The organism is Sulfitobacter sp. 1A12056 (assembly GCF_043558125.1).
GTDB classification, from domain to species: Bacteria; Pseudomonadota; Alphaproteobacteria; order Rhodobacterales; family Rhodobacteraceae; genus Sulfitobacter; species Sulfitobacter faviae.
Genome location: NZ_JBIFFY010000006.1, coordinates 1 through 55,360 on the forward strand (window position 1 = coordinate 1; position 55,360 = coordinate 55,360).

Genomic DNA, 55,360 nt, shown 5'->3' on the forward strand with positions numbered 1-55,360 from the left:
TGGCGCGGTTGACGGGGCTCGAACCCGCGACCCCCGGCGTGACAGGCCGGTACTCTAACCAACTGAGCTACAACCGCCCGCTGCACTCTCCAGGTCGCCCCGGAGCGTTTGGGTGTTCTATGGTGAGGGCGCTCCGCCGTCAAGCGCGGTTTGCGCGAAAATGTGAAATTTTCGTAAGTTGTTTTTGGGGCGTTTGATGGGCTGGGTTTGAGGCCGAAAATCGGGTGATTTTCGCGGAGGGATCGGGCCGCTTTTGCTTGGCCGCCCCGATGGTCGGGGCTGACGAAGGCTATGGCTTGGAATACTGCTATGCCGCGGAGGCATTGAGCTGATGGCCCAACATCAATCGCTGAACGAGAGGGAAATGCTGCGTCGTGAGAGGCTCGAACTCCCGACCCAGACTGACCGCGCAGCGGGCGGGCGTCGGTCGGGCTCACCACTGGGGCAGCCGGTTGATCCAAATAAATAGGTTGGAGGGATGGTGGGTCGTGAGAGGCTCGAACTCCCGACATCTTCGGTGTAAACGAAGCGCTCTACCAACTGAGCTAACGACCCGACTTGGACCTGATAGCCCAAGGTGGGGGCGGGCTTCAAGCCTATAATGTCAGCCTTTCTTGCTGACCGTTCTCAAGACGGAAAACCACCCCCTGCCCGCCTTGCATCTCCCGCAGCGCGGCAGGCGTGCGGCCCAGTAAAATAAGACGCAACATGCGCGATGTGATGCCGTGGGTGATCAGCACATGGGGGCCGGTCAGGCTGTCCAGAAAGCGCTGGCAGCGCTTATGCAGCGCCGCGAATCCCTCCCCCTCGGGGGCGTGTTCATAAAGATCGTAGGAATCACGCGCGGCGGGGGTTTGGCGCAGCAACGTCTCGCGCGGCATTCCGGCCCAAGCGCCGATGCCGATCTCCCCCAAACGAGGATCAGGCGCAGCCTTTAGCCCCGTCCCTGCCAGCGCGATTTCGGCTGTGACCACCGCCCGCCCCTGCGGGCTGCTGAGCGCCGAGAACCCCGCTAGATTGCAGCGTTTCAGAATAGCATTCTGCGCCGCGGCCTGTTCGCGCCCCCGCTCGGTCAGCGGGGAATCGAAATGCCCTTGGAGCCGATTGGCGAGGTTCCACTCCGTCTCCCCATGGCGCAGGATATAGAGCGTCGTGTAACGGCTCATGCGGGAGCTTCCAAGATGCGCTCGGTCCTGTTCTCCAACAGATAGACGCAGCCCTGCCGGTTGCTGAGCCGACCGGCCTCTGCCGCATCGACGCCGCATACCTCTGCGCGAAGCACCTGCCCCCAGAGCCCGTGGGCGACCAGCACCGTCGGCGCGGTCAAACTGTCGAGCACCGCCCGTATCCGCCCACGAAAGGCCGCCAGCCCCTCCCCGCCCGGCGCGGCGGCGTAGATCTCCAACGGGGCCGGGGCGCGGGCAGCGAGGTTGGGGTGCGCGGCGAATATCCCATCCCGGGTTGCCCCCTGCCAATCGCCTGCATGGATTTCTTTCAGCCGGGCATCCGTTTGGAAAGCGGCCCCATTCAACGCAATCCGCGCCGTCTGCTGCGCGCGGCCAAGCGGAGAGACGAGGATATCCGGCTTTTGCGCAAGGATCGCTGGCATGATCTGCGCTTGTCGCTCGGCTTCAGCGATGCCCTGATCGGTCAGCGGTGAATCGAGATGTCCTTGCAGACGAAACGCGCGATTCCACTCGGTCTGCCCGTGGCGCAGGAACCAGATTTTAGGATGTGCCGACATGCTCTCTCCGCCCGTGGTGCCCGTGGTATGGGCCGATGGGGATAAGGATCACTCCGACGCAGAGAAGGCAAGCCATGGGACATGGGCGCAGGCTCGAGGCAGCCAACTCATTTAACGCGAACTAGGGGGAAAATGGTGGGTGATAAGAGATTTGAACTCCTGACATCTTCGATGTGAACGAAGCGCTCTACCACTGAGCTAATCACCCTTGCGGGGCGAAGTAGCCAATTGCGGCGCGTCTTGCAAGAGGGTTTGGCGCAAAAACTGTCGCGAGATGCGGCGGGCCCTGCCCCACGGTGGATACGAAAAACGCGCGCCCCGAAAGGCGCGCGTTGATGACATTCTGACAGGCCGTTCGCCTTAATGCGTGGTCGTGGCGTCCACGCCTGCGGCACGGGCCTTCATCGCGGCGGCCTCGGCTGCCTCTTGGGCGGCTTCGTCCCAATCGATCGCTTTTGGCTTGCTCACCAGCGCATGCTCCAGAACTTCCGAAACATGGCCCACCGGGATGATGGTCAGCCCCTCTTTGACGTTGTCGGGGATGTCCGGCAGGTCTTTCTCGTTCTCCTTGGGGATCAGCACCGTGGTGATGCCGCCGCGCAGGGCCGCGAGAAGTTTCTCCTTCAATCCGCCGATCGGCATCGCGTTGCCGCGCAAGCTGACCTCGCCGGTCATGGCGATGTCGCGCCGCACCGGGATCTGCGTTAGCACCGAGACGATCGAGGTGACCATCGCCAGACCGGCCGAGGGACCATCCTTGGGCGTGGCGCCATCGGGCACGTGGACGTGGATGTCCAGCGTGTCGAACTTCGGCGGTTTGACCCCGATCTGCGGCGAGATCGACCGGACGTAAGAGCTTGCCGCGTCGATGCTTTCCTTCATCACGTCGCCCAGCTTACCGGTGGTCTTCATCCGACCCTTACCCGGCAGGCGCAGCGCTTCGATCGACAGAAGCTCGCCCCCAACGGAGGTATAGGCCAGCCCGGTCACAACACCGATCTGGTCCTTCTCCTCGGCCAGACCAAAGCGGTGCTTGCGCACGCCAAGGAAGTCTTCCAGGTTGTCGCCGGTGACGGTGACGCTCTCGGCCTCTTTCTTGACGATCTTGGTCAGCGACTTGCGCGCCACCTTGGCAATCTCGCGCTCAAGGTTCCGCACGCCGGCCTCACGGGTGTAGTAGCGGATCATGCCGGTCAGAGCAGAATCCTCGATTTTGAATTCCTTCTCCTTCAGGCCGTGGTTCTTGATCTGCTTGGCCACCAGATGCTGCTTGGCGATCTCGCGCTTCTCGTCCTCGGTGTAGCCCGAGAGCGGAATGATCTCCATCCGGTCGAGCAGCGGGCCGGGCATGTTGTAGCTGTTCGAGGTGGTCAGGAACATCACGTTCGACAGGTCGTATTCCACTTCGAGATAGTGGTCCACGAAGGTGCCGTTCTGCTCCGGGTCGAGCACTTCGAGCATGGCCGAGGCCGGATCGCCACGGAAGTCCTGACCCATCTTGTCGATTTCGTCGAGCAGGATGAGCGGGTTCGTGGTCTTGGCCTTCTTCAGCGCCTGAATGATCTTGCCGGGCATGGAGCCGATGTAGGTCCGGCGGTGGCCGCGGATCTCGGATTCGTCGCGCACGCCGCCGAGCGAGATGCGGATGAACTCGCGCCCCGTGGCCTTGGCGACCGATTTGCCAAGGGAGGTCTTGCCGACGCCCGGAGGGCCGACGAGGCACATGATCGGGCCTTTCATCTTGGTCGAGCGCTGCTGCACGGCCAGATACTCGACAATGCGCTCCTTGACCTTCTCAAGGCCATAGTGATCGTCATCCAGCACTTTTTGCGCGCGGCCCAAGTCTTTCTTCACGCGGGACTTCACGCCCCACGGGATCGACAGCATCCAGTCGAGGTAGTTACGCACCACGGTGGCTTCGGCCGACATTGGCGACATGTTCTTGAGCTTCTTCAGCTCGGCCTCGGCCTTTTCGCGGGCTTCCTTGCTCAGCTTGGTCTCGGCGATCTTGGCTTCAAGCTCGGCGACTTCGTTCTTGCCGTCCTCGCCGTCACCCAGCTCCTGCTGGATCGCCTTCATCTGTTCATTCAGATAGTACTCGCGCTGTGTCCGCTCCATCTGCGACTTCACGCGGGTCTTGATCTTCTTCTCGACCTGCAGCACCGACATTTCGCCCTGCATCAGGCCGTAAACCTTCTCAAGCCGCTCGGAGATGCTCAGCGTCTCCAGCAAGTCCTGCTTCTGCTCGACCTCGATGCCGAGGTGACCGGCCACGAGATCGGCCAGACGCGCAGGCTCGGCGCTTTCGCCAACGGCGGCAAGCGCTTCTTCGGGAACGTTCTTCTTGACCTTGGCGTAGCGCTCGAACTCATCAGCCACGGTGCGCAAGAGCGCCTCCGTGGTGGCCGCGTCACCCGGCATCTCGGTCAGATACTCGGCGCGGGCTTCGAAGAAATTGTCGTTCTCAAGGTATTCGGTGATGCGCACCCGCGCTTGGCCTTCGACCAGCACTTTCACGGTGCCATCGGGCAGTTTCAGCAGTTGCAGCACATTGGCCAGCACACCGGCCTTGTAGATGCCGGATGTGTCGGGATCATCCTCGGCTGGGTCGATCTGGCTCGACAGCAGGATTTGTTTATCGTCCGCCATCACCTCTTCAAGGGCACGGACGGATTTCTCGCGGCCAACGAAAAGCGGCACGATCATGTGGGGAAACACGACGATGTCGCGCAGCGGAAGCACCGGGTAGGATGCGTTCAGTGGCTCTAACATGCTCAATTCCTTATCTTAGCAAGACATCCGGGCCCCTGTCATAGGCGGCCTCTGACATCCCCTCTTCTGGACAGGACATGTGTGCATCCCATCCGCCTGTTTCAATCCCTTGCGGGCTATTCGGCCGCCATCATCGCGCTTCGGCGGGGTGGAGGCAAGCGCGCGATGGGGTGAATTCGCCCCAATTGCACGCGTCGTAAGAAAGGGGCGCCGCGCGGGCGCCCCTGTTCGGTCAGGCTTCGGCCTGTTCCAGCGTCGGATAATCGGTAAAGCCTTCACGCCCACCGCCGTAGTAGGTATCGGTATCGCCCTCGTTCAGCGGCCCGTTCATCTGCCAGCGGCGCGGCAGATCGGGGTTCGCGATGAAGGGGCGGCCCACGGCAATCAGATCGGCCTTATCCTCGGCCACGGCCTTGATCGCCATCTCGCGGTCATAGCCGTTGTTGGCCATGTAAGGCCCGTCAAAGAGCGCCCGCAGCGCGGCGATGCTTTCGCCTTCATCCAACTCGCGCGAACCGCCTGTCGCCCCTTCGACAAGGTGCAGATAGGACAGGTTGTACCGGTTCAGCCCCTTCACGACATACTCAAAGGTCTCTTGCGGATTGGCGTCTTCGATCCCGTTGGCGGGCGAAAAGGGCGAGAGGCGCAGCCCCACACGTTCGCCGCCCCAGACTTCCGTCACCGCATCCAGCACCTCGAACAGCAGCCGCGCGCGGTTTTCCACGCTGCCGCCATAGGCGTCCTCGCGTTTGTTGCTGCCGGTTTTGAGGAATTGGTCCAGCAGATAGCCATTGGCCCCGTGAACCTCGACCCCGTCGAAGCCTGCTTTCTTGGCCATCTCGGCGGCATGGGCATAGTCGGCGACCAGACGCGGCATCTCATCCAATTCAAGCGCGCGTGGCTCGGAGGTATCCTCGAACCCGTTGGCGGTGAAGGTTTTCACGCCAGCGCCGATAGCAGAAGGCGCGACAGGCTTGCCGCCGTTGGGTTGTAGGGAGGTGTGGCTGATCCGGCCCACATGCCAAAGCTGGATGACGATCCGCCCACCTTCGGCATGGACCGCGTCGGTCACCTTGCGCCACGCGGCGACCTGGCCCTCGCTATGAATGCCGGGGGTCTGGAAATAGCCCTTGCCCTCGGGGCTGATCTGGGTGGCTTCGGTGATGATGATGCCCGCACCGGCCCGCTGGCGATAATAATCGACATGCATGTCCGAGACTTCGCCGGTCTCATTATCCGCGCGGTTGCGCGTCAGGGGGGCCATCACCAAACGGTTCTCGGCCGCGATCTCACCGGCGGTGAAAGGGGTAAAAAGCTTCTCGGTCATATTCGGGCCTTTCCTTGCAATAGAATGTGCAAGGCACCTAAGACCCCGCCACCTTGCAGCAAGGATCATCCGCACAAATTCCCGTGAGGCCGAAGCGCCCGCCCCTCAGAGCGGGTCGATGTCGCCCTGTTCGCGGCCTGCGTGGAAATCGGCCTGCCACTGGGTGAACCGCCCCGCCGCGGTGGCTGCGCGCATGCCGGCCATGATGTCTTGGTAGTATTGCAGGTTGTGCCATGTCAGCAGCATGGACGAGATGATCTCTTGGCTGCGGAAGACGTGATGCAGATAGGCGCGCGAATAGTTGCGGCAGGCCGGGCAGCTGCAATTCTCATCCAGCGGGCGCGGATCATCCTGATGCCGCGCGTTCTTGATGTTGAGCACGCCCATCCGGGTAAAGACCTGCCCCGTACGGCCAGAGCGTGAGGGCAGCACACAGTCCATCATGTCGATGCCGCGCGCCACGGCACCGACGATATCGTCGGGCTTGCCCACGCCCATCAGGTAGCGCGGCTTGTCCTCGGGCAGCATGTCGGTCGAGAAATCCAAGGTAGAGAACATCGCCTGCTGCCCCTCCCCCACGGCCAGGCCACCGACGGCATAGCCGTCAAAGCCGATCTCGCGCAGCGCCTCGGCGCTTTCTTGGCGGAAGTCTTCTTCCAACCCGCCTTGCTGGATGCCGAACAACATGTGACCGGGGCGGTCGCCAAAGGCCTCTCGGCTGCGCTTGGCCCAGCGCATCGACAGACGCATGCTTTCGGCGATGCGGTCCCGGTCGGCGGGCAGCGCCGGGCATTCATCGAAACACATGACAATGTCGGAACCCAGAAGCTCCTGAATCTCCATCGAGCGCTCCGGCGTGATCTCATGTTTGGAGCCGTCGATGTGGCTTTTGAAAGTCACGCCGCGTTCGGTCAGCTTGCGCAGGCCGGCAAGGCTCATCACCTGAAAACCGCCACTGTCGGTCAGGATCGGCTTGTCCCAATTCATGAACTTATGCAGCCCGCCCAAGGCGGCCACACGCTCTGCCGTAGGGCGCAGCATCAGGTGGTAGGTATTGCCCAGCAGAATGTCCGCGCCGGTGGAGGCCACGCTCTCGGGCATCATCGCCTTAACCGTCGCTGCTGTGCCCACCGGCATGAAGGCAGGCGTGCGGATCTCGCCGCGCGGGGTTTGGATCACGCCGCTGCGTGCCTTGCCGTCCTGCGCGTGTTTGGTGAATCCGGTGCTGGTCATACGATGCCCTCTCTGCCTGCGACTGGCGCGATAAACCAGTGGCGGGAAACATGCAATAAAGCTGAAATAGCCGAGATTGCACGAGAATGGTATCGTTCAAAGGATAACGGGCTTGGTGCTTGGCCGGGCTGGATCGCCGCCGCTTGATCACCCCCAACGCATTCCTGCGCACGCTTTGAAGCCAGCAATCCAACTATGCGCGGCTCGCTACGCGCAACCTCAACGCAGCCCGAACGCCCGCAAATAGCGTTTCAAAGCGCCGCGTAGCCTTGAATTGCCCGAACCCCCGCTACATTGCGCTATCCATGCAGCGGCTTGCCTTACTCCCACGCGCTTTCGCGACTGTGTTTCCTCGTTTTCTGGGGGCCTTCGTGCTGGCGATTGCGCTGCTGACGGGGGCCGCCACCGGGCAGGCGCAGGAGAAATGGTTCCAAACAACCGAGCTGAACCCCGGCCTGCCGCCACCGCCTGAGACGCTGGACCGCGGCACACCGATGGCCGCGTTAGAAAGCTTCATCTACCTCACCGACAATGGGCACTATTCGGACGCGGCCCATATCCTTGACCTGTCGGACCTGCCGCAAGGGGATCAGGCGGTTATTGGGGCCGAGCGCGCTTTTCAACTTTCCGTCCTGATGGAGCGCAAGGTCGTCGTGCCATGGCGCAGGCTGGCGGACCGGCCCGACGGCTGGCTCTCAGGCTCGGCCGAGGACAATGACACCGGGCGCGTGCGCCGTTCGCTCTTGATCGACCGTCTGGAACTGGGCGGCCATGACGTGCCACTGCGGCTCAACCGGATCAAACCCGGTGAGGATGCTGAGCCTGTCTGGGTCTTCTCGCGCCAAAGCATCGACAACATTCCGCATCTCCACGCGCAGTATGGCCCCACGGACCTTGAGACGATGCTGCCCGACTGGCTGCGCATCCGCGCCTTTTGGGGCATGTACCTCTGGGAAGTGCTGTTCCTGCCCCTTCTCATGGCGGTCGCACTCACAGCCGGTTGGTTCGCCTTCAGCATCATGCGCCGCCTTGGGCAGGCCGCCAAACGCCGCTGGATGCGCTTTGTGCTCCGCTCCTTCCGCTGGCCCGCCGCCATCGTGCTTTGCGCCGCGATCATCGGCACGGCCACCAGTCGGGTCTTGGTCGTCTCGGGCTTTATCGACGCGGTGCTGAGCCCGATTTTGCTGATCGCCTATGTTACCGCCGCCGCCCTCGCCATTGTCTTTACCTTTGACGAGATCTTTGACCGGATCAGCCCCAACAACGCCTATGAGCTTGCCGATCCGATGAACGCCCATATGCGCTCCATCGCCACGACAATCGCGGCGGCGCGTAAAGGGGTGATTGTGATCGCCGTGCTGGTCGCCTCGGGGGTGATCCTCGTCTCCAGCAATGCGGACAACACCCTTGGCCTGTCGCTGCTGGCCTCTGCCGGTGCGGTGACCATCGTCTTGGGTTTCGCCGCGCGTGAGGTTCTGGGCAATATCCTCGCCTCTATCCAGATTGCGCTGAACCGCTCTGCACGGATCGGGGATCAGCTGATCTTCGAAGGGCATTTCTGCACCGTTGAGCAAATTCACTTTACTTACGTGCAACTGCTCAACTGGAACGGCACCCGGCTGATCGTGCCGGTCAGCTATTTCGTCTCCGACGCCTTTGAAAACTGGTCGATCGAGGATCACGCCATGGTGCGCCCCATCATTCTGACCCTGTCGCAAAACGCCGATGTGGCAGCCCTGCGCCGCGTGTTCTTTGACCTCTTGGCCCGCGAAGACCCCGATGATGTCAAACCGATGGACAAGGCCAAGGTGCATGTGCTCGACCAAGATGCCTTTGGCATCAAGGTGCGCTTCGAGTTGCCCACCGACAATGCCGCCACCTTTTGGGATATCGAATGCCGCGTGCGCGAGGAACTTCTTGCCGCCGCCGCGCGGATGGAGAAAGAAGACGACGTCCGCATGTTGCCCCCCGCCCCCGCGGATATGGGCACCCCCTGACATCGCGCCGCTTGATGCAGCCCCTGCCGCAGGTTAGGCAGGCAGACCAATGACCTAAGGAGCAGGCAATGGAAAAACTCACATTCGGTTGGGAAGAATGGGTTGCCCTGCCCGATCTTGGCCTGCCCGCGATCAAAGCAAAAGTCGACACCGGCGCGCGCACCTCGGCGCTGCATGCCCATGACATCGAAGTTTTCGGCCCCGCCTCCAAGCCCAAGGTGCGGTTCAACGTGCATCCCATTTCCGGGCGCGAGGATATCTCGATCACCTGTTCCGCCCCGATCATTGACCGGCGCGAGGTGACCTCTTCCAACGGCGAATCCGAGCAACGTTTCGTCATCGCCACCACGCTTGAGGTCGGCGGCCAAAGCTGGCCCATCGACGTGACCCTGACCAACCGGGGCACCATGACCAGCCGCATGCTGCTGGGCCGTCAGGCGCTGACCGAACATATCAACATCTCGGCCACCGAACGACGGCTGCAACCTGACCTGAATTACGACGTTTACCACACCGCCAGCCTACGCCACAAAGCGCCGCAGCGCGCCCTGCGCATTGCCGTGCTAAGCCGGGAAGACAACTATTCCACCCGCCGGCTGGTCGAGGTGGGCGAAGCGCGCGGCCATGTGGTTGAGGTGATCGACACCACGCGCTGCTATATGGCGATCAACCAACTGGCCCCCGAGGTGCATTACGACGGCAAGCGCCTGCCGCGCTACGACGCGGTGATCCCGCGCATCGGCGCGTCGATCACCCCCTATGGCACCGCCGTGATCCGCCAGTTCGAAACGATCGGCACCTATTGCGTCAACGGCTCGGCCGGGATCACCGCGAGCCGCGACAAGCTGCATGCGCATCAGGTCTTGGCCGCCAAGCGCATTGGCATGCCGACCACGGCCTTTGCCGCATCGCCGAAAGACACCTCCAACCTGATGGCATTGGTGGGCACCGCGCCGCTGATCGTGAAGCTGCTGGAGTCGACCCAAGGCAAGGGCGTCGTGCTGGCAGAAACCAAGAAGGCCGCCGAGAGTGTGATCGACGCCTTCCGTGGCCTGCGCGCCAACTTCCTCGTGCAGGATTTCGTCAAGGAAGCCGCCGGTGAAGACATCCGCTGTCTCGTGGTGGCGGGCAAGGTCGTGGCCTCTATGAAACGCACGGGCGCCGAGGGGGACTTCCGCTCAAACCTGCACCGGGGCGGCTCGGCCAAGGTCGTGCGCATCTCGAAAGAGGAACGCGATACCGCCGTGCGCGCCGCCCGGGCCTTTGGCCTTGGCATCGCCGGGGTCGATCTGCTGCGGTCGGAAAGCGGGCCAAAGGTGCTTGAGGTCAACTCCTCCCCCGGTTTCGAGGGGATCGAGAATGCCACCAAGAAAGACATCGTCGGCAAGGTCTATGACGAGATCGAAGCCCGTGTGAAGCCACAGCCCGCGCGGCGCCGCAAAGGGGGATAACGCGGGCGGCAGCGGCCCCTCACGGTGCGGGGCCACTTTACGCCTCTGCCCGCGATCCCTATATAAAAAGTCGAGAATGATGCGAGGCAAGAGATGACCGAACAGACCCAACCACTCGAAGGGACACCGCTGATTGCGCCCTCTTCCACCGACCACCCGCTTTACGAGCAGGTCGTTGAGGCTTGTCGCACGGTCTATGACCCTGAGATCCCGGTGAATATCTATGAACTGGGGCTGATCTACACCATCGACATCAACGACGAGAATGAAGTCGACATCAAGATGTCGTTGACCGCGCCCGGCTGCCCCGTGGCCGGTGAGATGCCCGGCTGGGTTGCCGATGCGGTTGAGCCGATCGCCGGGGTCAAGCAGGTCAATGTGGCACTGGTTTGGGAGCCGCCTTGGGGCATGGATATGATGTCTGACGAAGCCCGTCTCGAACTGGGCTTCATGTAACCGACAGTTTCGCAGCGCGAACAAAAGACGCCGTCGATGTAACTCATCGGCGGCGTTTTCTTTTGGCCGCTTCCCGCCGAGCGGGTTCACCGCGGATTGTTCATTTGACTGACATGATCCGGTCGTGAAACCGTTACATCGGGCACCCATAGAAGCCCCAGAACTTCATTCACGAACGGATAACATTATGCGAACACTTGTTTCTCTCGCCGCTCTGGCCCTCGCGCCCGGCATGGCACTGGCCGAGACCCACGCCGCCGCGACACCGGTGGAATACGGCCCCCGCCCGGCCTATCTGGTGGACAAGCTGCCCGAGGGCGCATTGAAGGACAAGCTGGCCTCCTGCATGGGGCAAGACGCCACCAAAACCGATTTCTCCATCGGCCACCGTGGCGCGCCGCTGATGTTTCCTGAGCATACTGTGCAATCCAACGTCGCCGCCGCGCGTATGGGCGCGGGCATTCTGGAATGCGACGTGACCTTTACCGCCGATCATGAACTGGTCTGCCGCCACGCCCAGAACGACCTGCACACCACGACGAACATCCTCGTCTCCGATCTGGCCGAGAAATGCACCACCGGCTTCACTGCCGCGTCGGGTGACACGCCCGCCAGCGCCGAATGCCGCACCTCCGACATCACCTTGGCCGAATTCCGCACCCTGACGCCCAAGATGGACAGCGCCGACAAGACCGCCACCACCGCCGAAGACTATCAGGGCGGCGTCGCGAATTGGCGCACCGAGCTTTACAGCGACAAGGCCGATCTGATGACCCATGCGGAATCGATCGAACTGTTCAAATCTCTGGGCGCCAAGTTCACGCCAGAGCTGAAATCCCCCTCCGTCGAGATGCCGCATGAGGGTTTCTCTCAGGAAGACTACGCGCAGAAGCTGGTGGATGAATATGTCGCCGCAGGCATCCCCGCCTCCGACGTTTGGCCGCAGTCCTTCAACCTCGAAGACGTGCTTTACTGGATTGAGAACACACCGGAATTCGGCAAACAGGCCGTCTATCTGGTGCAATGGTCCGATGGTTTCGATGAGCAAAACCCCGAGACTTGGGCCGAAGATTTCGCTGATCTGAAAGCCAAGGGCGTGAACTACCTCGCCCCCTCGCTCAACATGATGCTGACCAATAAGGACGGCGCCATTGCCGCATCCGAATACGCCATGGCCGCGAAAGAAGCAGGGCTGATCCTGATCGCATGGACGCTGGAGCGTTCCGGCCCGCTCGCCTCGGGTGGCGGTTGGTACTTCCAGTCGGTCAATGACATCGTGAAAGACGACAGCGACTATCTGGTGGCGCTGGATGTGCTGGCCAAAGACGTGGGCGTGGCCGGTGTCTTCTCTGACTGGCCCGCGACCGTGACCTATTATGCGAACTGCATGGGCCTCTGATCGGTCCTAGCCGTTAGAACGCCATCAGGGCCACCCCCTTTCGGGCGGCCCTTTTCCGTGGCCGGGCTTGCATGGATTTCACCTTCCTGCGACATTGCGGGAAACAAGGGGCAAGCCATGGAAACTTGGGCAATTTTTACCGGCGATATCGTGAAATCCTCTGCGATGAGCCGGGCGGAGTTGGATGCCATTTTCGCGCGCCTTGATGATGCCGCCGAGGCGCTGACTGCTTGGCAAGGCCAGCCCGCCCGGATGACCCGTTTTCGCGGAGATGGCTGGCAGATGGCCGTGGCGCCCACTTTCACCTTCCGCGCAGCCCTCGTCCTACGCGCCACCGTGCGCCGCTGCGGCAAGACCGCCGACACCCGCTTTGGCATCGGTATCGGCCCCGCGCATTTCGCAGGTAACGACCTATCCCGCGCGGACGGAGCGGCCTTGGTCAGCTCCGGCCACGCGCTCGACAACATGCCCCGCGCGCGCCGCATGCATGCACCCGACGCCCCCCTCGCCCTGCGCACGGCCCTACCGCTCGCCGACCGGATCGCGGGCGGCTGGACCAAGCGCCAAGCCGAGGTCGCCTACTACATGCTGGCCCCCGACCCGCCCGTCCAAGCAGAGCTTGCGCGGCAGTTTGATCTGACACAGCAAAGTGTGCAGGGCCATGTGGAGGCGGCGGGGATAGATGAGTTGCGGGAGGTCTGCGAGGTACTCGAGGCGCCCAAAACAGCCCTTTAAGCCTGTTTTACCGAATTACAGCCAAATTAGACTGTTAAACACCATAAGAAAACACTTGTCCCGGCTCGCCATGGCTTTTCAAATGGACGCCATCACCAACTACCGGAATTTCTATGACCGAACAGGCCATCGCCACCGCTCTCGCCTGCCTGATCGCTCACTTGCTGGCCGATTTCGTTTTTCAAACCAATGCGATGGTCGCCGCCAAGCGCAAGCCGCAAGTGCTACTGCTCCACGGCGCTATCGTCTTTGCCCTGACCGCATTGGCCCTCGGCGGCAATTTGATCCCCGCCGCCCTCCTCGCGCTTGCCCATACCGCAATTGATGCGCTCAAGACCTACGCCGTGCCGGCGCACCAGCGCGACCGGCTTTGGTCCTACCTTACCGATCAACTCGCCCATCTCATCACCATCGTAGCCCTTGTCCACTATGCCCCCGACGCCTTTGCCCGCGGCATCTGGGCCGACCACAGCAGCATGCTCATCCCGCCCGCCCTGTTTATCGCGGGGCTGATCACCGCGACGCTCGCAGGCGGTCCCGCCGTGGGTGGTTTGATGCTGCCGCACAAGGCGCAGGCCCAACCGGATGGGTTGGAGAATGCGGGCCGGATGATCGGCCTGCTGGAACGCGCGTTGATCTTTCTAATGGTCATGATCGGCGAGCCTGCGGGCATCGGTTTTCTCATCGCGGCAAAGTCGATTCTGCGCTTTGACACCGTGAAAAAGAACCAGAAGATAAGCGAATACGTGATTATCGGCACGCTAGCCTCATTCGGCTGGGCGCTCATCGCGGCCTTTGCCACCAAGGCGGCAATGAATTCCTTCTGACGGCTTGAGATCGCCGCGCCGCACCCCTATCTTGGCGGCATAGGAGATTTGTGATGTTTGGCATTCCCGGCAAGCAAGCCGTTACCATGACCCCCAAAGCCGCTGGCCAGATTGCGAAGTTGATGCAATCGGCGGGCCACGCAGGGCTGCGCATCGGCGTCAAGAAAGGCGGCTGTGCGGGCATGGAATATACCATGGAATACGTCGAAGCGACCGACCCCAACGATGAGGTGGTCGAGCAGGACGGCGCGCGGGTGATGATCGCCCCCATGGCGCAGATGTTCCTTTTCGGCACCGAGATCGACTATGAAACGACGCTGCTCGAGTCCGGTTTCAAATTCCGCAATCCCAATGTGACCGAAGCCTGCGGCTGCGGCGAATCGATTAAATTCGACGAAAGCCTCGGCGCGAAGTAAGCGCGCCGATCGGCCCCGGCCTTGACGAAAGGCTGCGGGCCTGCGAACTGATCTGGCAACAGTAACAGATCAGGACGGAACCGATGCGCCCCAAAATCGCCGCCGGCAACTGGAAAATGAACGGCACCGCCGCCGCGTTGACAGAGCTTCACAGCCTTGCCACCGGCCTGCCCGAAAACCCGCCGCAGGTCGTGATCTGCCCGCCCAGCACCCTCCTCTTTCGCGCCACCGACGCCACCCATGGCAGCCCGATCCAGATCGGCGCACAGGATTGCCATGCCGAAGAAGCGGGCGCCTACACGGGCGATATCTCTGCCGCGATGGTTGCCGACAGCGGGGCCAGCCATGTGATCCTCGGCCATTCCGAGCGCCGCGATGCCCACCGCGAGACTGACGCCGATGTACAAGCCAAGGCACGGGCCGCATGGGGTGCCGGTCTCACCGCCATCATCTGCATCGGCGAAAGCGAAGCCGAACGGGACGCGGGCCAAACGCTCGACATTATCGGCGCGCAGCTCGACGGCTCCCTCCCGGATACCGTGGAGGCCGGGAACACCGTCATCGCTTATGAGCCGATTTGGGCCATCGGCACCGGCAAGGTCCCTAGCATTGCGCAGATCAAAGAGGTGCATGACTTCATCCGCACCCGCCTGATCGACCGTTTCGGCGCGGAGATCGGCAATGCGCTCCCCCTGCTCTACGGCGGTTCGGTAAAGGCTGCCAATGCGGTCGAAATCTTCGCGGTCGAAAACGTCGATGGCGCACTGGTCGGCGGGGCCAGCCTCAAGGCCGAGGATTTCGCGCCCATCGTGACGGCCCTCGCCCAGTCTTAACACAATGCGAGGCGGCGGAGCCCTCCGCCGCACCACCTTGCTACAACGGCAGCATCGTCGTCGATTTGATCTCTTCCATCGACAAAAGCGCCGTGACGTTATGCACCTTCACCTCTGAAATCAGCGCCTGATAAAAGACATCATAAGCCCGCGCGTTCTTGACCCGCACCTTTAGGATATAGTCGATATCCCCCGCCAGACGGTGCGCCTCCTGCACCTCGGGCCGGTCTTTCAACGCCTGCAAAAACGCTGCCTGCCAAGCCGCCTCATGCTCTGACGTGCGGATCAGGACAAAGAAACAGGCCTCGAACCCAAGCGCTTCGGAATCCAGCACCACGGTCTGTTGGCCGATGACCCCGGCTTCGCGCAGCTTGCGTATCCGATTCCACACCGGCGTTTTCGAAGACCCCACTTCACGGGCAATATCGTCCAGCGATTGGCTCGCATCCCGTTGCAGCTGCGCCAAAATCTTCCGGTCGGTCTCATCAATTCGGACAGTCATTCTCTTCTCTCTCGTCCCGGCAGGACGTTCACACTCAACCTGCGGCCAAAGCGAACGCATGTTCTTATCTGCGCCAGCATATAGCCAATTATCGGGAATATTTCCTATATAAGAGGTCACGTCAAACAGAATACAGGGCGCATCATGGATCACTTTCCCATCTTCCTCGCCACCCGCGGGCAAAAGATCCTCCTCTCCGGCGGCGGCGAAGCCGCTCTGGCCAAGTTGCGCCTGCTGATGAAAACCAAGGCGGCGCTGCATGTCTTCGCCCCCGACCCGGCGGCAGAGATTGTCGAGTGGCAGGGGGCGGGCAAGCTCACCCTGCACCGCCGCGCCCTTACTGCCGCCGATCTGCCCGGCGCGCGGCTGTTCTACGCGGCGGATGAAGATGACGCGCTGGATGCTGAAAACGCCGCGCTGGCCCATGCGGCGGGCGTGCTGGTCAATATCGTCGACAACCTGCATGACAGCGAATTCATCACCCCCGCCATCGTCGACCGCGACCCGGTGACCGTGGCCATCGGCACCGAAGGTGCCGCCCCGGTGCTGGCCCGCGCCATCAAGGCCGATTTGGAAGAGCGTCTGCCCGTCACCCTCGGCCCGCTGGCGCGCATCGGCAAAGGCTTTCGCAAGCTGGCCGATGCCCTGCCCATGGGCCGCGCGCGCCGTGATTTCTGGCGGGAGTATTATTTCGCCACCGGCCCCCGCGCCATGGCTGAGGGCGAGGATACCGTGCGCCCGGCGCTGAAAACCCTGCTGCACACCCACCTCACCCGCAAAGCCCGCGCAGGCCATGTGGCCTTTGTTGGCGGTGGCCCGGGCGACCCGGAACTGCTGACGCTCAAGGCCCGCCGCGCGCTGGATGAGGCCGATGTGGTCATCTACGACCGGCTGATCAGCCCCGAGATCCTCGAACTTGCCCGCCGCGAGGCGCTGATGATCGACGTCGGCAAAGAGGGTTTCGGCCCCTCCACTGCCCAAGAGCATATCAATGCCCTGCTGGTCGAACATGCCCAGAGCGGTGCGCAGGTCGTGCGGCTGAAATCCGGCGATGCCACAGTCTTCGGTCGTCTGGACGAAGAGATCGACGCAGTCGACGCCCATGGTATCGGCTGGCACATCGTGCCCGGCATCACCGCCGCCTCCGCCGCCGTGGCGGGCATCGGGCAGAGCTTGACCAAACGGGGGCGCAATGCCTCGGTCCGGTTCCTCACCGGGCATGACATGAAAGGTTTCGCCGATCACGACTGGGCTGCCCTCGCGCGCCCGAATGAAGTCGCCGCTATCTATATGGGCAAGAAATCCGCCCGTTTTGTCCAAGGCCGCCTGCTGATGCACGGCGCCGACCGCGCAACACCCGTCACCGTGATCGAAAACGCCTCGCGCGCCGATCAGCGGGTGCTGTCGACCACGCTGAACGATCTGCCGCGCGATCTCGCCGATGCCGAAATGACCGGCCCCGCGCTCACCTTCTACGGCCTCGCCCCGCGCGCCGCCGTCCAAGTTGCCACCGAAACCCCGCTAGAGGAGCTGGCCTGACATGCCCAAACCCTTCACCCCCAAGGTCATCACCGCCAATGCGCTGCTCGAAGGCGATGTCGTCTATCAAACCGCCACCGGCTGGACCCGCAAACTGAGTGAAGCCGAAGTCCTCACCGATGAGGCCGACGCCGACCTGCGCCTGATCGACGCACTAAGCCAGCAGGATTTGGTCGTCGGCGTCTACCTCGCGGATGTGGCCCCCGAAGCAGGCGGCCCCCGCCCCACCCATTTCCGCGAAGAGTTCCGCGCCACCGGCCCCTCGAACTACGCCCACGGCAAACAGGAGACCGTCTGATGTACAGCTACACCGACTTCGACGACAAATTCCTCGCCGAGCGCAACGCCCAGTTCCGCGCCCAAGTCGAGCGCCGCATCGACGGCTCGCTCACCGAGGATGAGTTCAAACCTCTGCGCCTGATGAACGGCCTCTACCTGCAACTGCACGCCTATATGCTGCGCGTGGCAATCCCCTATGGCACGCTCAACAGCGCCCAGATGGACCAACTCGCCTATATCGCCGAGAAATGGGACAAGGGCTACGGCCACTTCACCACCCGTCAGAACATCCAGTACAACTGGCCCGAATTGCGCGATGTGCCCGATATGCTCGACGCGCTGGCCGAGGTGAAACTGCATGCGATCCAGACCTCCGGCAACACGATCCGCAACGTGACGGCGGACCATTTCGCCGGCGCCGCCGCCGATGAGGTCGCCGATCCCCGCCCCGTGGCCGAGTTGATCCGCCAGTGGTCCACCGACCACCCGGAATTCCAGTTCCTGCCGCGCAAGTTCAAGGTCGCCGTCACCGGCGCCGCCGCCGACCGTGCGGTGATCAAGGCCCATGACATCGGCCTGCGCATTGTCGAGCATGACGGCGAACAGGGTTTCGAAGTCATCGTCGGCGGCGGTCTTGGCCGCACCCCGATGATCGGCAAGGTGCTCTATGAATTTGTCAGCGCCGACGATCTGCTGCCCACGCTCGAAGCCATCGTCAGCGTCTACAACGTGCTGGGCCGCCGCGACAACAAGTACAAGGCGCGCATCAAGATCACCGTCCACGAGAACGGCATCGAAGACATCCGCGCCCGGGTCGACGCGCAATATGCGCTGATCCGCGACCAGTTCACCGGCGTCGACCAGCAAATGCTGTCGCGTATCGAAGCCGATTTCGCAGCACCCGCGTTCAAAACAGCCTCCCTCGGGGCCTTTGAGACCGCCTATACCAACGATCCGGCCTTCCGCGCCTGGGCCGATACCAACCTCGCCGCGCACCGCGTGCCGGGCTATGCCATCGTCTCGATCAGCCTCAAGGCCCATGGCGCCACGCCGGGCGACGCGACGGCAGACCAGATGCGCGTGATGGCCGACCTCGCCCGCCGCTTCGGCCATGACGAGCTGCGCATCAGCCATGAGCAGAACGTGATCCTGCCCCATGTGCACCGCAGCGACCTGCCCGAACTGCACGCCGCGCTGAAAGAGGCAAAACTCGCCACCGCCAACATCGGCTTGATCTCGGACATCATCGCCTGCCCCGGCATGGATTACTGCGCGCTGGCCACCGCGCGTTCCATCCCCATCGCGCAGGAAATCGCCACCCGTTTCGACGAGCTGAAGCTCGAACATGACGTGGGCCCGCTCAAGATCAAAATCTCCGGCTGCATCAACGCCTGCGGCCACCACCACGTGGGCCACATCGGCATCCTCGGCCTCGACCGCGCGGGCGTAGAGAACTACCAGATCACGCTCGGCGGCGACGGCACAGAGGACGCGAGCCTCGGCACCCGCACCGGCCCCGGCTTCTCGGCCGAGGAGATCATCCCGGCCATCGAACGCCTTGTGCTGGGCTACCTCGACCTGCGCAACGATCCCGCCGAGACCTTCTTGCAAGCCTACCGCCGCCTCGGCCTCGCGCCTTTCAAAGCGGTGCTCTACCCCGAGACGGCCAATAAGGACCGGGCCAATGCCGCTTGACACCCCTGAACTTCATCCTTTCTCAAATACCGCTGCGCCGCCCCCCGAGGGGCTACGCGCGGTCGAGGAAAAGGTGGCACGGCTCAACGCCGAGTTGCGCCACCACGGGGCGACGGATGTGATCCGCCGCGCCGATGCGGAGATCGAGAACCTCACCCTCGTCTCCAGCTTTGGCGCGGAATCGGTGGCGCTGTTGCACCTCGCCTCCATGGTCTCGCGGGACATCCCGGTGCTCTTCATCGATACCGAGATGCTCTTTGCCGAAACGCTCGTCTACCAACAGGAACTGAGCGAGCGCCTCGGTCTGCGCAATGTCACCACCCTGCGCAGCGCAGAAATCGCAGCACAGGATCCCGATGGCACGCTGCATCAGTATGACACCGATGCCTGCTGCGCCCTGCGCAAGACCCGGCCTCTCCAGAGCGCACTTGCGGGCTATGACGGCTGGATCACCGGACGTAAACGTTTTCAATCGGGCAGCCGCGCGGCCTTGGAGTTTTTTGAGACCGAGATCCCCGAAGACGGTGCCGCACCGCGCATCAAGGTGAACCCGCTGGCCTATTGGGCCACGTCCGACGTGAGCGATTACATCACCGAAAACCGCCTGCCCCGGCATCCGCTGGTGGCCAAGGGCTACCCATCGATCGGCTGCGCGCCCTGCACCTCGCCCGTGGCCCCGGGCGAAGACCCGCGCGCCGGGCGCTGGCGCGATCAGAACAAAGAAGAATGCGGCATCCACTTTGTGAACGGCAAAGTGGTCCGAACAGGAGACAAATCATGAGCGTACTCGTCACCGACACAGGCTTCACCACCGACGACTGGACCCAAGGCTATAGCGAGGATGGCGCCGCGAACGATTGCCGCGCCGTCGATCTGGCCTCTGACGCCGATGCCCATGCCCTCACCCTGACCCCGGCGCTTGAGATGATCCGCGTCGATTTCCCCTCTTTCGCGGATGGGCGCGGCTTTACCATCGCCCGCGTTCTGCGCCTGCGCGGCTACACGGGCCGCCTACGCGCCCGCGGGCATGTGCTGGCCGACCAATACGCCATGGCGCGCCGCGCCGGGTTCGATGAGGTCGAGATCGACGAGGATCTGGCCGCCCGCCAGCCTGAAGACCAATGGCGCGCCCGCGCCGATTGGCAGGCCCATGACTATCAGTCTCGCCTGCGCGGTGCCGCATCCGGACCGGCGACCGCGGCCAAATAGGCCGCTTCATTGCCCTCCCCCCTTCCTTGCCATAAGTAGAGGCCGCAACCCGATTTGCGGAAACCATGATGACCGAGCAGAGCACAGTGAACCAAACCGCCGCCAAGCCCGTCCCGACATTGCCCGATGCCCAGACCGTGACCTCGGTCACCCACTGGACCGATCAGCTTTTCTCGTTCCGGGTAACCCGGCCCGCTTCCCTGCGCTTTCGCTCGGGTGAGTTCGTGATGATCGGCCTGATGGGCGACCCGCATCCCGAAACCGGCAAGCAAAAACCACTACTGCGCGCCTATTCCATCGCCTCGCCCGCGTGGGACGATGAGTTGGAGTTCTACTCGATCAAGGTGCAAGACGGCCCGCTGACCTCCAAGCTGCAACACATCCAGCCCGGCGATCAGATCATTCTGCGGCCCAAACCCGTGGGCACGCTGGTCCATGACGCGCTGCTGCCCGGCGACCGGCTGTGGATGTTCGCCACCGGCACCGGCTTTGCCCCCTTCGCAAGCCTGCTGCGCGAGCCTGAGACCTATGAGAAATTCGACGAGGTCATCGTCACCCACACCTGCCGCGACGTTGCAGAGCTTGAGTATGGCCGGCAGTTGATCGAAGGGCTGAGGGCCGACGAGCTGATGCAGGAACTCATCGGCCCGGAAAACCTTGCCAAGATTCGCTATTACCCGACCACCACCCGCGAAGAGAGCCCCAAGATGGGCCGCATCACCAACCTTTTGCAGGATGGCACGGTGTTCAAAGATTTGGGCGTGCCCCAAATCAATGCCGCCCATGACCGCGCCATGGTCTGCGGCAGCCTTGGCTTCAACAAGGATATTATGGAGATTCTCGAAGGCTTTGGCCTCACCGAGGGTGCCAATTCCGACCCCCAGCATTTCGTCGTCGAAAAGGCTTTCGTCGGCTGAGCCGAATTAAGCCTTACGAAAGGTCGCAGCGTTACAACCAAGGTGTCGGCGCAGCTTTGCCGACGCTTTGGCAGAACCCTGCGCATCCCGAAAACGCCCCCTTCCGCTGCACTGCGGCAGGGCTTAGCTGACGCCTTGCGAGCGCGGGGGACTGCCGCGCGAAACGCAACCACAGGCGAAAGGCATATCAATGGCGAGCAATGGGACCCCGACCCCAAAGAAAGTCTCCGATCTGGCAACTCAAAAAGCCGACCTGTCCAGCACGGCGCTGATCGGCATCTTCGGCAGCGACAGCACGCCCGGCGCGCTGATCCGCGAAGGTGGCGGTAAAATCTCGCGCGTCGAAGTGGGCGATCAGGTCGCAGGCGGCATCGTCTCCGCCATCGGGCAAGGGACGTTGGTGCTGTCCAGCCGCCGCGGCAATCAGGTGCTGCGCCTGCCGCAGGGCTGAAACCTTGAGGGAGGCGCGGCGCGCGCCTCTTGACCTGCCGCGCGGGGCAGTGCACATCCCGCGCATGAGCAAGACAGCATTGATCACCGGCGCATCGCGCGGCCTTGGGGCCGCATTGGCAGAAGCCTTGGCCCCCACCCATCACATCATCGCGGTCGGTCGCACGACCGGCGCGCTCGAAGAGTTGGACGACCGTATCCAAGCCAAGGGCGGCAGCGCTACTTTGGCGCCGATGGACATCACCAACGCCGATGCCATGGCCGTGCTGTGCCGGGGCATCCATGACCGCTGGGGCGGGCTTGACCTTTGGCTGCACTGCGCCGTCCATGCCTCCCCGCTGACGCCCACCGATCACATCGACGCCAAGGATATCGAGAAATCCATCGCCGGAAACGTCACCGCCACCGCGCGGCTGATCACCTTTGTCTCGCCGCTTTTGGGAGCGGATGGCACGGCGGTCTTCTTTGACGATCCGCGTGCGGGCACGAAATTCTTCGGCAGCTACGGGGCCACCAAGGCTGCGCAGATCGCGCTGGCGACCTCTTGGCAGGTCGAGACCGCGCAGATCGGCCCCCGTGTCCATATCCTCACGCCCGAGCCGATGCCCACCGCCACCCGCGCCCGCTTCTTCCCCGGTGAAGACCGCGCGGCGCTGAGCGACACCGCCACGCAGGCCGCTGCGGTATTGGCGCAACTGTCGGAAAACTCCGCCTCCTGAACCGCGCGGCACCGGCGCGCTGCGCTTGCCGCCGGTCCGCCCCTCGCCTACCAAGGCAAAAAGGGGCCATTCATGCGTATTTTGATTACAAACGATGACGGCATCAACGCGCCCGGTCTGGCCGTGCTGCGCGCCATCGCCGAGGAACTGGCCGGGCCTGCGGGCGAGGTCTGGACCGTGGCACCGGCGTTCGAGCAATCCGGTGTGGGCCATTGCATCAGCTACACCAAGCCGATGATGATCACGCAATTGGACGAACGCGTCTTCGCCACCGAAGGCTCCCCCGCCGATTGCGTCCTTGCCGCGATCCACGACACGATGACCGCCGCCCCCCCCGATCTGGTGCTCTCCGGCGTGAACCGGGGCAATAACGCGGCTGAAAACGCGCTCTATTCCGGCACGCTTGGCGGCGCGATCGAGGCGGCGTTGCAGGGTTTGCCCGCCATCGCCCTGTCGCAATACTACGGCCCCGCTAACCGCGATCTGGCGGATCCTTTTGAGGCCGCTGCCCAGCACGGCGTCGAGACCTGCCGTCGCATTTTGGATCACAGCCCCAAGGAAGACGCGGCTTACGGGCTTTTCTACAACGTGAACTTCCCGCCCGTAGCGGGCGCTGATGTGCGTGGCATCCGGCTGGCCCCTCAGGGCCGCCGCCCCGGCACCGGGTTTTCGACCGAAGCACATCTGTCGCCCTCAGGCCGCCGCTTTTTGTGGATCAAGGGCGGCGATCAACGCGTGCAAACGGCACCGGGCAGCGATGCCTGCGTCAACCTTGACGGCTATGTCTCGGTCACCCCGATGCGCTGCGACCTGACGGATCACGCGGCCCTCGAAACGCTGGCGGGCATCAACGGATGAATGAGCCACCCATCTCTGAAGCGGAACGCAAGATGCAGTTCCTCTACGCGCTGCGCTCCAAAGGCGTGACTGATGCGCGCGTGCTGACAGCGATGGAAGCGATCGACCGTGGCCCCTTCATTCGCGGCCTCTTTGCCAGCCGCGCCTATGAGGATATGCCCCTGCCCATCGCCTGCGGCCAGACCATCAGCCAACCCTCTGTCGTGGGGCTCATGAGCCAAGCCTTGCAGGTCTCGTCGCGCGATAAGGTGCTCGAAATCGGGACCGGCTCGGGCTATCAGGCGGCGATCCTCAGCAAGCTCGCCCGGCGGGTCTATACCATCGACCGGCACCGCCGTCTGGTCCAAGAGGCGCGCGGTGTGTTCGAGGCGATGGATCTGACCAATATCACCGCGATCACCGCCGATGGCAGCTTTGGCCTTGCCGAACAGGCCCCCTTTGACCGGATCATCGTGACCGCCGCCGCCGAAGACCCGCCCGGCCCCCTGCTGGCGCAGTTGAAGGAAGGCGGCATCATGGTACTGCCCGTCGGCCAATCCGACACGGTCCAACACCTCATCCGCGTGCGAAAGACCGCTGATGGGCTGGAATACGACGAATTGCGTGCCGTGCGCTTTGTCCCCCTGCTGGAAGGCTTGGGCAAGGACGGCTAATAGGTTACAGAGACACGGACAACGCCCCATACCGTCTGGGGGCGAAGATGAGGACTTGCAGATGCGCCAAACACGCTTGCGCCGCCCCATGCGGCTGACCCTAATGGCCGGGACCAGTGCGATACTGCTGGCAGGTTGCGAAAATCAGCCCTTGGATTACGACATGCGCAGCACCTTTGGCGATGGGTTCTCCACCGCCGAAGCCGCGCGCGGGCCTTTGGCAGACCGGCCCAAGCCCGACGCCCGGGGCGTGATCTCTTATCCCAATTACCAAGTCGTCGTCGCCCGCCGGGGCGATACGCTGAAAGACGTGGCCGCGCGTGTGGGCGCCGACAGCGGCGAATTGGCCCGCTACAACGGGATTGATCAGGGCGTCCCGCTCCGCCAGGGTGAGATCATCGCCCTGCCCCGCCGCGTGTCTGAGCCCGCGCCGGGCACCAATGGCGCCGTGGACATTACCACCCTTGCCGGCAGCGCCATCGACCGCGCCCCGGCGACCCCCAGCGTGCAGACCCAAAGCCTGCCCCCTGCAGGCACCACCAGCACGCCTGCGCCGCAGCCCGCAGCACCGCAGGCGAAAGAGCCTGTGCGCCACCGGGTCGAGCGTGGCGAGACCGCCTATACCGTGGCGCGTCTTTACAACGTGCCGGTCAAGGCACTGGCCGAGTGGAACGGCCTCGGCCCCGATTTCGCGATCCGCGAGGGCCAATTCCTGCTGATCCCGGTCGAGAAACAGGCGCCCCCGCGTCAGGCGACCAACACCGCGTCGAGCGCCGCCGCCTCGCGCCCCGTGCAGCCGGTCACCAGCGCGCCCGGCGCAGGCACCCCCACGCCGACGCCGCCCTCTGCCGCCAAACCGCTGCCGCAGGATGAGACCGCACAGCCCCTGCCGCCCAAGGTCGAACCGAAAGAGCCTGTGGCCGATGTGGGCAAGCCCACCGCCCCGGCAAAGGCGACCAAGATGACCCCGCCGGTCCAAGGCTCCATCATCCGCGCCTATTCCAAGGGCAAGAACGAGGGGATCAACATCAAGGGCAGCCCCGGCGGGCCGGTGAAAGCCGCCGAGGCGGGCACCGTCGCCGCGATCACCAAAAGTGCGGAGGGCATCCCGATCGTCGTGGTGCGCCATGCCAATAACCTGCTCACGGTCTATGCGAATGTCGATGGCGTGAATGTGGCTAAGGGCGATAGCGTCAGCCGTGGCCAGCAGATTGCCAAACTGCGCGGCGGATCGGAATCGCATGTGCATTTCGAGGTGCGCAAAGGCTTTGAGAGCGTCGATCCGACGCCCTACATTCAGTAACCAAACGACAAAGGGCCCGCAGAATATGCGGCCCCTTTCGCCAATACCGTCCGGCGCTCAGCCGCCCGAAACGGGAACGCCTTTTCGGCCCGCCAAATCCACGAAATACTGCCAGGCCACCCGGCCCGAGCGGGCGCCGCGTGTGGCCTGCCATTCGACAGCCTCGGCGCGCAATGTGTCGTCGTCGATCTCCACGCCGAAGGCATCGCAATAGCCGCGGATCATCGCCAGATATTGGTCCTGATCGCAGGGGTGGAACCCCAGCCAGAGCCCGAACCGGTCAGAGAGAGAGACCTTTTCCTCGACCGCCTCGGAAGGATTGATCGCGCTGCCGCGCTCGTTCTCGATTATGTCGCGCGGCATCAGGTGGCGGCGGTTCGATGTGGCATAGAGTACGACATTCTCGGGCCGCCCTTCGATGCCCCCATCCAACACGGCCTTCAGCGATTTGTAATGCGCGTCGTCATGGCCAAAGCTAAGGTCGTCGCAAAACAGGATAAACCGCTGCGAGGCCCCGCGGAGCAGGGTCAGAAGCCGCCCGACCGAAGGCAGGTCTTCGCGCTGCAGTTCAACGATGCGCAATGCTTCATGTGATGCTTGAACATCAGCGTGTATCGCTTTGACAAGGCTGGATTTCCCCATGCCCCGCGCTCCCCAGAGCAGCGCGTTGTTCGCAGGCAGCCCCGCCGCGAATTGACGGGTATTGGCCAAGAGCGTATCCCGCGCCCGATCCACCCCCACCAGAAGCGGCAGGTCGATCCGCGCGACCTGCGGCACGGGCATCAGACGGTCGGGGTCGGTGTGCCAGACGAAGGCAGTGGCCGCATCGAAGTCCGGCGCGGCGAGCGGCGCGGGAGACATACGCTCCAGCGCCGCCGCGATACGGTCCATCGGATCATTGATCACAGCAGGTCTTCCTCGTCTTCGTCGTCAAAGTAGCCCTCTTCGCGCAGCTTTTCGTTGCGCTTTGTCTCGACCCGGCGCACGAGGAAGATCGAGATTTCGTAAAGGCCATAAACCACCACGAAAAGGATCACCTGCGTAATCACATCCGGCGGGGTGACCAGCGCGGCCAGCACGAGGATCGCCACCACCGCATATTTGCGCACATTGGCCAGACCTTCGGAACTGACCAGCCCGGCCTTGCCCATCAGCGTCAGCAGAACCGGCAACTGGAAACACAGGCCGAAAGCCACGATGAACTTGATCGTGAGCGAGAGATACTCCTGCGCCGAGCCTTGGAAGGCGATGGCCGCAATGCCGTTCTCACCATCCGGCCCACCGACCAGCGTGCCCGCCTGTTGGAAGCCAAGGAAAAAGTCGAAGGCCAGCGGCGTGACGACGTAAAAGGCGAAAGCCGCGCCAAGGAAGAACATCACCGGCGAAGAGATCAGGAAGGGCAGGAAAGCCCCCTTCTCGTTCTTGTAGAGCCCCGGGGCGACGAAGCGCCAAAGCTGGTAGCTGATGAAGGGAAAGCCCAGCACCAGCCCGCCCAGAAGCGAGATCGAGATCGCGACGAAGAAACCTTCCTGCAGCTTGATCAGGATCAGCCCGCAATCCTCCTGCCCTCGCTCCGCCATGGCCGAGCAGAGCGGTTCGGTGAGGAAGTTGAAAATCGGGTTCCACACCGTGAAGCAGATCACCATGCCGATGATGAAGGCGATGACCGAATGGATCAGCCGCGTGCGCAGCTCGGCCAGATGCTCGATCAGCGGGGCGGAACTGTCGTCGATCTCGTCATAATCGTCGGTGGCGCTCATTCAACTCACTCTTTCTTGGCGGCAGCTTTGGGTGCCGTTGAGGTCTTGGCGGCGGCATCGTCCGATGCCACTTGGGCCGGGCCCGCGTCTTTTTCGATCACAGGCCGCGCCGGGGCTTCCTTAGCCGGGGCGGCGTCCGAAAGCTTCGCCTCTGCCGCTTCGGCCTCGGCCATGGCTTCCGCCGCTTCGCGTTGCTTGCGTTCGGCGGCGGCCCGCGCGGTGCTGGCTTGGATCTTCTTCACATCCTCGGCCTTTTGCGCCGCCAGTTTGCCAGTCTCGCTATCAGGGTCGAAATTGGTCAGTGACCGGGTCGCGTCCTTGACCTCATCCATGGCGCTGCCCAGCGGGTTGCTGGCCGTTTTGAGCGATTTGTTCAGCGACGATGACATCTCGCGCATGCCGCTTTCATCGGCGGCATCGTTCATCGCTTGGCTGAATTCACGCGCCATGCCTTTGGCCTTGCCCACGAATTGCCCGACGCGCCGAAACAGCACGGGCAAGTCCTTGGGGCCGACCACGATCAGGGCCACCACGCCGATGACTAAAAGTTCCGTCCAACCCAGATCGAACATCGGGTTACACCCGGTCCTTGTCGGCCTTCAGGTCGGTCTTGGGATGGGTGCCCTGATCGGCATGTTCCGGCAGGTCAGCATGGTGCACGTCTTCGACATGCTTGATCTCGTCGCGCTTGTTCTCTTCTTCGCCTTCGCTGATGCCCTTTTTGAAGCTGGTGATGCCCTTGCCGACTTCGCCCATGAGCGAGGAAATCTTACCCCGGCCAAAAAGCACCAGCACGACAACCGCGATCAGCAGCAGGCCCGGCAGTCCGATATTGTTCAACATGTCTGTTCTCCCATCAGGTTTGGCGCGGTCTGGTCGCGCCGGTCTGCACCGTGATAGCGGGCGGCGCCGGGACCATGAAGGGGCAATGCGGCGGATGGGCGGTGCTGCGGGCGAAGGACTGCCGATTTTCGCGCGTGCAATTCCCGTTGTGACATGTTTTTGTCAGGAGCGTCAGGAGGCATCATGGTATCAGCGAAAACCGAAGACCGGCTTGTCCGGCTGATCGACAGGCTGCGGGATGGGCGGCTGCACCGGGCCGAGGATCTGGCCCGGCAGTTCAGCGTCTCCCCCCGCACGATCTACCGCGATATGGGCAAGCTCAGCGCGGCGGGCCTGTCCATCGCTGGGACGCGGGGCGAAGGCTATCGGATCATCCCTGCGATCACCCTGCCCCCGCTGACCCTGACGGCGGCGGAGTTGGAGGCGCTGAACCTCGGCCTTGCCGTGGCAGCAGAGGTGGGCGACCCCGCCCTGCAAGCCGCGGCAGAGGCATTGGCTGCCAAGTTCGACGCGGTGCTGCCGACCGAGACCATTGCCGAGGGTGCCGCATGGGCGCAGGCGCTGAGGTCGCAGGGCAAAGCCACGCGGGTTTTCACCCATCTGCCGGTGCTGCGCGCGGCGGTGCAGGCCCGTCAAAAGCTGCGGATTGCGGTGATCGGCGAAGCGCCGCAGGTGGTGCGCCCGCTTGAGGTGCGAAATTGGGGCCGGTTCTGGCTGCTGACGGCCTGGAGCGAGGGGGTGGCGGATTTCGTGACCCTGCCGCTTGATCAGATCGGCAGCGCCGAACCCCTACCGGAGTTGTTCGTGGACGAGCCGGGCAGAACGCTCGCGGATCATCGCCCCTAACCCCAGATCAGGGCCGCCCCGCCTCAGCCCTTCAATTGCCAGCCAGTTTGCGGGGGCAAAAACGCCTCGACACTGGCCTGCGCGATCACGATGGTATCCTGTCCCGTTTTCACGTTCAGCCCGCCCTTTACCGCGTGCACCTCGGCGCGACCGCGCGGCAGTTTGGCCACCAGCGCGTCGACATCCACCTTCTCAGGCTCCTGCACCGCCACGGTGACCTGCACGCGCATCTGATCCGGCGTCACCTCTAGCGCGCCGAACAGCGGCAGGGAGGAATGGCGCAAGGCATCCTCGATCGCGCGGGCGGCGGCTTTGGTATAGTCCATCCCATGCAGATCGTTGCCCATGCCCATTTCGATGATGATCCGCTCCTCAGCCATCGGCACGCTCCATCTCGAAGCCGACGGAAAGCGCCACATTGGCCATGACCGTTGGGTTCCCTTCCCCTTCGGGGCGCGGCACGTCGAGGCCGCCGTGATGCAGCTTCACCGTCACCTCGCCATAGGGAAAGACCGCGCGCAGCGCTTCGGCATCGACCAGATCGGGGCGCTGCACGCCCACGTCGAGGGTGATGCGCATGGCCGATTTATCGAAACCGAAAAGCTCGGCCAGATTGATCGAATTGTGCCACAGCGCATCCTGCACCGCACGTTTCGCGGCCTGCGTGTAATCGGCGCGGCGCAGGGACGAACCCATGCCGAATTCTACTAACAGTGGTTTCATGAGGTCACCGGAAAGACAAAGCAGCGGTCGCGGCGCACGGTCAGCCACATGACGGCGCCGGGTTGCGGCAAAAAGACATTGGGCACCGTGGCCTTGAGCCGCGATCCGTCCTCCTCCAACACAAATTCAACAAGGCTTTCGTTCCCCATAAAGCGCGCGCGTTCCACCACGGCGCGGGCCGGTGTGCCATCAGTCGCCGTGGGGCGCGGCCCTTTGCCCGCCCGGTCAAAGTCGATGCGCAGGTGTTGCGGGCGAAAGACTATATTCACCGGCGTGCCATCGGCCACACCGGGGGCGAGAAATTGGCCGAAGACTGTATCAGCCAGCGCCCCGGTCACCGTGGCCTCAAGCACATTGGCATCGCTGAAAAAGGCGACGGAGGCACGGTCCACGGGCCGCGTATAGACGTTGTAGGGCGCGCCTTGCTGCACGATCTTGCCGTCGCGCATCAGGGCGATCTCATCGGCCATGCGCATCGCCTCGTCCGGCTCATGGGTGACCAGCAAAACGGCGGTGTCCTCTTCCTTGAGGATGCTCAGCGTCTCGTCGCGGATGCCATCGCGCAGGCGGTTGTCGAGGCCGGAAAACGGCTCATCCATCAGCATGATACGCGGCTGCGGGGCCAGCGCGCGGGCCAGCGCCACGCGCTGCTGCTCCCCGCCCGAAAGCTGGTGCGGATAGCCGTCGATATAGCGCAGCAGGTCCACCCGTTCGAGCAGTTCTTCGATCCGCGCGCGTTTCTCCTCACGCGTGCCTTTCTTGAGGCCAAAGCCCACGTTGTCGGCAACGCTCAGATGCGGGAACAGGGCGAAGTCTTGGAACATCAGGCCGATCTCGCGCCGCTCGGGCGGGACGCGGAACATGGTGTCGCAGATCAGTTTGCCATCGACATGGATCGTGCCGCTGTCCTGCATCTCAACGCCCGCGATCATGCGCAACGTGGTGGATTTGCCGCAGCCCGAGGGGCCAAGCAGGCAGGTCACCTGCCCCGGCAAGATCTGCAAAGATACGTCATCGACCACCTGCCGCCCGCCATAGGCGCGGCGCAGGTTGCGGATTTCCAGACGGGGGGTGGGGTCACTCATGGAGGCTGCGGTATCCGATCAAATCGCTCGGAAACCCAGCTATCAGCCCCGCCGCGCCCCCGCAAGCACCGCTGCAAACCCGGCCAGCAGCACGATGATGCAGATCACCAGCAATTGCTCGTATTTATGCCCCTCGGGCAGAAGTGCCGCGACCCATCCCCAGCCCCGCGCGAAATAGGCCGCAGCCCCCAGCATCGCGGCGGCAAAGGCGGCAAGGTAGCTCCAGACCGGGATCGCGCGCCCCGCCACCAGCCCCACCAGCAGCACGGGGGTGAGGAACATCGACGCGGTGCCGCTCACCGCCACGGCATCAAAGAGCGTGGCGTTGCCCCAAAGCGTCAGCAGCGCACCAAGCGCCATGAACCCCGCCATCACCAGCCGCCCGCCTCTCAGGCTGCGCGGCGCGATGCGCCATTCCTCAACCATCAGCCGCGCGGCGGAGGCGAGCGCCGAGTCGAGCGTCGACAGCGCCGAGACCAGCAGCGACAGCATCAGCGCCACGAAAATCCAGCCCGGGAACATTTGCCCCCATGTGCCGATAAGCTCCCCCTCATAGGCCGCGCCGGTCAGGCTGGCTTGGATGCCGAAAAAGCCAAAGCCGATGATGCAAAGGGTCGAAATCCAGAAGGCATGGAGGAAAGACGCCCGCGTCGTCGCCTCATCCGCGAGAAAGCCGCGGTCCATCATCACCGGGTCATGCGCCGGGTAGGAAAAGACCTGCAACAGCGCCACGACCAAGAGCACCCAGCCGTTGTAGGAGCCAGAGGCTCCTGGCGCGCTCAGCACCGCGCCAAGCTCGAACCCCGGGCTGAGCAGCAGCGCGCCGAGCGCAAGGCCGAAGACGACGAGAAAGACCAGCATCTGCACCACATCCGTGCGCAGCGCGGCGGAAAGCCCGCCCCACGCCGAATAGCCAAAGCCAAGGGCGGCGACGATCAGCACAGCAAGCGTGCCCGACCCGGGCCAGACGGCCTCGAAAATCAGCGCGACGACCAAGAGATTGGCAAAAACCTCGGAGAGCAGCCGTAGCCCGATCACGAGGTTATAGGCCGCCGTGCCCGCGCTCCCGAAATGCCCCGCCAGCCAGTCCTGCACCGACCGCGCGCCGCCGCGCCGCAGATGGCCGACGATGAAACCGCCCGTCAGGAAAGACCCGTAATAGGCCGCATAGGCCAGTGTGCCCGCGATGCCGTAAAAATAACCCAAGATCGCCGCGTTCATCAGGCTGCGGGCGAAAATCCATGTGGTGACTTGGCTCAGCACCAGCACCCAAAGCCCCGGCGCGCGGCCTGCCGCATTGGCTCCGCCAAAGAAGCCTTCGACCGTCGCGCGGCGCGGTGCCACCAAGAGGCTGGCAAGGATCACGGCTGCGAAAAGAAGGACAAGAACAGTGGTTTGCATGGGCGGTGGACCTTTTGCGAGAAGCTGATCCACAAGGGTTAGCCGCCGCCTGCAATCCGAGCCAGCACTGAAACCGCTGCTGTCAGGAATGTGATCCACCGCGACGCTGTATGGCCGGGACGCGCGCCCCGGCCATGGAGGGTTTACATGGTCAGATTGGTGCCGCCGCCATCCAGCAGCAGGTTCTGCCCCACGATGAAGCCCGCGTGCTGCGAACAAAGGAAGGCACAGGTCGCGCCGAACTCCTCACGGGTGCCATAGCGCCCTGCAGGGATGCCCGCCTGCCGCTCGGCGCGGGCCTCGTCCAGCGTGATGCCCTTTTGCTTGACCACATTGGCGTCGAGCGAATCCGCCCGGTCGGTCGCATGGATGCCCGGCAGAAGGTTGTTGATCGTAACCCCCTTGCCCGCCACCTGCCGCGAGGTGCCCGCGACATAGCCGGTAAGCCCGGTGCGGGCGGAGTTGCTCAGCCCCAAAACCGGGATCGGCGCGCGCACCGACTGGCTGGTGATGTTCACGACCCGGCCCCAGCCGCGCTCCATCATGGCGGGCACCAGCGCTTTGATCAGCGCGATGGGGGCCAGCATATTGGCGTCGAGCGCCTTGATGAAATCCTCGCGGTCCCAATCCTGCCACATGCCGGGAGGGGGGCCGCCCGCGTTGTTGACCAGAATGTCACAGCCCTCTGCCGCCTTGATGACCAGCGCCTGCCCCTCTTCCGTGGCCACATCCGCCGCGACGGTGGTGACCTCGACGCCGTGTTCCTGACGGATGCGCTCCGCCGAGGCCTCAAGCGCCTCTGCGCCGCGGGCGTTCATCACAAGGTTCACCCCTGCCGCCGCCAGCGCCTCGGCGCAGCCAAGGCCAAGCCCCTTGGACGAGGCACAGACCAGCGCCTTCTTCCCTTTGATTCCCAAATCCATTCTGATTCCTCCTATGCATTTGCATATGCCTACCACGCCGCGCCGCCAATGCCAGCAAATCACCCGAGCCTTGACCCATCCGGGCCACAATTCTAGCCTATCTCACTGGCGAAAGCCCCAGAACCAAAGGCCCGTCATGTCCCCCAGCCGCACCGCCCCCGCACAGAACCTCGCCGTCTACCGCGGCGGGCAATTCCGCGCGAGCGATGGGGCCAATATGGGCGATGCGCTATCCTTTGCCGCCGAATTGGTCCTCGATGATGTCTATGAGTTGGACCGCGCGGCAGAGCCGCAGCGCCTGTCTCTGCTAACCCTGCCCGGCGATCAATTCCGCCTTACTGAGGATACCGGCGTGGGCCGCCCCGGGGGCGATCTGCATCTCGACAGCCTGCTGACGCTGATGTCGCCCGACGGGCAGACCCAAGAGGCGCTGCTGCTGGTGGAGGTCGATCAACACGGTCACGCGGCAGAGGTTTACCTTTTGCCGTTTGGCCCGCTGACACCGCAGACGGGCTACCGGATCGTGGGCATCGACACCCAGACCGCGCGGCAAAAATTCGGTCAGCTCGCCTGCGTCTCTTTCACGCGCGGCACCCATATCTCGCTCAGCACGGGTGAATTGCGGCCTATCGAAGACCTGCGCGTGGGGGACCGTATCCTGACCCGCGATGATGGCGTGCAAACCCTGCGCTGGATCGGGCAAAGCACCCTGCGCGCGGTGGGCGAATTTGCCCCGATCCGCATCCGCGCAGGCACGCTCAACAACGAACACGACCTGATCGTCAGCCCCGATCACCGGCTGTTCATCTATCAACGCAGCGATGAGATGGGCGCGGGTCGGTCCGAATTGCTGGTCAAGGCGCGGCATCTGGTCAACGGCGATAGCGTGACGGTGAAGGACGGTGGATTCGTCGACTACTTCCAACTGCTCTTTGACGGGCATCAGATCATCTATGCCGAAGGCATCGCCGCCGAATCCATGTTGGTCGACAGCCGCACCCGCTCGGTCCTGCCGCCAGAGATGGCCGAAGCCTTGGGCGAGGTGATCCCCGGCCATTCCGATCTGCCCCATGCCGGGCTCGATCTGGCAGAGGCACTGCTTGACCGCCCCGACGCGGCGGCGCTGCTGCGCAAAGCCTCAACCCGTTAAGGTGCCTCGACGGCGTAGTGGAACTCCTCCCGGACGATCTTGCCGTCTTTGACGTGGTAAACGCCGATCTCTTCCATCTGGAACCGCTCACCGCTTTGCTTGTCGGTGGCATCGACCTTGAACATCGCGCTGAACTGGCTGTCGCCAAAGTAGAACGGGCCGATCACCTCGGTGCTATGTTCCTCCATCGCGTTTTCCCACCAGTCGTGCTTGCCGTGGATGGCCTTGACCCCATGGGTCTCTCGCCCCTGCCCGCCCATATCAGCGGCCTCGACCGAGACGGCATCGTCGGCATAGAGCCGATCAAGGTTCGCACGCACCGCAGCATTCCCCGCACGGCAGCCCGCGACCAATTCGCGGGCAATCTCTTTCAGTTCCATCGCATCCCCTCCATGTACCCCTTATGTTCTCACCCTACGCCACCCAGCGATTCGCAGCAATGGCCAGATTGCGCCCGGTCGCGGCGCGGCCTATATGGGTCGGATGTTGGACACGCCGCAAAACCGCCCCGCCCTGCCGCCCGAGATCGCGCGCCGTCGCACCTTTGCGATCATCAGCCACCCTGACGCGGGCAAAACCACGCTGACTGAAAAGTTCCTGCTGTTCGGCGGGGCCATTCAGATGGCCGGCCAAGTGCGCGCCAAGGGCGAGGCGCGGCGCACGCGCTCGGACTTCATGGCGATGGAAAAGGACCGGGGCATTTCCGTCTCGGCCTCGGCCATGTCCTTTGACTTCCATAGCGGTGACACCAACTACCGGTTCAACCTCGTCGACACGCCCGGCCACTCGGACTTTTCCGAAGACACCTACCGCACGTTGACGGCAGTGGACGCCGCCGTGATGGTGATCGACGGCGCGAAAGGCGTGGAAAGCCAGACGCAAAAGCTTTTCGAGGTCTGCCGGATGCGCGACCTGCCGATCCTCACCTTCTGTAACAAGATGGACCGGGAAAGCCGCGATACCTTTGAAATCATTGACGAGATTCAGGAGAACCTCGCCATTGACGTAACGCCCGCAAGCTGGCCCATCGGCGTGGGCCGCGATTTCGTGGGCTGCTATGACATGCTGCGCGATCGGCTGGAACTGATGGACCGCGCCGACCGGAACCGCGTCGCCGACAGCATCAAGATCGAAGGGCTGGACGACCCAAAGCTCGCCGAACACGTTCCCGCCGCGCTGCTGGAGAAACTGCGCGAGGATCTGGAGATGGCGCGCGAATTGCTGCCACCGCTGGACCTCAAGGCGATGCACGAAGGCACGTTAACCCCGATCTGGTTCGGCTCGGCCATCAACTCCTTCGGGGTGCGTGAATTGATGGAAGGCATCGCCAAATACGGGCCAGAGCCGCAAATCCAAGCCGCCACCCCACGCCAGATCCTGCCCGAAGAGAAAAAAGTCGCGGGCTTTGTCTTTAAGGTGCAGGCCAATATGGACCCCAAGCACCGCGACCGTGTGGCCTTTGTCCGCCTCGCCTCAGGGCATTTCGAGCGCGGCATGAAAATGACCCATGTGCGCACGAAAAAGCCGATGACGGTGTCCAACCCGGTCATGTTCCTCGCCTCCGACCGCGAGTTGGCCGAGGAGGCTTGGGCCGGTGACATCATCGGCATCCCCAACCACGGGCAGCTGCGCATCGGTGACACGCTGACCCAAGGCGAAGCGCTCCGCGTGAGCGGCATCCCCTCCTTCGCGCCCGAATTGCTGCAATCCGTGCGCGCGGGCGATCCGCTGAAGGCGAAACACCTTGAAAAAGCGCTGATGCAATTCGCCGAAGAAGGTGCCGCAAAAGTGTTCAAACCCTCGATCGGTTCGGGGTTTGTCGTGGGCGTTGTCGGCCAGTTGCAATTCGAAGTGCTCGCCAGCCGGATCGAGTTGGAATATGGCCTGCCGGTCCGGTTTGAGCCGTCTCAGTTCACCTCGGCCCGCTGGGTGAACGGCACGAAGCAAGCCGTTGATAAGTTTATCGATAGTAACAAACAGCACATCGCGCATGACCATGATGGCGACATCGTTTACCTGACCCGCCTGCAATGGGACATCGACCGCGTCGAGCGCGATTACCCGGATGTGAAGCTGACCGCGACCAAGGAAATGATGGTGTAAAACGGCCCGCCCCCGGGGGGCAGAAAACCTTGATTTCGGGGCCGATCATGGCATTCTAACCCCAACTGGGGAGACGCGATGACGACGACGACGAAATGGGGGCTGGTGGCCACGATCCTGGCCCCCGCAGAGGAGATACGACGCTTTGCCGCCTACCATCTGGAGGCGGGCGCGCACCGCCTCTACCTATACCTCGATGCCGAGAACCCAGAGGCTTTCGAAAGCCTGAAGGCCCATCCGAAAATCCGTGTCACCACCTGCGATGAGGCCTATTGGCAAAGGCTTTGTGGCAAACGTCCGCAAAAGCACCAAGTCCGTCAAAGCCAGAACGCGACCCGCGCCTATAACCGGGCGGATGATGTGGATTGGCTGATCCATATGGATGTGGACGAGTTCATCGTCTCTGACCGCCCGGTGGATGAGGTGCTTGCCACCCTGCCCCCGGCACAAACAATCACCCGCATCCGCCCGATGGAGGCTTTGGCCGGGGATGGCACGGCCTTCAAAGCCTTCATTCCCAACGGCCCCGAGCGCGCCCAGATCGTCTCGGCGCTCTACCCGACCTATGGTGACTACGTCAAAGGCGGCTTTCTGAGCCATCTGGCCGGGAAAGTTTTCGTTCGCACCGGGATGGCGGAGGTGCGGCTCCAGATCCACAACGCTTTTCAGAACGATACGATGATCGACGGGCCAGAGCAGCAGCCCGGCATTGATCTTGCGCATCTTCACGCGAAAAGCTGGCCGGAGTGGCTCGCCGCCTATCGCTACCGGCTGGAAAAAGGCTCCTACCGCGCCGATCTGGCCCCCAACCGCCCCCGCGATCGCGGCGGATTGTCGATGCATGAACTCTTTTCCATGATCGAATCCGAAGGGGGTGAGCCGGGATTGCGCGCCTTTTTTGATGAGGTCTGCGCCGATACGCCTGAGCTGCGCGAAACGTTGAAAGACCACGGTCTGCTGCGTCTCGCCGATCTCGACCTTGATGCAAAGGTGTCGCGCCATTTCCCAAGTTAAGCGCCTGAGAGGGCAAGTGTTTGACGGCTGGGCCGCAACTTGCTATGCGCTTTCGCAACATGCCGCGGCAAATGCCGCCCCTTGGGCCATTCGGGCCGGCTTGTATTGCTGCCGCGGGCCAAGTCAGTGTCCGCTCAACTCGGACGCACATGACAAAATTTACCGATCTGAACCTGAATGCCAAGGTCCTCAAAGCTATTGATGAGGCTGGCTACGAATCGCCCACACCTATTCAGGCGGGCGCCATTCCCCCCGCTCTTGAAGGTCGTGACGTTTTGGGCATCGCCCAGACCGGCACCGGCAAGACAGCCAGCTTCACGCTGCCGATGCTGTCACTTCTCGCCCGTGGCCGGGCGCGCGCCCGGATGCCGCGGAGCCTCGTGCTCTGCCCCACGCGGGAGCTGGCCGCGCAGGTGGCCGAGAACTTCGACACCTATTCCAAGCATCTGAAACTGACCAAAGCGCTGCTCATCGGCGGCGTCTCCTTCAAAGAGCAGGACAAGCTGATCGACAAGGGCGTCGACGTGCTGATCGCCACCCCGGGCCGCCTTCTGGATCATTTCGAGCGCGGCAAGCTGATCCTGTCGGACGTCAAGGTCATGGTCGTGGACGAAGCCGACCGGATGCTCGACATGGGCTTCATCCCGGACATTGAGCGGATCTTCGGCCTCACGCCCTTCACCCGGCAAACGCTGTTCTTCTCGGCCACCATGGCGCCCGAGATCGAGCGGATCACCAACACCTTCCTCAGCAACCCTGAGCGGATCGAAGTGGCGCGTCAGGCGACCACGAGCGAGAATATCGAACAGGGCGTTGTCATGTTCAAAGGCTCGCGCAAGGACCGCGAGGCGAGCGAGAAGCGCAAGCTGCTGCGCCTGCTGATCGATGCCGAAGGCGAGAAATGCACGAACGCGATCATCTTCTGCAACCGCAAGATGGACGTGGATATCGTCGCGAAATCGTTGAAGAAATACGGCTATGACGCAGCCCCGATCCACGGCGATCTGGACCAGAGCCAGCGGACTCGCACGCTCGAAGGGTTCCGGGGCGGCGAGCTGCGCTTCCTCGTGGCTTCTGACGTCGCCGCGCGTGGTCTTGACGTGCCGAGCGTGAGCCATGTCTTCAACTTCGACGTGCCCAGCCATGCCGAAGACTATGTGCACCGCATTGGCCGCACCGGCCGCGCGGGCCGCGATGGCAAGGCGATCATGATCTGCCAGCCGCGCGACGAAAAGAACTTCGAGGATGTCGAGCGTCTGGTGCAAAAGGAAATCCCGCGCATCGAAAACCCGCTCGGCAAAGCCAAACCCGCCGAGGAGACCTCCGACGCACCGGCCAAGTCCGATGACAAGCCCAAGCGGACCCGCTCGCGCAGCCGCAAGGCCGACAAACCTGTCGACGCACCCGCCGAGGACAAGCAACCGCAGGCCGAGAAGGCCGAGGCCAAGGTCGACGCCAAAACCGACGACAAAGCGCAGCCCGAAAAGGCAGAGGCCGCGCTGGACGAACGCAAGTCGGGCCGCGGCAACAAGGACGAGAAGAAGTCGCGCGGCGGACGTGGCCGGGGCGACAAACGGGGCGGCAACGACAACCGTGTCGTCGGTCTGGGCGATCACACGCCAGACTTCATCGGTCTAAGCTTCCGCGAACGCATCTGAACCGCGCCGACGCGGGCATGAATTCGCCGCCGATCCCCGCCGGGATTGGCGGCTTTTTCGTCTGTGCTATGTGAGGGGAAACCCCTCAGATAGGACCATCATGCTGCGCCCCGCCCTCTTCGCCCTTGCCTTTACCCTGACCGCCCTCACCGCCGCCCCCGCCAGCGCCGAACGCTGCCGGGCCGAAGTCAATGGCGCCGAAGTTGTGGTGGAGGCCGAGAATTTTGCCAATTTCGCCGAAGAGGTCGGCACCCGCGAGCGTCTGTTGAATTGGCCCGCGCGGAAGTGGAGCAAGCTTTGGGGCACGCCGCCCGCCTGCGACAGCGGGGTGCTGTTCGACTACCTCGCCACCACAGTGCCGCTGGATCAGATCGACGGCTACTGCCTGACCGCCACGCCCGAAGACGGGCATTTCCTGATCCCCGGCGCGCGGAACTACCGCGGCTATTGCAAGAAGACTTTCTGCGAGCGGGTGAACACCACCAAGGAAGAGACCGTCGAGATCAGCAAGAACATCGCACGCTCCGCCGTGGACAGGCTCAGCCAGCCGGACAACCTCCGCGCCGTGGCGCATAAATCGGGGGCGTTCATTTTGACGGGAGGGGCTTCTGCCCTCAGCGCCAATTTGGCGACGACAGGCAGCACGCTGGCCACCGCACTCTCGACCCCCGCCGCCCTTGCGGCCACGGGGGTAAGCGTGGTCGCGGTGGGCGGCGCGGTCTATATGTGCAGCGGTGACGCGGAGGTCAGCTCAGACGGCTGACCACCACGGTGACTTCGGGCTTCTTGCCGATTTCGTCATAGGACGACTGCCGCGCGACCTTTTTCAAACCGTCATTCAGCTTGTCGTCATCCCGCAGGGTGGCGGCTTTCTGACGGTTCAGCCATTGGCTGAGGTCTTGTTCCAGCACGTCCACGAGCGGCGCGTTGGAGCGGCCCGTTTCCGGCAGGCCCATCAGATCGACCCAAGGCTCGCCCAAAGGCTCGTCATCGGTATCGAGGATCAGCGTCACTGTGGCATGGCCGTTCAGCGCCATGCGGATACGGTCGCGGATCACACCATCCAGCGCGCCGACCTGAACCGAACCGTCCAGATACATGCGACCTGTATCGACATGTTCGACCACCTTGGGCTGGTTGCCCGACAGGTCCACCATCATCCCGTTCACCGCCAGAACGCCGGTGATGCCCTTGGCATCGGCGATCTTGACGTGTTCGCGCAGGTGGCGGTGCTCCCCGTGCATAGGGATCAGAACCTGCGGTTTTACGATGGCATGGAGGGTTTCCAGATCGGGGCGGTTGGCATGGCCCGAAACGTGGTAGAGGCCGGAAGAGTCATCGACCACATCGACGCCCTTTTCCGAGAACTGGTTGATGATGCCGATCACGCCACGCTCATTGCCCGGAATGGTTTTCGACGAAAAGAGGAAGAGATCGCCCTCTTTCAACTCAATCCCCTGATACTTGCCCCGGGCCAGTTGCGCCGAGGCCGCGCGGCGCTCCCCTTGGCTGCCGGTGACCAGCAACATCAGGTTCTCGCGCGGGATGGCGCGGGCGTTCTCGGGCGAGATGACGGGCGGGAAGTCTTTCATCACACCGGTCTGGATCGAGGCTTCGACCATGCGGTTCATCGCACGGCCCAAGAGCACGATAGACCGCCCTGCCCGCGCGCCGGCTTCGGCCAGTGTTTTGACCCGCGCCACGTTGGAGGCAAAGGTCGTGGCAACGACCATGCCCTCGGCGCTGCTGACGAGCTTTTCGATCTCGGGGCCAACGGTGGCCTCCGAACGACCGGGATGCGCGGAGAAGACATTGGTGCTGTCGCAGATCAGCGCATTGACGCCATCCTTGCAGACCTCGGCCCAGAGGGCATCGTCAAAGGCTTCGCCAACACCCGGCGTCCGGTCGATCTTGAAGTCGCCAGAGTGGATCGTGCGCCCTTCGGGCGTGTCGATCACCATGGCCGAGGATTCAGGGATCGAGTGCGAGATCGGCAAGAAGCCCACCTTAAACGGGCCTGCGGTGATCTGCTCGGGCCATGCGCTGACCGTGGTGACCGCATCCTCGGGATGGCCGTGTTCAGACATCTTCCGGCGGGCGATATTGGCGGTAAAGGCGCGCGCATAGATCGGCGCCTTCAGCACCTCATAGGAATGCGCGATGGCACCGATGTGGTCTTCGTGGGCATGGGTGATAAAGATCGCCTCGATCTGATCGCGACGTTCTTTCAGCCAAGTGATGTCAGGCAGGATCAGGTCCACGCCCGGCGTGCTGTCCATATCCGGAAAGGCCACACCGATGTCGACGACGATCAGCCGTTCTTTACCGGGTTTGCCGTAACCGTAGACATAGGCGTTCATGCCAATTTCACCCGCCCCACCGAGGGGCAGATAGATAAATCGTTCGCTGCTCATATTATTCAGCTTTGTCCTTATTATAATCGTGGATCACGGTCAGACCGTGCATCGTGAGTTCATCTTGATAATCATCGAACAGGTCGACTGCCTGCTGAAACAGCGGTGCCAGACCCCCCGTGGCAATAACGCGCATGGGTCTTGCACGTTCCGCCCTTATCCGCTCACATATCTCACGAACCAGCCCGACATAACCCCAAAAGACACCGGACTGCATGCAGGCCACCGTATTGGTGCCAATGACGGAGGGCGGTTTCGAGATATCGACATGCGGCAGGGCGGCGGCGGCATTGTGCAGCGCCTCTAGGCTGAGGTTCACCCCCGGCGCGATCACACCCCCGATATAGGCCCCATCATCGGCCACCACGTCAAAGGTCGTGGCCGTGCCGAAATCCACCACGATCAGGTCGCCGCCATAGAGGTCATAGCCTGCCACGGTGTTGACCAACCGGTCCGGGCCGACCTGCGTCCCCTCGTCCACACGCACGTCGATGGGCAGTGCGCAGCCCGGTTTCCCGACAACGAAGGGCCGCGTGTTAAAGTAGCGATCCGCCAGAACGCGCAGGTTGAACACCACCCGCGGCACTGTCGAGCTGATGATCATATCGGTGATGTCTGCGTCGATATTCTGGAGCCGCATCAAGGTGTTGAGCCAAACGTAGTACTGGTCGGCAGTGCGCTTCCATTCGGTCGATGTGCGCCATGTGGCGATAAACGTGTCCCCGTCCCAGATAGAGAAAACGGTGTTGGTATTGCCGCAGTCGATTGCCAGAAGCATGGTGCCTCCCCTCCCCCCGATTTTAGAAAAACACGTCCGCCGCGGTGATGGGCACCGCGCCGTCGCGGGTGCGCAGGATGAGATTGCCTGCGCCGTCTACATCTTCGAAAACGCCGGTCATCTCGTCGCGCATGGTGCGCGCGGTGATGACCTCTCCGAGCCGCGCGGCATGGGCGAGCCACGCCGTGCGGATCGTGCTGAACCCATAGGTCGTGAACTGCTCTTCCAGACCGGCGTATTCCCGCGCAAGCACGTCGAGGAACTCTTCTGCGCTCACATTGCCCCCCGCTTCGCGTAGGGTCACCGCAGGTAAGGCGCGCGCTTCAAGGCTGCCTGCCGCCGGCCCGTGGGCAAGGTTCACGCCGATGCCAATGGCCAAATGCTCGCCCACGCTCTCCAGCAGGATGCCAGCGACCTTGCCCCCGCGCAGGAGAACGTCATTCGGCCACTTGAGTGCAAAAGCGTCCTCCCGCCCCGTCACAGCCACGAATGCACGGTAAAGCGCGAGCGAGGCCACGAAAGAGCGCAGCGCGGCGACGCCCGGCGGCTCTTTGCGCGGCATCATCAGGGTGGCCGCAAAATTGCCGCGGGGGGTGGCCCAGCTCCGGCCCCGACGCCCGCGCGCCGCCGTCTGCTCTAACGCCAAAATCCAAGTCGGCGCGGTCAGCTCTTGCTGTAACCGCGCCGCCTCTGAGAGGGTGGAATCGAGCGTGTCATAGACGCGCCGGCCATAGCCTTCCGGCCAAGGGGTCATGCGCGCCTCTGGCCGATCTCGTGCCGCACCGCTCAGTTCACCAGCGATGCCGCTGCCGATGCCGCCAAGCCTTCGACGCCGAACATATTGGCAATACCGACGATCATGATGACGGCAGAGGCCATCAACACCACGGTCAGCACGCCGCCGTTCTGGTGATCGAGCGTGTCCGAACGCTCTTCGCCAAAGTACATGTAAAAAACAATGCGCAGGTAGTAATAGGCACCGATCACACTGGCGATCACGCCTGCGATGGCCAGCCATGTCATATTGGCGTCATAGGCCGCGCGCAGCACATAGAACTTGCCGAAGAAGCCCAGCATCGGCGGCACGCCCGCAAGGCTGAACAGCAGCACCAGCATCGCCAGCGCCCGGCCCGGGTTGGTCTTGGCATACATGTTGAGCAGGGTGATATCCGTCACCGGCGCGCCGTCTTTCTGCATCAGCAGGATAAAGGCGAAGGTGCCGAGGTTCATGGTCACATAGATCGCCATATAGACCAGCATCGCCTGCACGCCAAAAGCGGTGCCCGCAGCCAGACCCATCAGCGCATAGCCAATATGCGCGATGGAGGAGAAGGCCATCAGACGTTTGATATTGGTCTGACCGATCGCGGCTACCGAGCCAAAGAACATCGACAATACCGAGAGCAGCGCGACGATCTGGGTCCAATCGCTGACGATCTGGCCAAAGGCGTCATGCATCACCCGCGCGAAGAGACCCATCGCCGCGACCTTGGGCGCCGTGGCAAAGAAGGCCGCGATCGGCGTGGGCGCGCCCTCATAGACGTCCGGTGTCCACATGTGGAAGGGCACGGCGGAGACTTTGAATGCCAGACCGGAGATCAGGAAGACCAGACCAAAGAGCAGGCCAAGCGATGTGCCGCCCGTCTGCGCCGTGGTGATGATGCCCGCGAACAGCGTGGTCCCGGCGTAGCCATAGACCAGCGATGCGCCATAGAGCAGCAAGCCCGAGCTGAGTGCGCCGAGCACGAAATACTTCAAACCCGCTTCAGTGGACTTAACCGAGTCGCGGCGCAGGGAGGCCACGACGTAAAGCGCCAGCGATTGCAGCTCGAGGCCCATGTAGAGCGCCATCAGGTCGCCTGCGGAGACCATCATCATCATGCCGACGACAGCCAAGGCCACAAGCATCGGATACTCGAACCGCAGCAAGCCGCGCAGTTTCATGTAGTTTTCTGACATGATCAAGACGGCAGCGGCAGAAAGCAGGATCGTCACCTTCGCGAAACGGGCGAAAGTGTCGTCGATGAACATGCCGTGGAAGGCGATATTGGTGGTGCCGTCGCCAGACATGGCCACCCAACCGGCCAGCAGCACCATCACCACCGCGGTCACCCAGACGAGCACCCCGGCGGCCTTGTCTTTCGACGTATAGACCGCGCCGAGAAGGCCAAGCAGGGCAAACCCCGCAAGGACGATCTCAGGCAGAATGATGTTCAGATCAGCGGATATCATGCGCCAAGTCCTTCTTAATGCGAGGCATCGGCGGTCTGCACGGCGGTATCAGCCGCCTCCAGCGCCATGTCGTAATTTTCAATCAGGGCAGCCACGGAGGGCCCGATCATGTCCAGAACCAGCGCCGGGTAGACGCCGAGGATCAGGGTCATCGCCACCAGAGGGGCAATGATCCATTTCTCACGCGCAGTCATATCGGTGATCGCCTTGAGGCTTTCCTTGATCAGGTCACCCATCACCACGCGGCGATAGAGCCACAGCGCATAGGCCGCGGAGAAGATCACCCCTGTGGTCGCCACAGCCGCCACCCAAGTGTTCACTTGGAAGGTCGCCATCAGCGTCAGGAATTCCCCCACGAAGCCCGATGTCCCCGGCAGGCCCACGTTGGCCATGGTGAAGAACATGAAGACCAGCGCATAGGCGGGCATCCGGTTCACCAGACCGCCATAGGCGTCGATCTCACGGGTATGCATCCGGTCATAGATCACGCCGACACTGAGGAAGAGCGCGCCAGAGATGAAACCGTGGCTGATCATCTGGAAGATCGCCCCATCGACACCCTGCTGGTTGGCCGCAAAGATGCCCATGGTCACAAAACCCATATGCGCGACCGAGGAATAGGCGATCAGCTTTTTCATGTCCTGCTGCACCAACGCCACCAGCGAGGTATAGACGATGGCGATGGCCGACATCCACAGGATCAGCGGCGTCATCACCTCGGCACCCACTGGGAACATCGGCAAAGAGAAGCGCAGGAAGCCGTAGCCGCCCATCTTGAGCAGGATTGCCGCCAGCACCACGGAGCCTGCCGTCGGCGCCTGAACGTGGGCATCGGGCAGCCAAGTGTGCACCGGCCACATCGGCATTTTCACCGCGAAGCTGGCGAAGAAGGCGATGAACATCAGCGTCTGCATGCCGCCGACGATCTGGATGCCCAGAACCTCAAAGCTTTCGGAGCCGAAGTTATGCGTGAGCAGGCTGATTTCGCAGCCACCGATGCAGGTTGTGCCCGCTTCGGTGAACATCGCCACCATGGCCACCAGCATCAGCACCGAGCCGAGGAAGGTGTAGAGGAAGAACTTGAAGCTCGCGTAAATACGCTCTTTCCCGCCCCAGATGCCGATGATCAGAAACATCGGGATGAGCCCCGCTTCGAAGAAGAGGTAGAAGAGCACCAGATCCAGCGCCATGAAGACGCCCAGCATCAGGGTCTCCAACAGGAGGAAGGCGATCATGTATTCCTTAACGCGATGCTCGACGTTCCAGCTTGCCGCAATGACGAGCGGCATCATGAAGGTCGTGAGCATCACGAAAAGGATCGAGATGCCGTCGACGCCGAGGCGGTATTTCAGGCCCAAGAGCCAGTCGGCCTCATCCACGAATTGGAAATCGGTATTCGACGGGTCGAACTCGAACAGCACGAAAAGCGAGATTAGGAAGGTGACCGTCGTGGTGATGAAGGCCAACCATTTCGCATTGCGCCCGGCGGCGGCATCGTCGCCCCGCAAGAAGACCGCAAGGATCAAGGCGGCGAATGCCGGAATGAAAGTGATGATTGAAAGCAGATGCGTGTCCATCAGTTCGCTCCTCCGCTCATCGTCATCCATGTCACCAGAACGGCGATGCCGATCACCATGGCGAAGGCATAGGTGAAGATATAGCCCGTCTGAGCCTTACCCGCGAGGCGGGTGAAGAAGGGGATGATCCCCATGGCGACGCCATTGAGCGTGCCGTCGATCACAGTGCCATCGCCGCGTTTCCACAGGAACCGGCCGATCGTTTTGGCAGGACGCACGAAAATCACGTCGTAAACCTCATCAAAGTACCATTTGTTTTTCAGGAACAGGTAAAGCGGGCGTTGGTTTGCCGCCAGCCGTCCCGGGACGGTCGGGCTCCAGATATAGAACCACAGGGCCATGACCAGACCGGCCAGCATCGCGATGAAGGGCGAGACCTTGACCCATTTCGGCGCGGCATGGGCATCTTCCAGCACATGGTTGTCAGGTGCGAAGTAAAGCGCCCCCTCGCCCGGCGCACCGCCGAAGGCTTCGTGATGGGTGCCTGCGTCTTGGTGGCCTTCAACCAGCGCATCCGCGCCATGGTCGCCATCGACCGGACCAGTTGCGCCGTGGTCATCCTCGGCCCCTTCGACATGATCGTCGCCGTGGCCTGCCATCTCGGCCATCGGGATGCCGTAGAACTTGCCGACTTGATCCGCGTGACCAAAGAAGCTGCCGTACCAGATCATCCCGGCAAAGACCGAGCCGAGCGCCAGAACGCCAAGCGGGATCAGCATGACCATCGGGCTTTCATGCGCATGCTCATGCGTGTGCTTGTTGCCGCGCGGCTTGCCAAAGAAGGTCAGGAAAATCAGGCGCCAGCTGTAGAAGCTCGTCATCGCCGCGGCGATTACAAGAAGCCAGAAGCCATACATCGACCCACCGCCCCAAGCGCTCTCGATAATCGCGTCCTTCGACAGGAAGCCCGCGAAACCAATATGCGTGAGCGGAATGCCGACGCCGGTGATGGCCAGCGTGCCGATCATCATCGCCCAGAAGGTATAGGGGATCTTTTTGCGCAGACCGCCGTAGTTGGTCATATCCTGCTCATGGTGCATCGCATGGATGACCGATCCCGCGCCCAAGAAGAGCATCGCCTTGAAGAAAGCGTGCGTGAACAGGTGGAACATCGCCGCCGAATACATGCCGACGCCCGCAGCCACGAACATATAGCCAAGCTGCGACATGGTGGAGTAAGCAATGACGCGTTTGATGTCGGTCTGCACCAGACCGATGGTCGCCGCGACAAAGGCGGTGGTGGCACCGATCACGGTGACGAAACCCATCGCCTCGGGCGCGAATTCCATCACAGGCGACATGCGGCAGACAAGGAAAACACCCGCGGTCACCATGGTCGCGGCGTGGATCAGCGCCGACACAGGCGTCGGGCCCTCCATCGCGTCAGGCAGCCATGTGTGCAGGAAAAGCTGCGCCGATTTACCCATCGCGCCGAGGAACAGCAGGAAGGCGATCAGGTTCGCCGCGTTCCAGTCGTTCCATAGGAAGGTAACGGACTGTTCGGCCAGATCGGGTGCGGCGGCAAAGATATCGTCAAAGCGGATCGAGTCCGTCAGCATGTAAAGGCCAAAGATGCCGAGCAGGAAGGCAAAGTCCCCCACCCGGTTGACCACAAAGGCTTTCATCGCTGCGGCATTGGCCGACGGCTTGCGGAAGTAGAAACCGATCAGCAGGTAGGAGGCCACGCCCACGCCTTCCCAGCCAAAGAACATTTGCACAAGGTTGTCGGCTGTCACCAGCATCAACATCGCGAAGGTGAAGAAAGACAGATAGGCGAAGAACCGAGGGCGATAGCTTTCGTTATCGCGGAAGTTCTCGTCATGGGCCATGTAGCCGAAGGAATAGAGATGGACGAGGCTCGACACCGTGGTGATAACGATCAGCATGATCGCGGTCAGACGGTCGAGCCGGATCGCCCAATCTGTGCTCAGCGTGCCGCTCTCGATAAAGCGCAGGATCTGGATTTGCTCGGCTGGGCCGTCCAGCGTCAGGAAGACCACCCAAGACAGGAAGGCGGCAAGGAACAGCAGCCCGGTGGCGACCCACTGGGCTGCCTTCTCACCGATGATCTTCCAGCCGAAACCGCAGAGGATGGCACCCACCAGCGGGGCGAATAGGATCGTGGTTTCCATTGCCTCAGCCCTTCATCACGTTGACATCTTCCACCGCGATCGAGCCACGGTTGCGGAAGAAACAGACCAAAATGGCGAGGCCGATGGCGGCCTCGGCGGCGGCGACGGTGAGCACGAAAAGCGTGAAGACCTGCCCCGTCAGATCACCAAGGAAGCTGGAAAAGGCGACGAGGTTGATGTTCACCGCGAGCAGCATCAATTCGATGCTCATCAGCAGAATGATCACGTTCTTGCGGTTCAGGAATAGCCCGAAGATGCCGATGACAAACAGCGTCGCCGCCACTGTCAGGTAATGCTCAAGTCCGATCATGTCGTCCCTTACGTTCCCGCCCCTTGATGGGCTTTGGTCGCGCCCCGTTCGATGGGGCTTTTAGTATCACTTTGTCCCGGCTGCCACCGGGATTGCCAAGGGTTTAGCCGATAAAGCTGTAGCCGCCGAAAAACACGACGATCAACACCACGACCAGTACCACGATTGTTGTCCTCGACATTTCGACGTCCCTTCTCTCTCTTGGTTCAGCCGTTCTCTTTCAAAATGAACGGCCCCGGAATTTTCAAAAAATTCCGTCTGTTACAGGCCCTGCCCCGACTTCACGTCGCGCAACTCCATCGCCTTGGCCGGGTCGCGCATCATCTGGGCCACCACGTCTTGGCGCTTTACATCCTTGCGGTGACGCAATGTCAGCACAATCGCCCCGATCATCGCCACCAGCAGGATCAAACCCGCCAGTTGGAACAGCAGGAAGTAACGGTCATACAGCAGCAGGCCGAGGGCTTCGGTGTTGAACCGCGCGGGATCAATAGCATTGGCCCGCAGGCTCTCCGCCGCCGCGCTCTGCTCCCATGCGCCGAAGGCCATGACGAATTGCATCAAAATCACCAGCCCGATCAGCAGCGCCAGCGGCATGTAGCGCGCCATCTCGGCCTTGAGTTCGGCAAAGTCCACGTCGAGCATCATGACGACGAAGAGGAAGAGCACCGCCACCGCGCCCACATAGACGATGACCAGCAGCATCGCCACGAACTCCGCGCCGAGCAGAACAAAGAGCCCCGCCGCCGAGAGGAAGGACAGGATCAGCCAGAGCACCGAATGCACCGGGTTGCGACTGATCACCGTGAACAGCCCGCCGGTGATGACGCTGATCGCGAAGAGGTAAAATGAAAAGACCGTCATGCGCCGTCTTCCTTCTTGGTATCTTGTTCTTCGTCTAGGACCGATTGCGCCAGTTCCAGGGCCCGGGTCATCGCGGGAAGCCCGGCAAAGACCGACATCTGGCTGATCGTCTCGACGATATGTTGTTTCGTGGCCCCCGCCTCGCGCGCGTGGCGCACGGTTTGGCGAAGGGCCATGTCATTCTGCGCGCCCTGCATGGTCAGCCCGGCAAGGGTGAGCAGCAGCCGCGTCCGCGCGTCCAGCCCGCCCTTGTTGACCGTGTCGCCGAACCAGAAATCCATCATTTCCTTCGGCATGGTGCCCATCATCGCCTCGAACCCTTTGGGCGAAAAAGCATCCATCGCTGGAAAGGCTTTCGCCATCTCCTGCGCTTGCTTCATCATCGCATCAAAAGGGTTCTTGGGGTCGCTCATCTGTAGGGCGCGTCCATTTCGAGGTTGCGGGCAATTTCGGCTTCCCAGCGTTCGCCGTTGTCCAAAAGCTTGGCCTTGTCGTAGTAGAGCTCTTCGCGGGTCTCGGTCGAGAACTCGAAGTTCGGGCCTTCGACAATGGCATCCACCGGGCAGGCTTCTTGGCAGAAACCGCAGTAGATGCATTTGGTCATGTCGATGTCATAGCGCGTGGTGCGGCGGCTGCCGTCTTCGCGGGCTTCTGCGTCGATGGTGATCGCCTGCGCGGGGCAGATCGCTTCGCAAAGCTTACAGGCAATGCAGCGTTCCTCCCCATTGGGATAACGGCGCAGCGCATGCTCCCCGCGGAAGCGCGGCGACAGCGGCCCCTTCTCATGCGGGTAGTTCAGCGTGGTTTTCGGCGCAAAGAAATAGCGCATCCCCAGCATGAAAGCCTTGGCGTAATCTGCCAGCAGGAAATATTTCGCGGCGCGGGTGTAATCAGTCGCAGCCATATCAGCCCCCTACGGTCCAGCGGGCGTAGATGCCCCAGAACCAATCGAATTTTGCAGCGAATGCCACGAAGACCACCCAGAAGAGCGAGAAGGGAAGGAAAACTTTCCACCCCAGCCGCATCAGCTGGTCATAGCGGTAGCGCGGCGTGATAGCCTTCACCATGGCGAACATGAAGAAGACCATCAGCATCTTGATGAACATCCAGAAGAAGCCATCGGGCAGGAACGGCACCGGCGACAGCCAGCCACCGAAGAACATCAGCGACACCAGCGCGCACATCAGCACCACGGCCACCAACTCGCCGATCATGAACAGCAGGAACGGGGTCGAGGAGTACTCCACCTGGTAACCCGCGACGAGTTCCGATTCTGCTTCCGGCAGGTCGAAGGGCGGGCGGTTGGTCTCCGCCAGCGCCGAGATGAAGAACAGGATCAACATCGGGAAATGCGGCAGGAAGTACCAGTTGAACAGGCCCCAGTCGCCGTCCTGCGCCGCCACGATGGACGAGAAGTTCATCGAACCGGTCGAGAGGATCACGCCGATGATGATCAGACCGATCGACACTTCGTAAGAGATCATCTGCGCGGCGGAGCGCAGAGAACCCAAGAAGGGATATTTCGAGTTCGACGCCCAACCGCCCATGATCACGCCGTAAACCTCAAGCGAGGAGACGGCGAAGACATAGAGGATCGCCACGTTGATGTCCGACAGGATCCAGCCGTCGTTAAACGGGATCACCGCCCAGGCGATCATCGCCATGACAAAGGAAATCATCGGCGCAAGGAAGAAAACCCCCTTGTCTGCGCCCGCCGGAACCACCACTTCCTTAACGATATATTTGAGGAAGTCGGCAAAACTCTGCAGCAGGCCGAAGACGCCCACAACGTTGGGGCCGCGGCGCATCATCACGGCGGCCCAGATTTTGCGGTCGGCATACATGAGGAAGGCCAGCGCCAGCAGCAACGGCACCACCAGCAGCAACACCTGCCCAACCGTCAGCAGGGCAATGCCAAGCCCGGTCGTGTAAAAGAAATCAGCCATAAGTCCTCACACCGTCGGAATGCCGCGTTCCGCGCATTGAAACGCGGTCACTTCGGCATCAATTGTCTTCAAGCCTTTGGGCAGGCTCGGCGAGATTGTGTAAACAGCATCTGCCCGCCATATGCCACCCTCTTCGCTCACATTTGTCCGCACATGACGCGCAAAACCGTAGCCCCGGATCAGCGTGTATTGCGCGGCGGCGCATTCGGCGTAGTCCGACACGTCCTGCGCCGAAAGCGCCTTGGTCATCGCCACGTTGAATTGCACCAAATCCCCGTCCAAAAGCTGGGTTTCGACCCCCTTGTAATCGGGGATAAAATCCTCGGCCACCGGCACCTGCGGTTCGCAGGCGGCCAGTAGCATCAAGGGGGCCAGCGCCATTGTTCTCACTCCGCCGCCATCGGCTCGGCCCGGCGCGCGGCGGCCAGTGCCGACAGTTCCGCCATCAACTGGCTGGCCCGTGCGATCGGGTTGGAGAGATAGAAGTCACGCACCGCAGGCGCGAAAGACGCATCGCCCAGCTTGCCCGCAGGCAGCGCGTTCCATTCGTTTTCCGGCACCTCATCGACATTCGCCAGATGCGGCACGGCCTCGGTCAGTTTGCGGCGCAGCTCAGCGATGGAATCATAGCCCAGTTGCGCGCCCATCTCAGCCGAAAGCGCCCGGAGAATCGCCCAGTTCTCTTTCGCCTCCCCCGGTGCAAAGCCTGCGCGCAGCGCCAGCTGCGGACGGCCCTCGGTGTTGACGAAAAGCCCCGGCTCCTCGGTATAGGCGGCGCCCGGCAAGATGATGTCGGCACGGTGTGCGCCGCGGTCGCCATGGCTGCCTTGGTAGATCACGAAGGGGCCTTCGCCGATCTCGATCTCATCGGCACCGAGGTTGTAGATCACCTCTGCCGCGTTCACGTCGTCCATACCGTTTTCGGCCACGGCACCGATGTCCATGGCACCGACGCGCGAGGCGGCGGTGTGCAGGACCATCAGCTTGCTCTTGGTCTTCTCGGCCAGTTCCATCGCTTTCGCCAGAACCGCCGAACCATCGGCTTCGCGCAGGGCGCCCTGACCCACGACGATCACCGAAGGCTGCTCCAGCACTTCGTCGAAGTCGCTGCCCATCAGTTTGTCGAGCGTGGCGCGGTCGTTGCCCAGATGGTGATGCGGATAGGTCAGATCAGCCGCTTCGCCGATCAGGCCGATCTCGGCGCCATTGGCCCATGCCTTACGGATACGCGCATTCAGCACCGGCGCCTCGACGGCGGGGTTCGTGCCAATGAGCTGGATCATCTTGGCATTGTCCAGATCCTCAATCCGCGCGTTGCCGACATAGCCGAAACGGTTGCCCGCGGGCAGTTTCGCGCCATCGGTGCGGCATTCGACAACACCGCCCTGCCCTTCGATCAGCTGTTTCAGGGCAAAGGCCGCCTCAACCGGGGCCAGATCGCCGATCAAACCGGCCAGCTTCTTGCCCTTCATCGCGGCGGCGGCGGCATTCAGCGCCTCGGGCCAGCTGGCTTTGCGCAGCTTGCCGTTCTCGCGGATGTAAGGTGTATCGAGACGCTGGCGGCGCAGACCGTCCCAAACGAAGCGCGTCTTGTCCGAAATCCACTCCTCGTTCACGCCATCATGGTTGCGCGGCAGGAAGCGCATGACTTCGCGGCCCTTGGTGTCCACGCGGATGTTGGAGCCGAGCGCATCCATCACGTCGATGCTCTCGGTCTTGCTGAGTTCCCACGGACGCGCGGTGAAGGCATAGGGTTTGGACACCAGCGCACCCACCGGGCAGAGGTCGATGATATTGCCGGACAGGTTGCTGTCGATGAGCGCGCCGAGATAGGTCGTGATCTCCGCATCCTCGCCGCGACCGGTTTGGCCCATGACGTGCTGGCCCGCGACCTCGGTCGTGAAGCGCACGCAGCGGGTGCAGGAGATGCAGCGCGTCATATGTGTTTCCACCAGCGGGCCGAGATCGAGATCCTCGGTCGCGCGCTTGGGCTCGCGGTAACGCGAGAAGTCGACGCCGTAGGCCATCGCTTGATCCTGCAGGTCACACTCACCGCCCTGATCGCAGATCGGGCAATCCAGCGGGTGGTTGATGAGCAGGAACTCCATCACGCCTTCGCGGGCCTTCTTGACCATGGGCGAGTTGGTTTTCACGACCGGCGGCTGGCCCTCGGGACCGGGGCGCAGGTCGCGCACCTGCATGGCGCAGGAGGCGGCGGGCTTGGGCGGCCCGCCGACGACTTCCACAAGACACATGCGGCAGTTGCCAGCGATCGACAGACGCTCGTGGTAACAGAAGCGCGGCACTTCGATGCCGACCTGCTCGCAGGCCTGAATGAGCGTCATCGCCCCTTCGACTTCGACTTCCTTGCCGTCGATGATGATCTTGCGGATATCGCTCATAAGCTCACTTTGCCTTCAGTAACGAACCGATCCGGCTCGATTTTTGAATCTCTTCGCGTCCGAGCGCACAATAGCTTTGCGGGTCCGAAGTATCGACCCCCTTCGCCTTGAAAAACGCGGCGCCCCGCGCTCTCATGCGCGCTTTTTCAGCGTCACTATCAATATAGGCGTCGATCTCGGCGTCGGAGTAGCCCAGATCGCCCGCCTTGCCTTTCAGGTCCCAAGCCATCTTGACCGCGCGCAGCATCCGCGCGCTGATGTCGGGGCAGTTCTTACGGATGATGTCGGCCACGCCCATGTCCAAGAGCGCATCGTCGATGGCCGCCACCTCGCGCAGCGGCGGTTTGGCGGCGACCGGTGTCACGGTGGCGGCGGTCAGGCTCAGGCCCATCACGGCGATCATCAGGGTGCGCATATCAATTCTCCTTCAAGCAGCGGGCCGGAACGGCCCGTCTGACAGATGGAGATTGCAGGCCGTGATATTCAATATCACCGCCCCAAAGACCCGCAGGCCCGCGATATGTCGCCGATGCGATCACTGTGGGCAGCGGCCCTGAAAGGTCAGCGCCCCGCCATCGAACCGCAGCGCGCTTGCCGGTGCATCGGGGCCAAAGGTCCAGTCGATTTTCGAGTTGCCGTAGTTGCCGACACAGTATTTCACCGCCTCATAGCGCGCCGCTGCACGGGCGCCGTCGATGGATTTGCCGGCGTCCTTGACTGTCACCTGAAAGACATCCCGCTGGCCGTCGACCTTGCGCAGTTTGGTGTTGAAATACTGCCCGTCAAAGGCAATCCGCTCGCCATCATTGGCGCAGCCCGCCAGCAGGGCGCTGAGCGTCAGAACCGTCAAAGCATATTTCATAAACCTACTCCGCTGCGCCAAGGCCCGGCCTTGCCGATCGCCCCGCGCCTGTTGTGGACGGACGCGCCTGACGCGCGCCCGCTATCGCCGCTTCTGCGTCAAGCGTCAAGCCGGTGAGGCCCGACGCTGCACAGGGTTTCACTCCGCCGCGACCGCGCTGACGCGGCCCGTGCGCTTGTGTTTGATCCGATCTTCGATCTCATCGCGGAAGTGCCGGATCAGACCTTGGATTGGCCAAGCCGCCGCATCGCCAAGCGCGCAGATCGTGTGGCCTTCGACCTGTTTGGTCACGTCGAGCAGCATGTCGATCTCTTCCGGCTCGGCATCGCCCGAGACCAGACGGTCCATCACCCGCATCATCCAACCGGTGCCTTCGCGGCAGGGCGTGCACTGGCCGCAGCTTTCGTGTTTGTAGAACTTCGACAGCCGCCAGATCGCTTTGATCACGTCGGTGGAGTTGTCCATCACGATCACCGCCGCGGTGCCGAGGCCCGAGCGCTGCTCGCGCAGGTAGTCGAAATCCATGATCGCGTCGCGCATGTCTTTGCCGGGGATCAGCGGCACCGACGACCCGCCGGGGATCACCGCCTTGAGGTTGTCCCAGCCGCCGCGGATGCCGCCGCAATGGGTCTCGATCAGCTCTTCAAAGGAGATCGACATCGCCTCTTCGACGACGCAGGGGTTGTTCACGTGACCAGAGATCGCAAAGAGCTTGGTGCCCGCGTTATTGGCGCGGCCAAAGCCCGCGAACCACTCTGGCCCACGGCGCAGAATGGTCGGCACCACGGCGATGGATTCGACGTTGTTCACCGTGGTCGGGCAACCGTAGAGGCCCGCGCCCGCCGGGAACGGCGGTTTCATCCGGGGCATGCCCTTCTTGCCTTCGAGGCTCTCCAGCAGCGCGGTTTCTTCGCCGCAGATATAGGCCCCTGCCCCGTGGTGCAGGTAAATGTCGAAATCCCAGCCCGATTTGCTGGCGTTCTTGCCCACCAGACCGGCCTCATAGGCCTCATCAATCGCGGC

The 55,360-nt window shown here is 62.6% G+C and carries 57 protein-coding genes and 3 tRNA genes (1 of these 60 cut by a window edge); 25 read left to right on the forward strand and 35 right to left on the reverse strand.

Going from position 1 to position 55,360, the window contains the following annotated elements:
* The 8 genes from ACGYLD_RS12110 to tgt form a co-directional block, all read right to left on the reverse strand.
* Nucleotides 1-77 (reverse strand) — tRNA-Asp (locus ACGYLD_RS12110).
* A gap of 402 nt (nt 78-479) precedes the next feature.
* Nucleotides 480-555: transfer RNA gene (locus ACGYLD_RS12115), tRNA-Val, on the reverse strand.
* Between the two features lie 41 nt (nt 556-596).
* Nucleotides 597-1,166 carry a histidine phosphatase family protein gene (locus tag ACGYLD_RS12120; protein ID WP_271693486.1) on the reverse strand — a complete coding sequence of 190 codons (570 nt, stop codon included), beginning with the start codon at nt 1,164-1,166 and terminating at the stop codon, nt 597-599.
* Nucleotides 1,163-1,744, reverse strand: a complete 582-nt coding sequence (locus ACGYLD_RS12125) for a histidine phosphatase family protein (protein ID WP_271693485.1) — start codon at nt 1,742-1,744, stop codon at nt 1,163-1,165. The genes ACGYLD_RS12120 and ACGYLD_RS12125 overlap by 4 nt, the downstream gene beginning before the upstream one ends.
* Nucleotides 1,745-1,877: 133 nt before the next feature.
* Nucleotides 1,878-1,952, reverse strand: a tRNA-Val gene (locus ACGYLD_RS12130).
* Between the two features lie 152 nt (nt 1,953-2,104).
* Nucleotides 2,105-4,516 carry an endopeptidase La gene (gene lon, locus ACGYLD_RS12135; protein WP_394402688.1) on the reverse strand — a complete coding sequence of 804 codons (2,412 nt, stop codon included), beginning with the start codon at nt 4,514-4,516 and terminating at the stop codon, nt 2,105-2,107.
* Nucleotides 4,517-4,748: 232 nt separating this feature from the next.
* A complete protein-coding gene (locus ACGYLD_RS12140; RefSeq protein WP_394402690.1) occupies nt 4,749-5,843 on the reverse strand; it encodes an alkene reductase in 1,095 nt (364 codons plus the stop codon).
* 105 nt (nt 5,844-5,948) lie between these two features.
* Entirely contained in the window at nt 5,949-7,076 is a 1,128-nt protein-coding gene (gene tgt / locus ACGYLD_RS12145; RefSeq protein ID WP_394402692.1) for a tRNA guanosine(34) transglycosylase Tgt, read from the reverse strand.
* 344 nt (nt 7,077-7,420) lie between these two features.
* Between tgt and ACGYLD_RS12150 the strand changes: the two genes are divergently transcribed.
* From ACGYLD_RS12150 to tpiA, 8 genes are all read left to right on the forward strand, one after another.
* Nucleotides 7,421-9,073: a mechanosensitive ion channel family protein gene (locus ACGYLD_RS12150; RefSeq protein WP_271693482.1), complete on the forward strand. Its 1,653-nt coding sequence runs from the start codon at nt 7,421-7,423 to the stop codon at nt 9,071-9,073.
* Between the two features lie 68 nt (nt 9,074-9,141).
* Nucleotides 9,142-10,524, forward strand: coding sequence for a 30S ribosomal protein S6--L-glutamate ligase (gene rimK / locus ACGYLD_RS12155; protein WP_271693481.1), 1,383 nt, complete (start codon nt 9,142-9,144; stop codon nt 10,522-10,524).
* 93 nt (nt 10,525-10,617) lie between these two features.
* Nucleotides 10,618-10,980, forward strand: a complete 363-nt coding sequence (locus tag ACGYLD_RS12160; protein WP_209218051.1) for an SUF system Fe-S cluster assembly protein — start codon at nt 10,618-10,620, stop codon at nt 10,978-10,980.
* A gap of 187 nt (nt 10,981-11,167) precedes the next feature.
* The gene (locus ACGYLD_RS12165; protein WP_271693480.1) at nt 11,168-12,379 is read left to right on the forward strand and encodes a glycerophosphodiester phosphodiesterase family protein; all 1,212 of its coding nucleotides are present in this window, start codon (nt 11,168-11,170) and stop codon (nt 12,377-12,379) included.
* Between the two features lie 117 nt (nt 12,380-12,496).
* A complete protein-coding gene (locus ACGYLD_RS12170; protein ID WP_271693479.1) occupies nt 12,497-13,114 on the forward strand; it encodes a hypothetical protein in 618 nt (205 codons plus the stop codon).
* Nucleotides 13,115-13,227: 113 nt separating this feature from the next.
* Nucleotides 13,228-13,941 (forward strand): DUF3307 domain-containing protein, encoded by a 714-nt coding sequence (locus tag ACGYLD_RS12175; protein WP_271693478.1) that lies wholly within the window; start codon nt 13,228-13,230, stop codon nt 13,939-13,941.
* A 53-nt stretch (nt 13,942-13,994) separates the two neighbouring features.
* Nucleotides 13,995-14,357 carry an iron-sulfur cluster assembly accessory protein gene (locus ACGYLD_RS12180; protein ID WP_067265014.1) on the forward strand — a complete coding sequence of 121 codons (363 nt, stop codon included), beginning with the start codon at nt 13,995-13,997 and terminating at the stop codon, nt 14,355-14,357.
* A gap of 83 nt (nt 14,358-14,440) precedes the next feature.
* Complete coding sequence (gene tpiA, locus ACGYLD_RS12185; RefSeq protein ID WP_394402695.1) at nt 14,441-15,190, forward strand: triose-phosphate isomerase; 750 nt, start codon at nt 14,441-14,443, stop codon at nt 15,188-15,190.
* A gap of 40 nt (nt 15,191-15,230) precedes the next feature.
* On the opposite strand, the gene ACGYLD_RS12190 is transcribed toward tpiA, so the two are convergent.
* Complete coding sequence (locus ACGYLD_RS12190; RefSeq protein WP_067265010.1) at nt 15,231-15,692, reverse strand: Lrp/AsnC family transcriptional regulator; 462 nt, start codon at nt 15,690-15,692, stop codon at nt 15,231-15,233.
* A gap of 144 nt (nt 15,693-15,836) precedes the next feature.
* Between ACGYLD_RS12190 and cysG the strand changes: the two genes are divergently transcribed.
* The 11 genes from cysG (at nt 15,837) to ACGYLD_RS12245 (ending at nt 25,314) form a co-directional block, all read left to right on the forward strand.
* Nucleotides 15,837-17,231, forward strand: coding sequence for a siroheme synthase CysG (gene cysG / locus ACGYLD_RS12195; protein WP_271693476.1), 1,395 nt, complete (start codon nt 15,837-15,839; stop codon nt 17,229-17,231).
* Nucleotide 17,232: 1 nt separating this feature from the next.
* The gene (locus ACGYLD_RS12200; protein WP_136720162.1) at nt 17,233-17,529 is read left to right on the forward strand and encodes a DUF2849 domain-containing protein; all 297 of its coding nucleotides are present in this window, start codon (nt 17,233-17,235) and stop codon (nt 17,527-17,529) included.
* Nucleotides 17,529-19,205: a nitrite/sulfite reductase gene (locus tag ACGYLD_RS12205; RefSeq protein WP_394402697.1), complete on the forward strand. Its 1,677-nt coding sequence runs from the start codon at nt 17,529-17,531 to the stop codon at nt 19,203-19,205. The genes ACGYLD_RS12200 and ACGYLD_RS12205 overlap by 1 nt, the downstream gene beginning before the upstream one ends.
* The gene (locus tag ACGYLD_RS12210; RefSeq protein ID WP_271693474.1) at nt 19,195-19,986 is read left to right on the forward strand and encodes a phosphoadenylyl-sulfate reductase; all 792 of its coding nucleotides are present in this window, start codon (nt 19,195-19,197) and stop codon (nt 19,984-19,986) included. Before ACGYLD_RS12205 ends, ACGYLD_RS12210 begins: the two co-directional genes overlap by 11 nt.
* Nucleotides 19,983-20,414, forward strand: coding sequence for a DUF934 domain-containing protein (locus tag ACGYLD_RS12215; protein ID WP_271693473.1), 432 nt, complete (start codon nt 19,983-19,985; stop codon nt 20,412-20,414). The genes ACGYLD_RS12210 and ACGYLD_RS12215 overlap by 4 nt, the downstream gene beginning before the upstream one ends.
* A 68-nt stretch (nt 20,415-20,482) precedes the next feature.
* A complete protein-coding gene (locus tag ACGYLD_RS12220) occupies nt 20,483-21,331 on the forward strand; it encodes a ferredoxin--NADP reductase (protein ID WP_394402700.1) in 849 nt (282 codons plus the stop codon).
* A 190-nt stretch (nt 21,332-21,521) separates the two neighbouring features.
* A complete protein-coding gene (locus ACGYLD_RS12225) occupies nt 21,522-21,782 on the forward strand; it encodes a pilus assembly protein PilZ (protein WP_271693471.1) in 261 nt (86 codons plus the stop codon).
* Between the two features lie 64 nt (nt 21,783-21,846).
* The gene (locus ACGYLD_RS12230) at nt 21,847-22,500 is read left to right on the forward strand and encodes an SDR family oxidoreductase (protein WP_271693470.1); all 654 of its coding nucleotides are present in this window, start codon (nt 21,847-21,849) and stop codon (nt 22,498-22,500) included.
* Nucleotides 22,501-22,572: 72 nt separating this feature from the next.
* Complete coding sequence (surE, locus tag ACGYLD_RS12235; RefSeq protein ID WP_271693469.1) at nt 22,573-23,358, forward strand: 5'/3'-nucleotidase SurE; 786 nt, start codon at nt 22,573-22,575, stop codon at nt 23,356-23,358.
* Nucleotides 23,355-24,011, forward strand: a complete 657-nt coding sequence (locus ACGYLD_RS12240) for a protein-L-isoaspartate(D-aspartate) O-methyltransferase (protein ID WP_067267929.1) — start codon at nt 23,355-23,357, stop codon at nt 24,009-24,011. The genes surE and ACGYLD_RS12240 overlap by 4 nt, the downstream gene beginning before the upstream one ends.
* A 61-nt stretch (nt 24,012-24,072) precedes the next feature.
* Complete coding sequence (locus tag ACGYLD_RS12245; protein WP_271693468.1) at nt 24,073-25,314, forward strand: M23 family metallopeptidase; 1,242 nt, start codon at nt 24,073-24,075, stop codon at nt 25,312-25,314.
* Nucleotides 25,315-25,371: 57 nt separating this feature from the next.
* Here the strand turns inward: ACGYLD_RS12245 and ACGYLD_RS12250 are convergent, their stop codons facing one another.
* Genes ACGYLD_RS12250 through ACGYLD_RS12265 form a run of 4 tightly spaced genes read right to left on the reverse strand, consistent with a single transcriptional unit; the run spans nt 25,372 to nt 27,917 of the window.
* Entirely contained in the window at nt 25,372-26,220 is an 849-nt protein-coding gene (locus ACGYLD_RS12250) for an ATP-binding protein (RefSeq protein ID WP_271693467.1), read from the reverse strand.
* Nucleotides 26,217-27,074, reverse strand: a complete 858-nt coding sequence (tatC, locus tag ACGYLD_RS12255; protein ID WP_067267932.1) for a twin-arginine translocase subunit TatC — start codon at nt 27,072-27,074, stop codon at nt 26,217-26,219. Before tatC ends, ACGYLD_RS12250 begins: the two co-directional genes overlap by 4 nt.
* Nucleotides 27,075-27,079: 5 nt before the next feature.
* Nucleotides 27,080-27,646, reverse strand: coding sequence for a Sec-independent protein translocase protein TatB (gene tatB / locus ACGYLD_RS12260; RefSeq protein WP_394402702.1), 567 nt, complete (start codon nt 27,644-27,646; stop codon nt 27,080-27,082).
* Between the two features lie 4 nt (nt 27,647-27,650).
* A complete protein-coding gene (locus ACGYLD_RS12265) occupies nt 27,651-27,917 on the reverse strand; it encodes a twin-arginine translocase TatA/TatE family subunit (protein WP_067268177.1) in 267 nt (88 codons plus the stop codon).
* A gap of 183 nt (nt 27,918-28,100) precedes the next feature.
* Here ACGYLD_RS12265 and ACGYLD_RS12270 point away from each other — a divergent pair, with 183 nt between their 5' ends.
* Nucleotides 28,101-28,763: a helix-turn-helix transcriptional regulator gene (locus ACGYLD_RS12270; RefSeq protein ID WP_394402704.1), complete on the forward strand. Its 663-nt coding sequence runs from the start codon at nt 28,101-28,103 to the stop codon at nt 28,761-28,763.
* A 23-nt stretch (nt 28,764-28,786) separates the two neighbouring features.
* Here ACGYLD_RS12270 and ACGYLD_RS12275 read toward each other — a convergent pair whose 3' ends face one another.
* From ACGYLD_RS12275 to ACGYLD_RS12295, 5 genes are all read right to left on the reverse strand, one after another.
* Entirely contained in the window at nt 28,787-29,143 is a 357-nt protein-coding gene (locus ACGYLD_RS12275) for a Lin0512 family protein (RefSeq protein ID WP_394402706.1), read from the reverse strand.
* Nucleotides 29,136-29,486 (reverse strand): Lin0512 family protein, encoded by a 351-nt coding sequence (locus ACGYLD_RS12280; RefSeq protein WP_394402708.1) that lies wholly within the window; start codon nt 29,484-29,486, stop codon nt 29,136-29,138. The genes ACGYLD_RS12275 and ACGYLD_RS12280 overlap by 8 nt, the downstream gene beginning before the upstream one ends.
* Nucleotides 29,483-30,571 (reverse strand): ABC transporter ATP-binding protein, encoded by a 1,089-nt coding sequence (locus ACGYLD_RS12285; RefSeq protein WP_067268171.1) that lies wholly within the window; start codon nt 30,569-30,571, stop codon nt 29,483-29,485. The genes ACGYLD_RS12280 and ACGYLD_RS12285 overlap by 4 nt, the downstream gene beginning before the upstream one ends.
* A gap of 42 nt (nt 30,572-30,613) precedes the next feature.
* A complete protein-coding gene (locus ACGYLD_RS12290) occupies nt 30,614-31,972 on the reverse strand; it encodes a sodium:proline symporter (RefSeq protein ID WP_271693461.1) in 1,359 nt (452 codons plus the stop codon).
* 143 nt (nt 31,973-32,115) lie between these two features.
* The gene (locus tag ACGYLD_RS12295; RefSeq protein WP_271693460.1) at nt 32,116-32,895 is read right to left on the reverse strand and encodes an SDR family oxidoreductase; all 780 of its coding nucleotides are present in this window, start codon (nt 32,893-32,895) and stop codon (nt 32,116-32,118) included.
* Nucleotides 32,896-33,031: 136 nt separating this feature from the next.
* On the opposite strand from ACGYLD_RS12295, the gene ACGYLD_RS12300 reads away from it, so the two are divergent.
* Nucleotides 33,032-34,045 carry a Hint domain-containing protein gene (locus ACGYLD_RS12300; RefSeq protein WP_394402710.1) on the forward strand — a complete coding sequence of 338 codons (1,014 nt, stop codon included), beginning with the start codon at nt 33,032-33,034 and terminating at the stop codon, nt 34,043-34,045.
* Here ACGYLD_RS12300 and ACGYLD_RS12305 read toward each other — a convergent pair.
* Nucleotides 34,042-34,425: a nuclear transport factor 2 family protein gene (locus tag ACGYLD_RS12305; protein WP_271687628.1), complete on the reverse strand. Its 384-nt coding sequence runs from the start codon at nt 34,423-34,425 to the stop codon at nt 34,042-34,044. The two genes, ACGYLD_RS12300 and ACGYLD_RS12305, sit on opposite strands and share 4 nt — an antisense overlap.
* 103 nt (nt 34,426-34,528) lie before the next feature.
* On the opposite strand from ACGYLD_RS12305, the gene ACGYLD_RS12310 reads away from it, so the two are divergent.
* The 4 genes from ACGYLD_RS12310 to ACGYLD_RS12325 all read left to right on the forward strand — a co-directional run bounded on the left by ACGYLD_RS12310 (nt 34,529) and on the right by ACGYLD_RS12325 (nt 39,583).
* Nucleotides 34,529-36,148, forward strand: a complete 1,620-nt coding sequence (locus ACGYLD_RS12310) for a peptide chain release factor 3 (RefSeq protein ID WP_067268179.1) — start codon at nt 34,529-34,531, stop codon at nt 36,146-36,148.
* A gap of 78 nt (nt 36,149-36,226) precedes the next feature.
* On the forward strand, nt 36,227-37,162 hold the full coding sequence (locus ACGYLD_RS12315; RefSeq protein WP_271693457.1) for a glycosyltransferase family 2 protein: 936 nt from the start codon (nt 36,227-36,229) through the stop codon (nt 37,160-37,162).
* A 149-nt stretch (nt 37,163-37,311) separates the two neighbouring features.
* Nucleotides 37,312-38,820, forward strand: a complete 1,509-nt coding sequence (locus tag ACGYLD_RS12320; RefSeq protein WP_271693456.1) for a DEAD/DEAH box helicase — start codon at nt 37,312-37,314, stop codon at nt 38,818-38,820.
* Nucleotides 38,821-38,920: 100 nt separating this feature from the next.
* A complete protein-coding gene (locus tag ACGYLD_RS12325; protein ID WP_271693455.1) occupies nt 38,921-39,583 on the forward strand; it encodes a hypothetical protein in 663 nt (220 codons plus the stop codon).
* On the opposite strand, the gene ACGYLD_RS12330 is transcribed toward ACGYLD_RS12325, so the two are convergent.
* The 16 genes from ACGYLD_RS12330 to nuoF form a co-directional block, all read right to left on the reverse strand.
* Nucleotides 39,567-41,234: a ribonuclease J gene (locus tag ACGYLD_RS12330; RefSeq protein WP_271693454.1), complete on the reverse strand. Its 1,668-nt coding sequence runs from the start codon at nt 41,232-41,234 to the stop codon at nt 39,567-39,569. The two genes, ACGYLD_RS12325 and ACGYLD_RS12330, sit on opposite strands and share 17 nt — an antisense overlap.
* 1 nt (nt 41,235) lies before the next feature.
* Nucleotides 41,236-42,012 (reverse strand): type III pantothenate kinase, encoded by a 777-nt coding sequence (locus tag ACGYLD_RS12335; protein WP_271693453.1) that lies wholly within the window; start codon nt 42,010-42,012, stop codon nt 41,236-41,238.
* A gap of 22 nt (nt 42,013-42,034) precedes the next feature.
* Nucleotides 42,035-42,766, reverse strand: a complete 732-nt coding sequence (locus ACGYLD_RS12340; protein WP_271693452.1) for a biotin--[acetyl-CoA-carboxylase] ligase — start codon at nt 42,764-42,766, stop codon at nt 42,035-42,037.
* Nucleotides 42,767-42,798: 32 nt separating this feature from the next.
* Nucleotides 42,799-44,244: an NADH-quinone oxidoreductase subunit NuoN gene (gene nuoN / locus ACGYLD_RS12345; protein ID WP_394402713.1), complete on the reverse strand. Its 1,446-nt coding sequence runs from the start codon at nt 44,242-44,244 to the stop codon at nt 42,799-42,801.
* 14 nt (nt 44,245-44,258) lie between these two features.
* The gene (locus tag ACGYLD_RS12350; RefSeq protein ID WP_271693451.1) at nt 44,259-45,821 is read right to left on the reverse strand and encodes an NADH-quinone oxidoreductase subunit M; all 1,563 of its coding nucleotides are present in this window, start codon (nt 45,819-45,821) and stop codon (nt 44,259-44,261) included.
* Nucleotides 45,821-47,953, reverse strand: a complete 2,133-nt coding sequence (gene nuoL, locus ACGYLD_RS12355; protein WP_271693450.1) for an NADH-quinone oxidoreductase subunit L — start codon at nt 47,951-47,953, stop codon at nt 45,821-45,823. The genes ACGYLD_RS12350 and nuoL overlap by 1 nt, the downstream gene beginning before the upstream one ends.
* Nucleotides 47,954-47,957: 4 nt before the next feature.
* Nucleotides 47,958-48,263: an NADH-quinone oxidoreductase subunit NuoK gene (gene nuoK / locus ACGYLD_RS12360; RefSeq protein ID WP_007119508.1), complete on the reverse strand. Its 306-nt coding sequence runs from the start codon at nt 48,261-48,263 to the stop codon at nt 47,958-47,960.
* A gap of 261 nt (nt 48,264-48,524) precedes the next feature.
* Nucleotides 48,525-49,127 carry an NADH-quinone oxidoreductase subunit J gene (locus ACGYLD_RS12365; protein WP_067268146.1) on the reverse strand — a complete coding sequence of 201 codons (603 nt, stop codon included), beginning with the start codon at nt 49,125-49,127 and terminating at the stop codon, nt 48,525-48,527.
* Nucleotides 49,124-49,540 (reverse strand): carboxymuconolactone decarboxylase family protein, encoded by a 417-nt coding sequence (locus ACGYLD_RS12370; RefSeq protein WP_271693449.1) that lies wholly within the window; start codon nt 49,538-49,540, stop codon nt 49,124-49,126. The genes ACGYLD_RS12365 and ACGYLD_RS12370 overlap by 4 nt, the downstream gene beginning before the upstream one ends.
* A complete protein-coding gene (gene nuoI, locus ACGYLD_RS12375) occupies nt 49,537-50,031 on the reverse strand; it encodes an NADH-quinone oxidoreductase subunit NuoI (RefSeq protein WP_067263454.1) in 495 nt (164 codons plus the stop codon). Before nuoI ends, ACGYLD_RS12370 begins: the two co-directional genes overlap by 4 nt.
* A 1-nt stretch (nt 50,032) precedes the next feature.
* Complete coding sequence (gene nuoH / locus ACGYLD_RS12380) at nt 50,033-51,073, reverse strand: NADH-quinone oxidoreductase subunit NuoH (RefSeq protein WP_271693448.1); 1,041 nt, start codon at nt 51,071-51,073, stop codon at nt 50,033-50,035.
* A 6-nt stretch (nt 51,074-51,079) separates the two neighbouring features.
* Entirely contained in the window at nt 51,080-51,454 is a 375-nt protein-coding gene (locus ACGYLD_RS12385; protein ID WP_067263450.1) for a hypothetical protein, read from the reverse strand.
* Nucleotides 51,455-51,459: 5 nt separating this feature from the next.
* Nucleotides 51,460-53,475: an NADH-quinone oxidoreductase subunit NuoG gene (gene nuoG, locus ACGYLD_RS12390; RefSeq protein WP_271693447.1), complete on the reverse strand. Its 2,016-nt coding sequence runs from the start codon at nt 53,473-53,475 to the stop codon at nt 51,460-51,462.
* Between the two features lie 4 nt (nt 53,476-53,479).
* The gene (locus ACGYLD_RS12395; RefSeq protein WP_271693446.1) at nt 53,480-53,890 is read right to left on the reverse strand and encodes a DUF5333 domain-containing protein; all 411 of its coding nucleotides are present in this window, start codon (nt 53,888-53,890) and stop codon (nt 53,480-53,482) included.
* Between the two features lie 120 nt (nt 53,891-54,010).
* Nucleotides 54,011-54,337 carry a hypothetical protein gene (locus tag ACGYLD_RS12400; protein ID WP_209218009.1) on the reverse strand — a complete coding sequence of 109 codons (327 nt, stop codon included), beginning with the start codon at nt 54,335-54,337 and terminating at the stop codon, nt 54,011-54,013.
* A gap of 138 nt (nt 54,338-54,475) precedes the next feature.
* A protein-coding gene (gene nuoF / locus ACGYLD_RS12405) for an NADH-quinone oxidoreductase subunit NuoF (RefSeq protein WP_271693445.1) crosses the window boundary here: on the reverse strand, nt 54,476-55,360 show its 3' portion. The gene runs 411 nt beyond the window's last position; the window shows 885 of its 1,296 coding nt (coding positions 412-1,296); the start codon falls outside the window, past its right edge — the gene reads right to left on this strand; it ends in the stop codon at nt 54,476-54,478.

Bases quoted from the DNA above. Each gene is read 5' to 3' on its own strand.
- ACGYLD_RS12370 (WP_271693449.1), bottom strand. From the start codon at position 49,540: ATGAGCGACCCCAAGAACCCTTTTGATGCGATGATGAAGCAAGCGCAG.
- ACGYLD_RS12160 (WP_209218051.1), top strand. From the start codon at position 10,618: ATGACCGAACAGACCCAACCACTCGAAGGGACACCGCTGATTGCGCCC.
- tatB (WP_394402702.1), bottom strand. From the start codon at position 27,646: ATGTTCGATCTGGGTTGGACGGAACTTTTAGTCATCGGCGTGGTGGCC.
- ACGYLD_RS12315 (WP_271693457.1), top strand. From the start codon at position 36,227: ATGACGACGACGACGAAATGGGGGCTGGTGGCCACGATCCTGGCCCCC.
- ACGYLD_RS12395 (WP_271693446.1), bottom strand. From the start codon at position 53,890: ATGCGCACCCTGATGATCGCCGTGATGGGCCTGAGCCTGACCGCCGCC.
- ACGYLD_RS12205 (WP_394402697.1), top strand. From the start codon at position 17,529: ATGTACAGCTACACCGACTTCGACGACAAATTCCTCGCCGAGCGCAAC.
- ACGYLD_RS12270 (WP_394402704.1), top strand. From the start codon at position 28,101: ATGGTATCAGCGAAAACCGAAGACCGGCTTGTCCGGCTGATCGACAGG.
- nuoL (WP_271693450.1), bottom strand. From the start codon at position 47,953: ATGGAAACCACGATCCTATTCGCCCCGCTGGTGGGTGCCATCCTCTGC.
- ACGYLD_RS12140 (WP_394402690.1), bottom strand. From the start codon at position 5,843: ATGACCGAGAAGCTTTTTACCCCTTTCACCGCCGGTGAGATCGCGGCC.
- ACGYLD_RS12245 (WP_271693468.1), top strand. From the start codon at position 24,073: ATGCGCCAAACACGCTTGCGCCGCCCCATGCGGCTGACCCTAATGGCC.
- ACGYLD_RS12385 (WP_067263450.1), bottom strand. From the start codon at position 51,454: ATGGCGCTGGCCCCCTTGATGCTACTGGCCGCCTGCGAACCGCAGGTG.
- ACGYLD_RS12175 (WP_271693478.1), top strand. From the start codon at position 13,228: ATGACCGAACAGGCCATCGCCACCGCTCTCGCCTGCCTGATCGCTCAC.
- nuoK (WP_007119508.1), bottom strand. From the start codon at position 48,263: ATGATCGGACTTGAGCATTACCTGACAGTGGCGGCGACGCTGTTTGTC.
- ACGYLD_RS12350 (WP_271693451.1), bottom strand. From the start codon at position 45,821: ATGGACACGCATCTGCTTTCAATCATCACTTTCATTCCGGCATTCGCC.
- ACGYLD_RS12225 (WP_271693471.1), top strand. From the start codon at position 21,522: ATGGCGAGCAATGGGACCCCGACCCCAAAGAAAGTCTCCGATCTGGCA.
- ACGYLD_RS12190 (WP_067265010.1), bottom strand. From the start codon at position 15,692: ATGACTGTCCGAATTGATGAGACCGACCGGAAGATTTTGGCGCAGCTG.
- ACGYLD_RS12285 (WP_067268171.1), bottom strand. From the start codon at position 30,571: ATGAGTGACCCCACCCCCCGTCTGGAAATCCGCAACCTGCGCCGCGCC.
- ACGYLD_RS12330 (WP_271693454.1), bottom strand. From the start codon at position 41,234: ATGAGCAGCGAACGATTTATCTATCTGCCCCTCGGTGGGGCGGGTGAA.
- ACGYLD_RS12120 (WP_271693486.1), bottom strand. From the start codon at position 1,166: ATGAGCCGTTACACGACGCTCTATATCCTGCGCCATGGGGAGACGGAG.
- ACGYLD_RS12265 (WP_067268177.1), bottom strand. From the start codon at position 27,917: ATGTTGAACAATATCGGACTGCCGGGCCTGCTGCTGATCGCGGTTGTC.
- tatC (WP_067267932.1), bottom strand. From the start codon at position 27,074: ATGAGCGCCACCGACGATTATGACGAGATCGACGACAGTTCCGCCCCG.
- ACGYLD_RS12320 (WP_271693456.1), top strand. From the start codon at position 37,312: ATGACAAAATTTACCGATCTGAACCTGAATGCCAAGGTCCTCAAAGCT.
- surE (WP_271693469.1), top strand. From the start codon at position 22,573: ATGCGTATTTTGATTACAAACGATGACGGCATCAACGCGCCCGGTCTG.
- ACGYLD_RS12340 (WP_271693452.1), bottom strand. From the start codon at position 42,766: ATGACCCCTTGGCCGGAAGGCTATGGCCGGCGCGTCTATGACACGCTC.
- ACGYLD_RS12295 (WP_271693460.1), bottom strand. From the start codon at position 32,895: ATGGATTTGGGAATCAAAGGGAAGAAGGCGCTGGTCTGTGCCTCGTCC.
- ACGYLD_RS12275 (WP_394402706.1), bottom strand. From the start codon at position 29,143: ATGGCTGAGGAGCGGATCATCATCGAAATGGGCATGGGCAACGATCTG.
- cysG (WP_271693476.1), top strand. From the start codon at position 15,837: ATGGATCACTTTCCCATCTTCCTCGCCACCCGCGGGCAAAAGATCCTC.
- lon (WP_394402688.1), bottom strand. From the start codon at position 4,516: ATGTTAGAGCCACTGAACGCATCCTACCCGGTGCTTCCGCTGCGCGAC.
- ACGYLD_RS12335 (WP_271693453.1), bottom strand. From the start codon at position 42,012: ATGCTTCTGGCAATCGACTGCGGCAATACCAACACCGTTTTCTCTATC.
- nuoH (WP_271693448.1), bottom strand. From the start codon at position 51,073: ATGGCTGATTTCTTTTACACGACCGGGCTTGGCATTGCCCTGCTGACG.
- ACGYLD_RS12220 (WP_394402700.1), top strand. From the start codon at position 20,483: ATGACCGAGCAGAGCACAGTGAACCAAACCGCCGCCAAGCCCGTCCCG.
- ACGYLD_RS12305 (WP_271687628.1), bottom strand. From the start codon at position 34,425: ATGGAACTGAAAGAGATTGCCCGCGAATTGGTCGCGGGCTGCCGTGCG.
- ACGYLD_RS12290 (WP_271693461.1), bottom strand. From the start codon at position 31,972: ATGCAAACCACTGTTCTTGTCCTTCTTTTCGCAGCCGTGATCCTTGCC.
- nuoG (WP_271693447.1), bottom strand. From the start codon at position 53,475: ATGAGCGATATCCGCAAGATCATCATCGACGGCAAGGAAGTCGAAGTC.
- ACGYLD_RS12300 (WP_394402710.1), top strand. From the start codon at position 33,032: ATGTCCCCCAGCCGCACCGCCCCCGCACAGAACCTCGCCGTCTACCGC.
- ACGYLD_RS12365 (WP_067268146.1), bottom strand. From the start codon at position 49,127: ATGACGGTCTTTTCATTTTACCTCTTCGCGATCAGCGTCATCACCGGC.
- tpiA (WP_394402695.1), top strand. From the start codon at position 14,441: ATGCGCCCCAAAATCGCCGCCGGCAACTGGAAAATGAACGGCACCGCC.
- ACGYLD_RS12210 (WP_271693474.1), top strand. From the start codon at position 19,195: ATGCCGCTTGACACCCCTGAACTTCATCCTTTCTCAAATACCGCTGCG.
- ACGYLD_RS12310 (WP_067268179.1), top strand. From the start codon at position 34,529: ATGTTGGACACGCCGCAAAACCGCCCCGCCCTGCCGCCCGAGATCGCG.
- nuoI (WP_067263454.1), bottom strand. From the start codon at position 50,031: ATGGCTGCGACTGATTACACCCGCGCCGCGAAATATTTCCTGCTGGCA.
- rimK (WP_271693481.1), top strand. From the start codon at position 9,142: ATGGAAAAACTCACATTCGGTTGGGAAGAATGGGTTGCCCTGCCCGAT.
- nuoN (WP_394402713.1), bottom strand. From the start codon at position 44,244: ATGATATCCGCTGATCTGAACATCATTCTGCCTGAGATCGTCCTTGCG.
- ACGYLD_RS12170 (WP_271693479.1), top strand. From the start codon at position 12,497: ATGGAAACTTGGGCAATTTTTACCGGCGATATCGTGAAATCCTCTGCG.
- ACGYLD_RS12230 (WP_271693470.1), top strand. From the start codon at position 21,847: ATGAGCAAGACAGCATTGATCACCGGCGCATCGCGCGGCCTTGGGGCC.
- ACGYLD_RS12125 (WP_271693485.1), bottom strand. From the start codon at position 1,744: ATGTCGGCACATCCTAAAATCTGGTTCCTGCGCCACGGGCAGACCGAG.
- ACGYLD_RS12200 (WP_136720162.1), top strand. From the start codon at position 17,233: ATGCCCAAACCCTTCACCCCCAAGGTCATCACCGCCAATGCGCTGCTC.
- tgt (WP_394402692.1), bottom strand. From the start codon at position 7,076: ATGACCAGCACCGGATTCACCAAACACGCGCAGGACGGCAAGGCACGC.
- ACGYLD_RS12400 (WP_209218009.1), bottom strand. From the start codon at position 54,337: ATGAAATATGCTTTGACGGTTCTGACGCTCAGCGCCCTGCTGGCGGGC.
- ACGYLD_RS12180 (WP_067265014.1), top strand. From the start codon at position 13,995: ATGTTTGGCATTCCCGGCAAGCAAGCCGTTACCATGACCCCCAAAGCC.
- ACGYLD_RS12165 (WP_271693480.1), top strand. From the start codon at position 11,168: ATGCGAACACTTGTTTCTCTCGCCGCTCTGGCCCTCGCGCCCGGCATG.
- ACGYLD_RS12240 (WP_067267929.1), top strand. From the start codon at position 23,355: ATGAATGAGCCACCCATCTCTGAAGCGGAACGCAAGATGCAGTTCCTC.
- ACGYLD_RS12215 (WP_271693473.1), top strand. From the start codon at position 19,983: ATGAGCGTACTCGTCACCGACACAGGCTTCACCACCGACGACTGGACC.
- ACGYLD_RS12280 (WP_394402708.1), bottom strand. From the start codon at position 29,486: ATGAAACCACTGTTAGTAGAATTCGGCATGGGTTCGTCCCTGCGCCGC.
- ACGYLD_RS12325 (WP_271693455.1), top strand. From the start codon at position 38,921: ATGCTGCGCCCCGCCCTCTTCGCCCTTGCCTTTACCCTGACCGCCCTC.